The sequence below is a fragment of the Halococcus thailandensis JCM 13552 genome (genome assembly GCF_000336715.1).
Lineage (GTDB): Archaea > Halobacteriota > Halobacteria > Halobacteriales > Halococcaceae > Halococcus > Halococcus thailandensis.
This window is the reverse complement of record NZ_AOMF01000159.1, coordinates 57,672-100,871: the sequence shown is the minus strand read 5'-3', so window position 1 is coordinate 100,871 and position 43,200 is coordinate 57,672. Positions and strand designations below refer to the sequence as shown.

Sequence of the window (43,200 nt, the reverse complement as noted above, 5' to 3'; positions counted from 1 at the left end):
TCAACCGATCAACCAAAACAACCATGAGCTGTGACCTCACAGTCGAGGCTACCAGAGGCAAAGTCTAGAGGACTTTGCGACGCGACCAAGTATTTGCCGGCTGTCGTGTCATTGTATGCAATGCGGAAGGCGATTCTCGTCGGACTGTTCGCGGCGGCGCTCGTCCTCGCCGGCTGCAACGGGTTCGCGCTGGGTGGCGACGAAACCCCGGCCCGGACGGTGACACCTGCGGCCGTCCCGACCGACGAGCCGACGCCGACGGCCGTGTCGCGGCTCGCACCGGGACTCACAGGGCAAGGTGTGACCGACGCGTTCGCGCTCGGTGAAGCCCACGCGTCCGTTCTCGACGACACCTCCTACTCCCTGCACGAGGAGTTCGCCGTCGAATATGCGAACGGCACCGCCTACAATCGGGGTTCGACCGACGCCCGACTCGCGGCCAACGACAGTCGGTACTACGTCCGGCAGAATGCCTCCGGATTGCTCTTCGGTGGTGGCGCGTTCACCAGGAAAATCTGGTCGAACGGCGAGCGCGTCCTCGTGGCCGACACGACGAACAACAATACATCGTATGACTCCCCATCGAGCGTCGAGGGCGAACCGGTACGACCTCGGGAGGCACTTTCCCTCGATCCGACGAAACGCCAGCAGCTGTACGCCTATCTCGGCTCGGTCGAGACTCGCGTGACCGGGACCGAGACGCGAAACGGAACGACGCTCCACCGCGTCGAGTCGACGACCGTGACGAATCCGGCCGCCTTCGAGATCCAGTGGATGAATCCACGGGACCTCTCGCTCGTCGCGTTCGTCGATTCGCGCGGGCTCGTCCACGAATACCGACTAAACTATACGGCGTCACTCGACGGCACTCCCGTCGACGTTCGCCGGCACGTGCGCTACACGAACCTCGGAAACACCACCGTCGAGCGCCCCTCCTGGTACGATGCGGCCATCGCAAACGTTTCGACCCCTACGACGACTGCTGGCTGAGTTTTTACTCGACTCGCAGACGCTCGCCGTCGGCGGTTTCGAGAAAGATCTTGCCGGGGTTCAGCGTGTCCTTCGGATCGAGCGCCCGCTTGATCGCGCGCATCGTCTCGACGCTGCCCTCACCGTGTTCGGCGACCATGTACTCGCGTTTGCCCCGGCCGACGCCGTGCTCGCCGGTCGCAGTACCACCGAGTTCGATGGTCCGCTGGACGACGGCGTCGGAGATCTCGCGACCGGCTGCGAGTTCGTCCTCGTCGTTCGGATCGACCAGCACGTTGTAGTGGACGTTGCCGTCGCCGGCGTGGCCGAACGTCGTCACGTCGAGTCCGTGCTCGTCGCCGCGCGCCTTCGCATACCGGACGATCTCGGGGAAGTGGCTGATCGGCACGGTGATGTCACCGGGTTTGGCCGGGCGGCGCGGTGGATCGTAGGCGATCATGGCGTTCGCGAGGTTCCGTCTGGCGTCCCACAGCTCGTCCATCTCGTCGCCAGCGGCCATCTCGAAGCGGTCGGCATCGTAATTTTCGAAGATCTCGCGGCAGGCTTCGATCTCGGCCTCGACGTGATGGTTCGCGTGAAATTCGAGGAAGACGGTCGGAACGTTCGGCAGGTCGGTTCCGGAGTAGGCGTTGGCGATCTTCGTGCTCAGCGGGTCGATGAGTTCGATGGTGGCCACGTCGACGCCAGCCTGCATCGTCGCGGCGATCGCCGCGGCGGCCGCATCGAGATCGTCGAACGTCGCCCGCCCGCCGCGGATCTGTTTCGGTCGGCGGGCGAGTTCGAAGGTCACGCGCGTGACGACCGCGAGCGTCCCTTCACTGCCGACGAGGAGATCGGTCAGGTTGTAGCCACTCGACGTCTTGACCGCCCGGCTCCCGGTCTCGATCACCGTGCCGTCGGCCAGGACGGCTTCGAGACCGAGCACCCAGTCACTCACTTCGCCGTATCTGACTGTCTTCGCACCGCTGGCGTCGTTCGCGACCATCCCGCCCACGGTCGAGATGTCGCCCGACTGTGGCAGCGGGGGCAAGAACAGTTCCTCGTCGGCGACCGCGTCGTTCACCGCCGACCCGAGCACGCCGGGTTCGACGTCGATCTGGAAGTCCGCCGGCCGGACGTCGAGTACTCGATCCATCCGCGTGCAGTCCATGCTGATACCCTCAAAGGCCGGCAGTGCGTTCCCCTCCAGCCCCGTGCCCGCCGCGTACGGCGTCACCGGCACCTCGCGCTCGTTGGCCGCGGCGAGCACCGCGCTCACCTCTTCGGTGGATTCGGGCCAACAGACCGCATCGGGTCGCACGCGCTCGTCGTCCGGCGTTCCCCAGTCGCCCGCGTGGCCGTCGCGGTCGTCGTCGCCGAACGACACCTGCTCGCCGGCGAGATGGTCGGTGAGAAACGAACAGTCGTACGCCATGTGTTGGGTTCACGGGTGTCAGGCATAAAACTCCGTTCCGAGCGGACAGGTGTCGTCGGTCCCGACGATGGACTGGTTCGCACAACGACTTTTTACCCGTTCCGGCTCTGTTCGCGGCATGGCCAGCCTGCTCGGCGACTACGACCGCTCGCGGATCCCGGTCTGGCTCATGGCGGTCGTCTTCTCGCTCGCCCTCTCGTTCGTCGTCTGGCGGTATATCGGGACGTTCGTTCTCGGACTGTTCGTCTACTACATCACGCGCCCGATCCACCGCCGGCTCGGCGATCACGTGCCGACGTCGACCCTCGCGGCAGCGGTCTCGTTGACGACGGTCGCGCTGCCGGTGATCGTACTCATCGGCTACACACTCTACGTCGGGACGTTCCAGCTCGCTGATATCGCCGAGAGTGCGAACCTCCAGCCCGTGCTCGACGCGCTCGAACCGTACGTCGAGAACGCTGGCGTCGGCACCGAGCCACAGGCCGTCATCAGCTCGGCGATCGAGAGCCCCCAACAGTTCCTGAGCGGCGGCGTGATCGACGCGATCACCGAGGCCGCGACGCCGCTGTTCGCGTATCTCGGCGCGTTCGGCAACGCGCTCATCCACCTGTTCGTCGTGCTCGCGCTCGCGTTCTACCTCCTGCGCGACGACCACAAGCTGGCGGCGTGGTTTCGCACTCAGCTCGCCGGCGAGGGGACGCCCGTCTACGCCTACCTCGACGCGGTCGACCGCAACCTCAAGACCATCTACTTCGGCAACATCCTGAACGCCTTCTCGACGGCGATCCTCGCGGCGATATCCTACAACCTGCTCAACGCCGTCAGCCCGGCCGGCGTCGCCGTGCCCTCGCCCACGTTGCTGGGACTACTCACCGGCGTCGGCAGCCTCGTGCCGGTCATCGGCATGAAGATCGTCTACGTCCCGGTCGCGCTGTTGCTCGGCATCGAGGCCGTTCTCGTCAGCCCCGCGCTGCTCTGGTTCCCGCTCGTCTTCGCGGCCGTCTCGCTGGTCATCGTCGATACGATCCCCGACCTCGTGCTCCGACCCTACGTCTCCGGCCGGGATCTCCATACCGGCTCGGTGATGATCGCCTACATCATCGGCCCACTCCTCTTCGGCTGGTACGGGCTTTTCCTCGGGCCGCTCTTGCTCGTGCTGTTCGTCCATTTTGCCCGCATCCTCCTACCGGAGCTCGTCCGTGGCGAACCGCTCACCGCGCGGGCGACGGCGGGCAACCCGCTCCACCCCTCCAACGAACTCTCCGTCCCTGAACCGGAACCGGTCGATCCGGCGGACGAGTCGAACGCCGAGACCGATGGCGCAGGGCCTGTCGACGAGGGGTCGTCACGATCGCCCGACGACGGGACCGAGCATAGCGAATAAACCACGCCCGGATGGTTTATCCGGGTAGACCCCTAACCATCGGTGATGAAGGCCGTAGAAATCACCGAATTCGGCGACAGCGACGTCATCGAAACGACCGAGCGCGACAGACCGGAGCCCGACGACGGCGAGGTGCGCGTCGCCGTCGAGGCGGCGGGGATCAACTTCGCGGACATCATGCAGCGCCGCGGTCACTACGTCGGCGGGCCGGAGCCGCCCTACGTGCCGGGCATGGAAGCTGCTGGCACCATCGATGCGGTCGGCGACGGCGTCGATCGCGAGGTCGGCGAGCGCGTGGTCGCGATGACCGACGCGGGCTACGCCGAGTACACCACCGCCGACGCCGCCGGACTGTTCGACATCCCGGAGTCGATGAGCTTTCCCGAAGCGGCGGGCTTTCCCGTCCAGTTCCTGACCGCCCACAACACGCTGTTCGAGTGGGGTGGGCTGGAAGCAGACGAGCGCGTATTGGTCCACGCGGCCGCTGGCGGCGTCGGCACCGCCGCGACACAGCTCGCGAGCGAGGCCGGTGCGGAGGTCTTCGGCACCGCGAGCACACGGGACAAACTCGATCTCGCCGAGCGCCTCGGGCTCGATCACCCGATCAACTACACCGAGACCGATTTCGCCGAGGCGGTGAACGACGCCACCGACGGCGAGGGCGTCGATCTCGTTCTCGACGGGATCGGCGGCGACACCACGACCGAGAGCCTCGACTGTCTCACCCACTTCGGTCGGATGGTGTCGTATGGTGCGGCGAGCGGCGAGCCCGGCTATCCCGACACGAGCACGCTGCTGTTCAACAACTACACCATCCACGGCTACCATCTCGGCCAATCGATGCAGCGCGCGCCCGAGCGCGTTCTCGATGCCGTTCCGCATCTGACCGAACTGCTCACGAGCGGCGAACTCGAAGTGATCGTCGGCGAGACGTTCCCGCTGGCCGAGGCCGCCGATGCTCACGAGTATATCGAGAACCGCGAATCGAGCGGGAAGGTCGTTCTCGAACCCTAATCGACCGGCAGCACGCTCGTGTCGATACCGTCACGCCGCCCGTCGAGAACTGAAAACCGCTCGTCGCGTCGGTGTTCGAGCCAGTAGAGCAGTCGTTCGGCCCACACGAGTTTCCGTTTCTTCATCGGGGCCACCGATCCGTCGTCGAAATTCCAACCGACGAACTCCAGACTACTCGCCCCACAGTGATCGGCCAGAAAGGCCGCACGATCCCCGTCGGTAAATCCACCGAAATTCACCACCGGGCCGGCGGGCGCGGCTTGGGTCGTGGCGAGCACGTGCTCGGCGTCGAGGGTCGGCACGATCTCCTCGACCAGCGGACCGTTGTCGCCGTGGGCGTGGACCGCGACCGGTGTCCCCGCTGCCGTGAGCGCTCGCACCGTTTCCGGATTCTTGTCGAGATCGGTGATCATGCAGTCGACGGCGATACCGCCCTCCTGGAGACGATCGACGGCGGTCGAGGCGGCGAACACGCTGTCGTCCGTCGTGTTCACTCCATCGAGATCGGTTTCGAGCGACGGGCCGGCCCCGGCGATCACGACCGTCTCGCCCGTCACGTCGAGTCGATCGAGGGCGAACGGGCCGACGAGATCGGCGAGGCGGTCCCGGACGTGTTCGTCGCTCGCGCGGTCGAAGCCGAAATCGGCGAGAATCGCCTCGTAGACCGGTTCCCACGTGGCGAAGTTCATCGCAGCGCGGCTCTGTCGCCGAGCGCGTCGCCGATGCGGGCCGCATCGCGGGTTTCGGAGACGTCGTGAGTGCGGATCACGTCCGCGCCGCGTTCGACGGCCAGCGCCGTCGCGGCGAGGCTCGCTGGCAGTCGGTCGTCCGTCTCGCGATCGACGATCTCGCCGAGGAAGTTCTTCCGGTTGATCGAGACCAGCATCGGGCGGTCGATGGCACCGAACTCCGCGAGTCGGCGGAACGTCTCGCGGTCGTCGGCGAGGGTCTTGTCCTCGCTCCAGCCGCCGAACGCGGGGTCGATGATCGTCTTGTCGGTGAGCCCCTCGGCGAGCGCGTCGTAGATCTCGTCGACGTCCGCGAGTGCGCCCGGTCGTTCGAGGTCCGGCGGACTCGCCATCTTCACCACGGCCGCATCGCGCGCCTCGCAGACGCGGGGCAGTTCGGGATCGGCGAAGCCACAGACGTCGTTCACCATGTCGAAATTCGCGTCGAGCGCCGCCGCGGCGACCTCGTGGTATCTGGTCTCGATCGAGAACACCGCCTCCCCCGTGACGCGATCGATCGTCTCGATCGCCGTGTCGAGTCGCTCGCGCTCCTCGGCGGCCGAGAGCACCTCGAAGCGCTTGTTGGCCGATTCGAGCCCCACGTCGACGATCTCCGCGCCCTCGTCGATGAGTTCGTCGACGTAGATGGCGGCGTCGGCGGGGTCGGCGAACACGCTCGGCTCGTAGGGCGACTGGTCGCTGACATTGAGCACACCCATGATCCGCGCTGGGTGTCCGTCGCCGATCGGAAGACCGGCGGCCTCGACGGTCTGCATAGCGAAACTTCTATCTCATAATACAAAGCCGGCCCGGTCCACTCGTGAATCATGTAGTGTTCTGAATACCCTATGAAAAACTATTCAATAACCGATCACAATCTATGCTTCTGATGCATACGTCCTATCACTTAATAAGATGGAGAGGAACAAATAGACAAGTATGGCAGGAAGCGATGTGAGTCAATATATCGATCGATCAAAGCGTCTTCTAGAATCTTCCGAGATGAACGAGAAGAATGTTGAATTCAAAATCATACAGCCTCTGATTGAAATTTTGGGATGGGATTTGTACATGGATGTAGAGTCTGAATATACTGTACAAGTTGGAAGCAAACGATATCGGGTAGACTATGCACTCTCTGTTGGCGAAGCACCGGATATTTTTGTAGAGGCCAAAAGCAGCAGCAGTAATCTGAACGGGGAATATCAGGATCAGCTTACGAGCTATATGCACCAAACGGGAACAGACTGGGGACTGCTAACTAATGGAAATAGATTTCAGATTTTAAAACTCAATGTCGAGTCTAAACTAGCAGACAACAGCGTTTTAGCGGAATTTTTTATAGGTGATATAGAACAAGAGCATCTGTCTTTAGCTAACTCCAGCGATTGACTGAGTGGCGGTAGCGAACCGTTCTTGGAGGATCGGGCGCTCCTGATGGATTTTCTGTGCGTCGGCAGCCATTCGGTCTAACAGCGGCGGGGNCATCTGTCTTTAGCTAACTCCAGCGATTGACTGAGTGGCGGTAGCGAACCGTTCTTGGAGGATCGGGCGCTCCTGATGGATTTTCTGTGCGTCGGCAGCCATTCGGTCTAACAGCGGCGGTGGCGAGTAACCGAGGTAGTCGCTGAGTCGCTTGAGGATCCGCTGGGCGTGCGACCGGAAGGTCGCCGCCCAGCGTTCCGGTGGGAACACCGCCTCATCGTCCGCGTGCTCGATCACCAGTTCCAGCAACTCACGGCTCACCAACAGCGTCAGCACCGCCGCATACAGCAGAATCTCCACTACTGCAGGGTTGCTCGTGTCGAATTCGTCGAGATCGTACAGCGTCTTCAGCTCGCGAAACAACAACTCTACCGCCCACCTGCAGCGGTACATCGTCGCTATATCTGCCGGCAGGAACCACTTTCTCGGGAGATTCGTGATGTAGAAGTGGTAGTCGTCGGCGTCCTCGTTACGGACGCCGACGACGCGGAATCGCTTCGTATCCCATGATCGCGTGCCCGCGTACAACCCGCGTCTGAATTCCACCTCAACCTCGACGTCGACGTGTTTGCGGTGGAGATCCTCTGCAATCTCGAAAACCTGCTCTCCTTCCAGCGGAATGGCGCGTCCGCGCCATTCGCGCAGTTCTTCGACGATCTCTGGCTTGGTATTGCGCTTGAGACGGCTCACGAAGTAGCCGCCGTTCTCGTCGATCAGCGCGAAGCGGCGGAACTTGAAATACGCTAAATCGAGGAGTAGCAACCGCCCTTTCAGCCACGATCCCGTCTTGAACTCGGTGCTGTCGTGGGGACGTTCGCCGGTGATGGAGAGCTTCTCGATGGTTCGATCGGTGACGTTGTGGAGCAGGTGGAGCTTCGCTCCAGCCTGCTCCTCGCGTCGTCCCTGATACTGCTCTTTCAGGAACCGATGTAACCGCAGAACAGTTGCATCGGCGATCATCACGTCTCTGAATTGGTCGAACTCGTCACTAACGGTGTGCGGGACAGCGACCTCGTCGAGCGCGAACTCGACGAGGTCGCGGAGATATGCAGCGAACAGCGGCGTCAGCCGCTGGTAGAAACCGCCGGGTGAGAGCGTCTTGTCGGCAGTAGCGTTGTAGGCACGACGGAACGCGGCAAGTGTTCGGCTTTCGCCTGCGGCGAAGCCGAACACAAGCGCCCAGACCATTGCTGGAACCTGGAATTTGCCGTCGCGTTCGACCACGCCGACTGCCTCGGCGTGGTCTTCGAGAGCCGTCGATGGAAAGAGCGTAGTGAGCCGGCGTTCAATTCGNTCGTCGCTCACACCGAACTCCTCCTCATTCCTTTCAGGAACCGACTTCGCTTCCAGCCGCAGTCATGCGATTCCGCTCTTAGCTAAAGACGAATGAGAACAAGAGTGGAATACTATGGAAGTACTCTCAAAAGAGATGATCCAATCCGGAGAATCATATCGCCTTGCAGAAGAACTGGGTACAAAGAAAAAAGCTCTACAAGAAATTGAAGAGAACAAAGAAGAAATATCATTAGATATCTCCGAAATTCTAGCAGAATGGTCTGACGACACACTTTTTAACGAATTTGAGAAAGAATCTGCCCTCTTTATAGAGAATATGCTACAGAGACTCCGAAACGAACCATCCGATGCTGAAATGCCAAGTTCTATCAATGATATTTTGGAGATTCTAGGTCCAAAGCTCCCTGGGCGGACTGACGAAGTGCGAAGCAAACGAGCGGAAATCATTCTCTCTGCGTTTGATTTCCTTCGTCAAAATGAGACAGCGAACAGAAATGAAATCGGACAGATCCTCTTAGAAAGGTACCCAAATGTGCTTTCGGGGGAAACATCCGAATTCGAGCGTCATTGGGTGAATTATATTCGCGATTCGTTAGCAGACCTCCCTCGAATTGAGCAGCCAGCAAGAGGTGCAGCCCAACTATGGCGGTACATTCCCTCCGATTTGGCAGAGAAACTACGTATAGACGATGTTAATGAGTGGATATTGGATTTGGACGATGTTCCTGCTGGAAGTAAAAAATCGATCGAGCATCAACAAGCGATGATCCAGAAGTCATATAATTACATACGAGACGTTGGAAAGGCCGATAAGGACGATATCAAAGCAGCCCTCCCTGATTATACTGCTCACTACCAGCGGTTCAATGGATTCTGGAGCTATTGCTTGAGAGAAGCACTCGCCGAAGCAGACGATATTGAATCTCCAGTATCAGGTCATCAGTATTGGTACTATATCGGCGGTGATGATGGGGAATTAGAAGATGAATTAAACATTGAGATTGATGACTGGGTATTGAATGAGGATATACCTGGTGAACAGCACACGAAAAAGCAACGGCAATCGTTACTGCAGTTTGCGTATAATTATGTCAAAGCATCTGGCGAAGCAAGGAAGATGGATGTTGAGCAGCATTTCAAGAGTACCATACCAGAACAAACTGGAAAGTACAATACCTTTGATGGCCTATGGTCATATCTACTGAAGGATGGTATAAGCAATGCACCTAGTATTACGGTACACAAGTCTGGTAAGTCCGGGCCTGCAACCTACAAATACGTAGGAAAATAGATTTCGGTAACGATATAGTCAGCAGCTATATTTACTGGACATCCTCAAAACACGCGCGACTTTTAGGCGCAACCGTCGTAGCCGGGGTATGGGAAAGGTCAATATCGCGCTGCGCGGCTGGCGATTCGACGAGGCCGCGGTGTTCACCGACGACGGCGATATCAAACCGATCGACGAGATGGAACCGACGACCAGGGAACGGATCGTCAGGCTCCGCCAGCTCATCGACTCGCCGTGTCACGCCTGCTGGCTCGTCCACGGCGACAGCGAGCTCGACGCCTGCAACGACGCGGCCGCCGTCTACGGCGAACCCCTGAGCGAGGTCATCCTCTGCGAGGAGCACGAACCCGACTTCCTCTACTGGTTTCGCGAGCAGGGCGGGGCCGACTACCGCGGCGAGCCGGAGCTCCAGGACGCCTTCCACGAGTGGTTCGCCGACGGCGGGCGCGCACCCGACGACTACGAGCCAGTCGAGCACGTCGACACCGATCCGACGGCAGTCCCGTCGGTGTCGGGAACCGGGTCGGCGGCCGATGCCGAACAGGAGGCCCAGAGCGTGGACCTCGACAGCCTCGACCTCTGATGGGGGTCGCCGTCGCCGTCGTCGATGCCGAGACGCCGGGCAACGTCGGGACGATCGCGCGGGCGATGAAGAACTTCGGGTTCAGTAGTTTGCAACTCGTCGACCCACCCGATCTCGATCCCGACGGCGAGGCCTACGGTTTCGCCGGCCACGCCCGCGAGGACGTCCTGCCGAACCACGACGTGCTCACGTTCGACGAGCTGGTCTCGGAGTTCTACACGGTGGGATTCACCGCCATGACCGGCCGTGACGAGGGGCGACACGTCCGCTATCCGTTCAAGACGCCCGCCGAACTCGTCGAGCATCTCGCCGACGTCGAGAGCGACGTCGCGCTCGTCTTCGGGCGCGAGGGCACGGGACTCTCGAACGAGGAGTTCGCCCGCATCGACGAGGTCTGTTCGATCCCGGCCAGCCCCGACTACCCGGTGCTGAACCTCGGCCAGGCGGCCACGGTCGCGCTCTACGAACTGCGGGAGCTCACGCTCGACGAGATGCACCATCCCGACCGCCACGATCGGGCCGACGAGCGCGCGCTCGAAGGGCTGTACGAGCAGTTCCAGTCGTTTCTGGCTGCCATCGAGCGTCCGGCGGAGAAACGCGCGAAGACCGAGCGCATGCTTCGGCGCGTGCTCGGGCGTGCCCACCCGACGGGGCGTGAGGTCACGACGCTGCGCGGACTGTTCCGTCGAGCGGAGATGCAGATCGATCGTGCGCGGGACAAGGAATCGGACCGAGACTGATTACAGATCCGGCGTCGCTTGCGGTTCGGTCTCCTCATCGTTGACGATCAGCGTGCTTTCGACGAGGTTACCGTGTGCGCGCCGGAACCGCTCCGAGAGCGCCTGATGGGAGATATCGAGCTCGTCGGCGAGATCGGCGACCGAGAGATCGCGCGGCACCTCGTAGTAGCCGTGCTCGAACGCCGCGTTGAGCGCCTCGGCCTGCTCCTCAGTGAGGCCGAATCGGGCATGGCGTTCGTTTTCCATCGCGTAGATGGCGTCGACGTCGATGTCAATGTCGTGTTCCCGACAGAAGTCGTACGTTCGCGACAGCGAGTCGCGGTCGGGAAAGAGCAATCTGAGCTGCCAGCGACCTCGCTCGCTTTCGGCGTTCAGCACGGTCGCCTGCTCTTCGAGAAGCGCGTGGACGACGAACTGGACGCGAGCGACCCACTCCATCCGGTAGAGCCACTCGCCGTCGAGATCGGAGAGTCGCTCGACGTTGTCGACGCTCGCATCCGCCGCGAAGGCGTCTTCGAGCGCCTCACGGTCGGGCGCGCTCGCCCAAACGAACGGCATGACACGGTCGGCGTCGTGAGCGACGACCCGCTCAACGTCGAAGGTCGCCTCGGGTACTCGTTCGATGGTCTCGCCGAGCGCGAACGTCTCGGCAGCGACCGATAGCTCGCCGATGGTGCTCATTTACCCATTAATGAGCTACGCGTCCGAATAACTATTTCCCTCGCGCGACACCGCGAGTGCGAGCGTCGAACCCGTTCTGTTGAAGTGTCCGAAGCCAGTATACGGGGTAATGAGTGAGGATTTCTACTCGGTGCTCGGCGTCTCGCGCGACGCCGGCGAGGACGAAATCAAACAGGCCTATCGCAAGAAGGCCGCCGAGTACCACCCCGACGTCTCCGACGATCCGAACGCCGACGAGAAGTTCAAACAGGCGAAGAAGGCAAAGGAGGTGCTCACCGACGACCAGAAACGCCAGGCCTACGACCAGATGGGTCACGAACGCTTCGAGCAGGCCGAAAAACGCGGCGGGTTCGACGGCGGCGGTGCGGGACGGGGCGGCGGCATGGGCGGCATGGGCGGTGCCGGCGGCGACCCGTTCGGCGGGATGGGTGGCGGCGGCATGGGCGGTGGCGGTCTCGGCGACATCTTCGAGCAGTTCTTCAATGGCGGTGGCGGTCGTGGCGGCGGTGGTCAGAGCGGCCCACGACAGGGCTCCGATCTCCGAACCGACCTCACGATCGAACTGGAGGAGGCCGCCGCGGGCGCGGAAAAACAGTTCACCATCACCCGGCCCGAGACCTGCCCGGACTGCGAGGGATCGGGCCATCCCGAAAGCGCCGATGCCGAGACCTGCCCGCAGTGTGACGGCCGCGGCCAGACGACCCAGGTCCAGCAGACCTCGCTCGGTCGGGTCCAGCAGACCCAGACCTGCCGGCGCTGTGGTGGCGACGGCACGCTCTACTCCGAGGACTGCTCGACCTGTGGCGGCGACGGCCAGGTCCGCAACGAGGCCAGTCTCTCGGTCGAGGTTCCCCCCGGAATCCGCGACGGTCAGACCCTCCGGATGGAACGCGAAGGCGCACCCGGCGAGAACGGTGGTCCCAATGGCGATCTCCTCATCGAGATCAGCGTGCGCAAACACCCCGAGTTCGATCGCGAGGGCGACGACCTCGCCCACCGCGCGGCCATCTCCTTCCCGCAGGCGACCTTCGGCGCAACGATCGAAGTACCCACCCTCGACGGCACCGTCGAGATGGACGTCCCCGCGGGCACCCAGAGCGGCGAGACCTTCCGCCTCGAAGGCAAGGGCATGCCCCGCCTGCGCCGCCGCGGCACCGGCGATCTCTTCGTCCGCACGCAGGTCGTCACCCCGGAGGAGCTGAACGAAGACCAGCGCGACGCGCTCGAAGCGTTCGCCGAAGCCGGCGGCGAGGAGATCGAGGTCGAGGAAGGGTTCTTCGAGAAGCTCAAACACTCACTCTGACCCACTTTTTTGCTCCTCGGGTGCGCTCGCCTACGGCTCGCGCACCACTCGTCGCAAAAACCTGGACTAAAAAGAACCGCTCACTCGGCCTTCGGCCTCGTTCGCGGCGAACCGCGCTCGCTACGCTCGCGCGGATACAAACCGCCTCCGCTACTGCACAGCACCGCCGAAGCCCTCGGCGCGCGCTCACTTCGTTCGCTACTCACTCGCTTCGCTCGTTCGCGCGCCTCGCCCTTCATCCACCAGGACCGCACCGCAACCGCGGCCGCGCGGCCGGCAGGCGCACGGCGAGCCACCGAGTATAACCGTCGGCGAGCGCTGATGTCGACATGGCAGAGACAGAATCCGCTGTCGAGACGTTTCTGGACCGTGCGGATGCGGTCTTCGAGGATTACGAGAACGGCTACGTGGACCCTGATGCAGCGCTGTCGACGCTCGAATCGCACGTCGACACGCTGCGCGAGGATCTCGAATCGTAGCGAAAACCTGCACAGTTATCGCATCTCGGGCCGCGAGTAGTGATATGACCGACTTCTCGGACCGGGTCGAATCGGTCGCCATCAGTGGCATCCGCGAAGTGTTCGAGGCGGCTGGCGGCGACGCCATCAACCTCGGCCTCGGACAGCCCGACTTCCCGACGCCCGACCACGCACGGCAGGCCGCCGTCGACGCCATCGAGAGCGGCGCGGCCGACGGCTACACCTCGAACGCCGGCATTCCCGACCTCCGCGCGGCCGTGAGCGACAAACACGCTCGGGACAACGATCTCGACGTCGATCCGGACGAGGTGATCGCCACCGCCGGCGGCAGCGAGGCGCTCCACCTCGCGATGGAGGCCCACGTGAGTTCGGGCGAGGAGGTGATCGTTCCCGATCCCGGCTTCGTCTCCTACGCCGCACTCACTCACCTCGCGGGCGGCGAACCCGTCCCGATCGAACTCCGTGACGACCTCACGATGAGCCCTGCGGCGGTCGAGGAGGCGATCACCGACGACACCGCCGCGTTCGTCGTCAACAGCCCCGCCAATCCCACCGGGGCCGTCCAGAGCGAGGAGGACATGCGCGAGTTCGCCCGGATCGCCGACGAACACGACGTGCTCTGCATCTCGGACGAGGTCTACGAGCACATCGTCTTCGAGGGCGAACACCACAGCCCCATGAAATTTGCCGAGACGGACAACGTCGTCGTGGTGAACGCCTGCTCGAAGACCTACTCGATGACCGGCTGGCGGCTCGGCTGGGTCGCGGCGAGCGAGCGCCGCACCGACCGCATGCTCCGCGTCCACCAGTACGTCCAGGCCTGCGCGAGCGCGCCCGCCCAGTACGCCGCCGCGGCCGCCCTTTCGGGCCCACAGGATCCCGTCCACGAGATGGTCGATGCCTTCGAGCAGCGTCGCGACGTCCTGCTCGACGGACTCAACGACGCGGGTCTCGACACGCCCACACCCGAGGGCGCGTTCTACGCGATGCCCGACGCACCCGAGGGCTGGGTCGACGAATGTCTCGATCGCGGCGTGGTCGTCGTCCCTGGCGAAGCCTTCGGCGACGGCGGCGAGGGCTACGCCCGTATCTCCTACGCGACGGGCATCGAGGAGCTCAAAGACGCCATCGAAATCATGAACGACGCCGCGAGCGCGGTCCGATAATAGAAACCATATAGAATCAACGACATAAACTTTCTATCATTTCACTCTGTTCTATCCAGATGATGTGTTTTGGGCATTTTCCTTCGCTGCCTCAATTTGTTTTTCAACTTTACGTGCAAGAGCCGGCGATCGCTTGACCTCATGCTCTACATCTACAACTTGTTTGATGAATGGAAGCCGCGGTGAGAAATCCGGAACCCTAGGTCCGGACATGAGTATTGGGTTATCCCTATCTATTTCTGGAATTCCGTTTTCGTGCCGTTCAAATTGTGCAAAATCCGCACTTATCGATTCAGACAGTCGGTCCTGAAGTGATTGCATTTCGTCTTCCGAATCATTCTGGCCATAGAAAATGTGTCTATCGGCATTGATTAGCTGTGTTCCGTTGAGATCATTCACAATTTGTGGTGAATCGACTTGGACTAGTTGAGAGTCCTCGTCATCGTGCTCTATACGATAACAGGCCGGATCATATAAGTGTAGCAATAGATCAGCGGACAATGGCAAGAACACCTGTAGTCCGCGATTTTGAATACCAAGCAAAAATTTCTCTTGTTCGGATTTGAACCGACGATTGTCCAGATAGACGGGATGATCAGAGAATACAAATTCGGAGTCGGTTTGATTCTCAATGAGCGAGATTCCCATGTCAAAAAGTATGTTCGGTCCAGCTAATGCATGAAGCATACTGCTAGAATGCAGCCAATTGTGGTGCTTGAACTCCATGTTGATTTCACCGTTTTCAACGGCTTCCAGAGCTGAAACATCTAATTCACCAGCTTCGACACCGGTTCGAGTTACTTCTTTGAATATCCAGTCTTTGATCTGCTCTCCTTCGGATCTTGTAGATTTGGTCCGAGCGGCTTGGAATCGTACGAAAATGCAAAGATGATACAAATCATCCCGAGTTAGATTGTCTACGGATCGATCTGTTCGAAGTGTTTGTAGGAGCGTTGCGTGCCGTCCCTCCAATCCACTTAGTGCGCGTTCGTGCTCACCATCCTTATCGTAAAAGTAGTCCTCTGAACATAGATTAGAGATATTTGTCGGTGGGAACTCACTTTGTCGGTCTAAGTTGTATGTGGAAACCCGATCATTGTTGGCCCAACCACGCATATAGAACTGAGGAACAAAATGCTGGTTTTTGTATTCTGGCATAGATAATGATAGCAAGTTAGAGTATATAAGATTTACAGCCATCTTGCCCATGTCGTATTTGTTGATACCGCCGATGCTCCGACAGACGGGTGTCTTTATCGTGATATGTTGTGGTCGATACTGAATACTATATCATAATATATTACTCGAGTTCGTGTTAATGTCTGTGTAATGGTTCGTCGAACAGACCGACCGAGAGGTGCTTTGTGTAATCGAGACCATCCACAGCGGAATCGTCGAGATCGAGTCCGCCCTATGGCCGGTGGTTGTCGATGAACGTCGCCGACAGGCTGCTCAACGCCGAGCGCGAACACAGCACCTTCGTCTACGTCATCGCCGCCATCGCCGCGCTGAACGGGCTGCTGTTCGGCTTCGATATCGGCGTCATCTCCGGCGCACTGCTCTATATCGATCAGACGTTCACGCTGTCACCGTTTCTGGAGGGAGTCGTCACCAGCAGCGTGCTCGTGGGAGCGATGATCGGCGCGGCAACCGGCGGAAAGCTGGCCGATCGGTTCGGCCGTCGTCGGCTGACGCTCGCGGGTGCGGCCGTCTTCTTCGTCGGCTCGTTCGGGATGGCGCTGTCGCCGACGATCGAGTGGCTCGTCTTCTGGCGGGTCGTCGAGGGTACCGCCGTCGGCGTCGCGTCGATCGTCGGCCCGCTGTTGATCTCGGAGACCGCACCCTCCGACATCCGCGGCGCGCTCGGCTTCCTCCAGCAGCTGATGATCACGATCGGCATCCTGCTGGCGTACGTCGTCAACTACGCCTTCGCCCCCGAGTTCCTCGGCATCACCGGCTGGCGCTGGATGCTCTGGTTCGGCGCGGTCCCCGCCACGGTGCTGGCGATCGGAACCTACTTCCTGCCCGAGAGCCCGCGCTGGCTCATCGAGCACGACCGGATCGAGGAGGCGAAAAGTGTGCTCTCGCGCATCCGCGATACGGACGACATCGACGACGAGATCGAGAACGTCCGCGAGGTCAGCGAGATCGAGGAGAAGGGTGGCCTCTCGGATCTGCTCGAACCGTGGGTTCGCCCGGCGCTCGTCATCGGCGTCGGTCTCGCGATCATCCAGCAGGTCAGCGGCATCAACACCGTCATCTACTACGCACCGACGATCCTCAACAACATCGGGTTCAACGATATCGCCTCGATCGTCGGGACGGTCGGCGTCGGCGTCGTCAACGTCCTGCTGACGGTCGTCGCCATCCTCCTGGTCGATCGCGTCGGTCGGCGGCCGCTGTTGCTCGTCGGCACCGCCGGGATGACCGTGATGCTCGGGATCTTGGGTCTCGGCTTCGTCCTCCCGGGGCTGTCGGGCGTCGTCGGCTACGTGACGCTCGCGAGCATGATCGGCTACGTCGCCTTCTACGCGATCAGTCTCGGCCCGGTGTTCTGGCTGCTCATCTCGGAGATCTACCCGCTTCGCATCCGTGGGACCGCCGAGGGCGTCGCCAGCGTGTTCAACTGGGGCGCGAACTTCCTCGTTGCGCTGACCTTCCTCCCGCTGATCGACCGGCTCGGCGAGGGACTCTCGTTCTGGCTGCTCGGCGGGTTCTGCCTCATCGCGTTCGTATTCATCTACGCGCGCGTCCCCGAGACGATGGGGCGCTCGCTCGAAGAGATCGAGGCCGACCTCCGCGAGAGCGCCATCGTCGGCTCCGATAGCGAGGAACGGCCGGATTCCGTGACGAACGACTGACGATTCCTGCGATCGTAGCCGTTTCTCTCCCGCTCATTTCTTCTCCCTTCGTCAGAGAAGAGCCACCAACATCGCCCGATGTGACGGATCGACGACTGCCCATACAACTATGTAACTGACAGTTCTACTGTGGGCATGGCTATTGCGCGCCACGGCGACGGGATCGGTGGCGAGTTCGCCGCGCTCGCCTCGCAGGTCCATCCGGTGTTCATGTTGCCACCGCTCGCCGCGTCCTGGTTCGGCGCGGTGCTCGCGCCGTCGCTCCTGCCGCAGATGGCGTTCGTCCACATGCTGGCGATGTTCTTCGCAGTCTACACCGCTCACGTCAAGGACGGCTACGTCGATTTCTACCTCCGTAGCGAGGACGACGATCACCCGCTGACGATGGCTGGCTGTCGCCTCGGGCTCGCGCTCTCGACGACGGGCTTTGCGCTCTGTACCGGCTGGCTCTGGCTCGCGGTCGGGACGGGTGCGGCGATCGTGACCCTGCCGACGTGGTTCATCGCCTACCTGCACGCACCCCAGCTCGATACCAGCCCGATCGGCGCGACGCTCGGCTACCCGCTCGGCATCGCACTCGCGATCGTCGGCGGCTACTACGTCCAGACAACGATGATTTCGGCCCCGCTGCTCGCCTTTGCGGCGGTCTTCCTCGTGCTCCTCTCGGGGATCAAGGTCATCGACGACGCGAAGGACTACGACTACGACCGTTCGATCAGCAAGCGCACCGTCGCGGTGGTGCTCGGTCGCGAGCGCGCCCGCCGGAGCGCCCACGCCCTCATCGCGCTCGCGCTCGTTGGCGTGCTCGCCGGCGCGATTCTCGGGCTGTTCCCGCCGAGCACCGCCCTCGCCGCCATCGCCTTCGCCGTCGTCGCGCTCGCTACCCGCCGGTTCGAACCGCAGCGCGCGACCGAACTACTCATGCGCGGCTCGTACCTGTTTCTGGCGCTGCTCTTTCTCGCCGTGCTCGTCCGTCCGCTGTCGTGAGTCGGTCGCCGGCATCGTCTCTCATCCGTGGGGATTGCGCCCGCTGAGAAACAGTCGATTCGGCTGTAGCTCCTCGATAAAACCGCGAAACTCCATCAGTTGGCGGTGCTCACGATCTTCACCACGTCCCCCTCCGAGAGTTCGTGGTCGTCGCCGATCCGCCGATCCGAGCGCGCGTCGACGGCGTGGAGATAGCCGTCGCCGATGTCCGAGTGGACGGCGTAGGCCAGATCGAGCGGCGTCGAGCCGCTCGGCAACAGGAACGCGTCCGGTAGGACGTTGCCCTGGCCGTCGGTCCACTTCGTCTCGTTCTGGACGGGATACACAGTAATATTGTCGAGCAGGTCGTAGACGGCCGTATCGAGCGCGCGCTGGACGCCGGTGCCGCCGTGGGTCGCCATGAGGTCGCGCAACTCGTCGAGCTGCGTGCGCTGGGCGTCCGTGAGGTCGCCGGCGACCGAGAAGTCGGCGTCGCCGGGATCGTAGTCGATGGCCCCACCCTCGACGCCACGGCGGAGCGCGAGTTCACCCTCGGCGCTCGCCGGGATCGTCTCGGCGAGTTCTTGAAGCTGTTCGATATTGCCTTCGGGTGCGATATCGGCCTTGTTCGCCACGACGACGAGCGGTTTCGTGCGCGCGCGGATGTCGCGAGCCAGTTCGCGCCGGTGGTCGTCGGTCCACTCGCGCGGATCGGCCGGATAGTCGAGTTCGCGCAGCGTCGCGGCGATCGCCGCCTCGCTCGCGCCGACGCCGGTGAGCATCTCCGCGAGCGATTCGTCGATGTCGAATCCGGGGGATCGGGACTGGCGCTCGACGGATTCCCAGTTGCGCGCGATGATGCCCGCGAGCCAGCGCTCGATCTCCTCGGTGACGAAGTCGACGTCCTCGGCGGGATCGTGGGCACCGATCTCGACGGGTTCGCCCTCGGCGTTCGTCCCGCCGGAAGAATCGACGACGTTGAGGATGACGTCGGCGCTCGTGAGTTCGTCGAGGAACTGGTTGCCCAGGCCTCGTCCTTCGTGTGCGCCCGGCACCAGCCCGGCGACGTCGAGCAGTTCGATCGGGACGTAGCGGGTGCCGTCGTGGCAGTGTTCGTCACCACAGCGCTCGTCGCGCGCGAGACAGGGACAGTCGGTGCGGACGTGCGAGACCCCGCGATTCGGGTCGATCGTCGTGAACGGGTAGCCCGCGACGTCGACGTCGGCCATCGTCGCCGCGGCGAAAAACGTCGACTTGCCGGCGTTTGGCTTGCCGGCAAGCGCGAGCGAGAGCATGACTCGATTACTCGGCCGATGTGAAACTGCCTTTCGATTCGTCGAGTTCCGCCGGTTCGTCGGTCGATTCCGCCCGTTCGTCGTCCGACTCGTCACTTTCGTCGCCGTCGGCCGGAGCGGGGGCAGCGAGGTCGTCGCGCCCCTGAACGATGGTCATCTCGCCGCGGGTGCGCATCGCCCCCTCGACGACCGCTCCCTCGTGGATGCGGAGCTGCTCGCAGGCGATATCTCCGCGGACGTGGGCTCCCGCAGCGATCTCGACCGATCCGCCGCGGGTCGTCACGTCGCCGTGCACGGTCGTCCCCCGCTCGACGGTGATCGACTCGCGTGCACGGAGGCTGCCGAACAGTTCGCTGTCCTCGCCGACGGTGATCGATTCGGCGCGGAGGTTGCCGTGGAGCCGGCAGTCGTCGCCGACACGGGCGGGCGTCGAGACGCGCCAGGCGTCGTCGCCGACGGTGGCGTTCTTCGGAACCACGACCGGCTGTTCGTCGTGACCCTCGAACACCTCCGAGAGCACGTCGTCGGCCATCTCCTCCTCGCCGAGTCTGAGGAGATGGGTGAGATAGGTGAACAGGAAGACGAGCGTCGGCACCGGGTTGCGGATGACGATCCAGCCGTTGGCGTCGAACCCCTCCGAAATTTCGACGTCGTCGCCGATGTCGAGATCGCCGGCGACGACGAGCTGGCCGTCGATCTCGACGCGCTCGCCGATGTAGGCGTTCTCGCCGACGAGGACGTTGCCCGAGACCGCACACCACATGTCGAGCCGGCAGTCCGAGCTAGCCTCGATGTCGCCCTCGAAGGTGACCTGCTCGCCGGCGACGACGTTCCGGCCGCGCACGCCCAACGAGACCGTGCTCTGGGTGCCGACGATCACGTCGACGTCGGTCACGATGGCGTGTTCTTCGACCGTCGTCCCGTCTGGCACGACGAGTTCGGAAAGCGGGTCCGAGCGAAACGACACACCGTCGATCCGGGGGCATCGCTAATAAATCCCGCCTCCCGCCGCGAACGCGAGCGGCTTTTATCCGTGACGGATCTAATCGCGGTATGACTGCACTATCCTTCGACGAGCAGGGCGTCGACGTCGTCTACGAGGGCACGGAGTTCCGCCTCGAACGCGCGCTCGTCGAGGAAGCCACCGGCAAGACCTATCCCGACGTCACCGACCACGAAGTGCTGAAGATCGTCGCCCCGGACCCCAATCTCTCGGGCGAACCGAAACGCATCGGCGACATCACCGCCTGAGCAGGGTTTAAGTCCCCGCGCGAACAGACTTGACCATGAGCGCGCTCTCGAAATACGACCATCCGGCGTGGCTGACGATCGCGAGCACGGTCGTCGGCTACGGCGTGATCCTGATCGCGATGACCGTCGTCCTCTTTCTGGTTCCGTACCTGCTTTTCACGCTGCTCTAATCGCACTGTCGGACGGAACTAATCGGAAGTTCACGAGGCGCAAACGTCGCCCGCTGCGGTGGAGTTCCACGATCCGCCCTCACGTACTGCCGACCGACAGTATCACATCCCCATATCGCCGGCCGACTCGGGCACGGGAAGGTCGTGTGGCGACGTCCCCAACAGCTCGGCGGCGTGGTCGAGCGCCATGTCGAAGCCGTAGTACCGTTCGAGTTCGTCGCCGTCGGCCGTCGGTCGTACCTTGAGCATCGCGTAGCCCTCCCGATTCTGTGCGATGGCCGCCGTTTGCCCCTCGGACTCGAAGGCGAGCACGCGCTCGGTGTCGGTCTCGGTGTAGCGGGCAGTGACGTCGTTCGCCGCGGCGGTCTCGTCGGTCATCGATCCGCATTGTGTGGGCCGCCGCAAAAACGCGCCGGGTCGTGTGTCGCGTTTGCACGCCGAGCGAGCCATTCGACGCGCCGTTGTCGTGCGGATCGACACGTCCTCATCCAAAAGACCTATAATTGACTGACCGTTCAGTTATAGTATGGGCAGTTCCGATTCCGGGGCGGCAATGGCCGACGGCAGCACGCTGTCGGACGGCGGTTCCGGGGAGGACAGAAACATGCGTCGCTACCTGTGGGGCGGCATCATCGCCGCGCTCATCTCGTGGCTGATCGTGCCGGTCGTCGGCCTCGTGGCCGTCTACTGTGGCTGGGTCGTCTACCAGCACAAGGATCGCCTCCAGGGCGGTCTGATCGCCGGCGTCGGTGGCGTCGGCGTCCTCACGTGGGTCATCTACCTGCTGACGATGTAACGACGAGCGAGTAGCACCGATCGGAAACCATCGGTTTCCGAACCGCACGTCACCCGCAGTTCGTTCCGACGACAGAACCATTATGAACGCCAGTGCCGTCGGTGTCGATGATGTGCGCAAGCCGGAGTGAGAGCAGTGGCTGAAGCGGAGTCGGCGACCGAACGTCCGGTGGAATCGACGGATACCGAACCGGACGAGGGGCGCGTGACGTTCACGCTCGCGGGCGTCCGTGAGGGGTTCATTACCGGCTTTCCGGTCGCGGTCGGCGTCGCGGGCTACGGCGTCGTCTTCGGCGTCATCGCCGATCAGGCGGGGTTGAGCGTCGCCGAGGCAGCGCTGATGAGCGCGACCGTACTCGCGGGGGCCGCACAGCTGATCGGGGTCGAACTCTGGGCCGACTCGGTACCGATGGCGACCGTCGTCGCCACCGTCGGCATCGTCAATCTCCGCTATCTCCTGATGGGCGCGGCGCTGCGCCCCTGGTTTCGCCAGCTCTCGCCGCGGGCGGCGTATGGGAGTATCTTCTTCACCGCCGACGAGAACTGGGCGCTCACCATCGGCAAGCTCCGCTCTGGAAGCAAGCGCGGCGCGTTCCTGCTCGGCAGCGGCCTCGTGCTCTGGCTGCTGTGGATCGTCGCGACCGTCCTCGGCGTGACCGCCGGCGACTTCCTGGCCACGCCCGAGCAGTATGGACTGGATTACGTTCTCACCGCCCTGTTCCTCACACTTGCGGTCGGGCTCTGGGAGGGCCGCGAGTCGATCCGACCGTGGCTCGCGGCCGCGGGCGTCGCGCTCGTCGCGAACGCCCTCCTCCCCGGCGAGTGGTACGTCATCGTCGGTGCGCTCGCGGGCGCGGTCGTCAGAATGGTGAGCCATGAGTAACGCGCTGGCGCTCGATCCCACGGTCGTCGCCCTCATCGTCGGCATGGCGGCCGTCACCTACGCCACGAAGGCCGGCGGGCTCTGGCTGATCGGCCGTATCGACCTCTCGGAGCGCGCCGAGGCCGGTCTGGACGTGCTGCCGGGCGCAGTCGTCGTCGCGTTCGTCGCACCCGCGCTCGCCGACGGTGGCGTTCCCGAGTGGGTCGCCGCTGGCGCGACCGTCGCCGTCGCCCACAAAACGGGCAGTCTATTGCTGTCGCTCGGCGTCGGCGTCGGCACCGTACTGGCTGCTAGAAGCGTCGTCTGAGTCGTGTGGCTCAGTCGAGCAGGTTGTCGGCGATCGTGTTGCGCAGGATCTCGCTCGTCCCCTCGTAGATCTCGTTGAGCTTCGCGTCCCGGTAGAATCGCTCGGCGGGGAAGTCCTTCGTGTAGCCGTAGCCACCGTGGATCTGGATGCCCTCGTTGGCCACCTTTCGGCTGATCTCGCTGGCGTACAGCTTCGCCTGTGCGGACTCCTTCCGGAACTCCTCGCCGCGGATCTTCAGGTCCGCCGCGCGATGCATCAGCATGCGGGCGGCCTGGAGCTTGGTGTCCATGTCGGCGAGTTTGTGCTGGATCGTCTGAAACTCGCTGATCGGCTGCTCGAACTGCTCGCGGTCCTGGGCGTACGCCAGCGCCTCGTCGAGTGCGGCCTGTGCGATGCCGACACCGCGGGCGGCGATGGTGATCCGCCCGCCGTTGAGCGTCTTGAGCGCGTGGACGAACCCGCGTCCCTCCTCGCCGAGGCGTCGCTCCTCGGGAATGCGCATATCCGAAAAGCGCAGTTCCGCCGTGGGACAGCCCTTGTCGCCGAGTTTCTCCTCGGTGCCCTCAACGTGGAACCCATCGTCCTCGTCGGGCCGGACGATGAACGAGGAGATCCCCTTGTTGCCGGCGTCGGGATCGGTCTTCGCGAACAGGGTGATCGTGTCGGCGACCGAGCCGTTGGAGATCCAGAGCTTCCCGCCGTCGACGACGTACTCGTTGCCGTCCTTCTCGGCCGTCGTCTCCATCGCCGGCACGTCGCTGCCCGCACCGGCCTCCGAGAGCGCGAACGCGCCGATATCGTCGCCCTCGGCGAGCGGGGTCAGATACTCCTCTTTCTGTGCTTCGGTCCCGAACTCGGCGAGCATGTTGCCCGCGAGGCTGATGTGAGCGGCGACGACGGTGCCGAGCCCGCCCGATCCCCGCGAGATCTCCGAGAGGCCGATGGCGTAGGAGTGGTAGTCGAGCCCCGCACCGCCGTACTCCTCGGCGAACGGCATGCCCATCAGTCCGAGCTCGCCCATCTCGCTCACGAGATCGTGGGGGAACTCGTCCGTCTCGTCGATCTCGGCGGCACGGGGTTCGATCTCCTCGTCGACGAACTCGGAGACCATCTCCTCGATCTGGCGCTGCTCGGCCGAGAGACTGAAGTCCATAATCGTTCATCCAGCCCGCGTCGCTTTACTGTTCCGCCCAGCGATCGACCCCAGTCGCGCCGCTTATGCACATCCGACCCCGAGTGTGAGTATCTATGCCATCGATCATCGAGCGGGTTCGCGAGGACGTCGAGACGGCGCTGGTGAAGGACCCGGCGGCCAAGAGCGCGCTCGAAGTCGTGCTCGCCTATCCGGGCATGCACGCCCTCTGGGCGCACCGATTCACGCACGCCTGCTGGGAGCGCGGATTCGGACTGATCGCCAGGCTGCTCTCGCATCTCACCCGACTACTCACCGGCGTCGAGATCCATCCGGGAGCCGAGATCGGTCGACGATGTTTCATCGATCACGGGGCGGGCGTCGTCGTCGGCGAGACGACCGACATCGGTGACGACGTGATGCTCTACCAGGGCGTGACGCTCGGCGGCGACACGCTCGACGACGAGAAGCGCCACCCGACACTCGAGGACGGGTCGACGATCGGGGCGAACGCCACCCTGCTCGGCCCGATCACCGTCGGCGAGGGTGCGAGCGTCGGTGCTGGCTCCGTCGTGCTCGAATCGGTGCCGCCCAACTGCACCGTCGTCGGCAACCCCGCGAAGCTCGTCGGGGACTGCCTCGACGACGAGGGCATCGAACTCGGCGGCGAGTTCGCGGAGTAGCTACCCGATCACTCGACACGTTTCGATCCCGCTCCTCTCCCACTCGTCGCACCACCGGCGACGTAGCCCTCGATGGCGAACAGACAGGCGAACACTGCGAGCAGCGGCCAGAACAGCGTGGTGCCGGTGTAGAGCCAGGGCGCACGCTCGATACCGATCGGATTGGCCGCGACGAGCGCGTTCAGCAGCCAGAACGGACTGTACTCCGCCCGCGGAAGCACGTTGCTCATGCTCGCCCAGAGAGCGATCGCCAGCATCGTGCCGCCGAGAAATCCCGCCAGCGCACCCGTGCACGCCCGTGATCGCCACCGACCCGTCGATCGACGGCCGGCGACGAAACCACAGCCGAGACCGACGGCGAGAACGAGACCGATCGCGAGCGGCCACAGGAGTTCCGGAACGGGCACCGTGGCCCCCACGACGGCCGCCGCCAGGGCGACCCCGCTCCCGGCGACGACGGCTCGCGGGTCGATCATCCGTCGGGTCGGTTCATCCGTGAGTCATCGAGTCGGTCGTGACGGAACGATGGTCGCCTCAGTCTTCGAGCGCGTCGGCGATGCGTTCGAGTGTTCGGCGGATGTCGTGGACCTCGTCGCGGAGCTGGCGGACCTCGCGGACCATCTCCTCGTTGCTGCCCTCTTCGGCCGGACCGCCGGGGCCCGCACCCGGACCGCCACCCATGCCGCCCGGGCCGCCCATACCGCCGCCGGGGCCGCCACCCATCATGCCGCCCATCATCTGAGCGAACGGGTTGCCGCCACCGCCACCCATGCCGCCGGGACCGCCACCGCCGCCCATCATCTCCTCCATGCGCTCCTCGCGGCTCATCTCGTCGCTCTCTCCCTCCTCGTCGCGCTGCTCGCGGATCTCCTCGACGCGCTCGCGGAAGGACTGTTCCTCGTCCTCGCCCGACTGCTCGGTCGCCTCGTCGTCGGTGTGTTCGGGTTCGTCGTCTGCCATGCGCCCCGGTTCGCCGGCCCGCCGGAAAAGCGTTCGGTACCGGTTTCAGGCGAACCCGTCGAGACTTGCCTGCAGCTCTCGGTCGGTCGCTCCCTCGCTGAGTTCATAGCCAACGAGATCGCGCAGATCGACCGCATAGGTCGTGTCCCGGTGATCGAGCACCAGCACTCGTCCCTTACTCCCCCGGACGACGCCGCTCAGCATCGTCTCGGCGAGCGGTCGTCCATCCAGACCGAGTTCATAGTCGAAAGCAAACGTTTCGCGAACGTCGAACTCCGTGAGTAGATCGTTCCAGGAGCTTTCGTCGACGCTTTCACCGAATCCCCGGAGCTTCGTCGCCACGCGCACGCGCTCGGTGATGTCGTGTTCGAGCCCGATCGCCGTCTCGCGCTCGCGGGCGATCCGGCCGTTCGGCACAGTCGAGATGTGGGCGGCGCGGTCGGCACCCTGCTCGCGCAGGCGGGTTTCGAGGCGTTCCAACCGGGTGACGCCTACTTTGAAAACGGCGGGCGCAAAGGCGGCGAGGTAGATCGCGTGTTCGGCCTCGGAATCGCGGTTGTTCGCCACCGCCCAGGGCGTGGTGTGGAGTTCGCAGTATGGCGCGCGTTCGCGCTCGCAGGCGACGTGGCACTCGCCGTCGATCGTCCCGGCACAGTGGCGCTCGGCGAGTGTGTAGGCGAGTTCGGTTCCCGGTGCGAGCGACTGCCGGCGCACGGCTCCCGCCTCGCTGATCAGGAGAGCGGGCGCGTCGCTGCGATACCCCACGATCTGCACACCGATCGTCGGCAGGCACGGGACAAAACCCCACCGCCCTCGGCCCGCACGCTTTTTTCCGTCGCTGCTCGATGTTCGGTATGGCACTCACCGGCACTCTCGACGCGACCGTCGAATCCGATCGCGTCTCGTTCACCTTCACCGTCGCGAACGACGGCGACGATCCCGTGACTCTCTCCTTTCGGGACTCGTGTAGCGCCGATTTCGCCGTTCTCGACGGCGACGAGGAGCGCTGGCGCTGGTCGCACGGTCGGATGTTCACCCAGGCGCTCCAGTCCGAATCGATCGACCCCGGCGAATCGGTGAGCTACGAGGGCGAGTGGCAGCAGCCGGAGGGAGGCACTCATACCGCAGTGGCGACGCTCGAAGCCGACAACCAGGACTGTGAGGCGGAAACCGAGATTGCGGTGTAACTCAGGTCAGTTCCGTGATGAGTTCGCGCGTCGCACGACGGACCGCGGCGTCGCTCGACAGTTCGGGCGACCAGCCGAGCGCCGAGAGCTTCTCGATCGAGAGGCGCATCCGTGGCACGTCGCCGGTCCAGCCGCGATCGCCGCCCGTGTAGCTGTATTCCGGATCGAGCCCCATCTCGTCGGCGACGATGTCCGCGATGCGCGTGACGGAGGTCGTCGTTCGCGTCCCGAGATTGTAGGTGTTCATCGACTGGTCCCCGTGTTCGACGACGTGGGTGATCGCTTCGATACAGTCGTCGACGTGGAGATAGGACTTCTCCTGGCGACCGTCACCGAGGATTTCGAGCTCTTCGGGATCGTCGGCGAGCTTCTCGATGAAGTCAGGGACGACGTTGCCACGCTGATGCGGGCCGACGATGTTCGCGAAGCGGAAGAGCCAGACGGTGAACTCGTGGGAGTGGGCGTACGTCGAGAGGATCCCCTCGTCGGCGAGCTTGCTCGCGCCGTAGATGGAGATGGGTTCGAGCGGCGCGTAGTCCTCGGGCGTCGGCATCGGGGCCTCGCCATAGACGGTCGACGAGGAGGTGAACGCCACGTTCGTGACACCGACCTCGTGGGCGCGTTCGAGCACGTTGTAGGTCATCGCGCCGTTCTCCTCGAACAGTTTTCGTGGGTTCGCGTAGTTGGTGTCGGTGTAGGCCGCGAAGTGGAACACGCAGTCGAGATCCTCGGTGAGAACCGACGCAACGTCGTCGGGATCCGTCATATCGGCTTCGACGAACGTTACGCCGTCGGGGACGCGCTCGCGCGACCCTTTCGAGAGATCGTCGGCGACCACGACGTCGTTGTCGGCACGGAGCCGCGCGGCGAGATGCGAGCCGACGAGTCCCGCCCCGCCAGTAACGAGCACGCGCTTGCCGGAGAGTTGCATGTCTCGGATGCCGAGGCTCGAACTATGTGTCTTCCGATCGTTGCCGACTCCGGCGCCGGCGATCATCGGTCGCGGGGTTTATGCCCGCTCCGCAGCGAATACGGCCAATGAACGAGAAGCGAGAGCCGACGGAATCGTCGGGTTCGCCACGCCTGAACCGTCGGCGAGCACTGCTCGGCATCGGTGGGCTGACCGCGAGCACGCTGGCCGGCTGTCTCGGCGGGGCGTCGAGCGGTTCCAACGGCTCCGGCAGCGATGGCGACACGCTGCCGACGCCGGTGCAGGGCGATCCCGAAGCGAGCACGACCGTGACCGTCTTCGAGGACTTCGCCTGTCCGCACTGTCAGACATACGTCCTCGACGTGTTGCCGACGATCGCCTCGCAATACATCGAGCCGGGGAAGATCCGGTACGAACACTACGACTTCCCGGTCGTCGACGATAGCTCCTGGCGCGCGGCGAGCGCCGCCCGCGCGGTGCAGAAACGCACCGGTGCGAAGCAGTTCTTCAAATACGCGACGGCGCTCTACGAGAACCAGTCGTCGCTCGGACCGGAGACCTACGCCTCGCTGGCCGAGGAGATGGATCTCGACGGGAGCGCCATCCGGAAGGCCGCCGAGAACCAGACCCACGAATCGACCGTCTCGGCGAACAAGCAGACCGGGAAGGATTGCGGCGTCCAGGGCACACCGACGGTGTTCGTCGGCGAGGAAACCGTGGATCCGACGGTCGAGGCGATCAGCTCGGCCATCGAGTCGGCCTGATGCGGGGTGATCCCGAACTCACCGTTCTCAGGCTCGGCCACCGACCCGGCCGCGACGAGCGCATGAGCACGCACGTGGGCCTGACCGCCCGTGCGCTCGGTGCCGACCGGGTGGTGTTCGCAGGGAAAGCCGAGGGACCGAAGGAGACCGTCACCGACATCACCGACCGCTTCGGCGGTCCGTTCGAGGTCGAGGTGAGCGAGTCCTACCGCCCCCTCATGGAGGAGTTCGACGGGCGGGTCGTCCACCTCACGATGTACGGACTCCCGGTCCAGGAGGTCGAAGCGGAGATCCGCAGCGCGCACCAGAATGGGCCGCTGCTGGTCGTCGTCGGTGCCGAGAAGGTGCCCTTCGACGTCTACGAGGCGGCCGATCACAACGTCGCCGTCACCAACCAGCCCCACTCGGAGGTCGCCTCGCTCGCGGTCTTTCTGGATCGGCTCTACGAGGGCCGCGAGCTCGATCGCGAGTGGGTCGATGCCGACCGGCACGTGGTTCCCAAGGAGCGTGGCAAGCGCGTCGAGGGGACCGACGAGCGGTGAACGATGGGTTTACGGCGCTGGCGAACCCCCATACGGTAAATGGCGTTTGAGGAGCTTCTCGAAGACCCCGTCGTCCAAACCTATCTCCACGAGCTCGTCGGCCCGCGTGGGATGCCCGTCGCCGCAGCGCCGCCCGATGGCGAAGTGACGGACGAAGAGCTCGCCGAGGAGCTCGATCTCGAACTCAACGACGTCCGGCGGGCGCTGTTCATCCTCTACGAGAACGATCTGGCCGACTACCGCCGGCTGCGCGACGAGGACTCGGGCTGGCTCACCTATCTCTGGACGCTCGAATACGGCTCGATCCCCGAGAACCTCCGCGACGAGATGCACCGACTGCTCGACGCGCTCGAAGAGCGCCGCGAGTACGAGCGCAACCACGAGTTCTTCCTCTGTGAGGTCGATTCCATCCGCTTCGAGTTCGAGGAGGCGATGGAGTTCGGCTTCGAGTGTCCCCAGTGCGGCTCCGAGCTCGACGCGCTCGACAACGACCACCTCGTCACGGCGATGGACGACCGGATCGACGAACTCCGTGCCGAACTCAACGTGGCCTGATGGTCGTTCTCGCAACCAAATGTTACGTCGAGGGTGACGCCCGCGAGCGCGCGCTCGACGGACTCCGATCGCTGGTCGACAACGCCATCGGCGAGCTCGCCGTCGAGTACGACGTCGGCGTCCGTCACGACGACTTCCCGAGCGTCACCGTCGAGGGCGAGGACGAGACCGTCGCCAGAAACGTCCTCGACGAGCGATGGGGAACGATCACGCCGGATTTCGAGAGCGGTGACACCTACACCGGAACGCTCGAATCGTGGGACGAATCCGGATTCGTCCTCGACGCCGGCGAAGACATCCGCGTTCCGAGCGCCGAACTCGGCCTCGGGCCGGGCACACCCGAACAGATCCGTACGCGGTTCGGGCTCGTCCAGCACGTTCCCATGCAGTTCGTCTACGGCGAGCCACATCGACTGGCCGACGCCGAGCGCGACCGGCTCTACGAGTGGTCACGCGGTGCGGGGCGAGTGAACGCCAACAGCGCGACGCGCGGGGAGGTCCGGGCGACCGTCAACCGTGCGGGCCACGCGAGCGACATCGTCACCGTCGAGCGCCTCGGCCTGCTGGAACAGAGCATCGTCTGCGGCGAGGGTACCGACCCGCCCGGCCTGCTGTCGAGCATCGGTGGCTATCTGCCGGCCGAACTGCTCTGTGTCGTGCCATGAACCGCAAGCGAGCGCTCGCCGGCGTTCTGCTGGTCGCCTTTCTCGTCCTTGCAGGCTGTTCGTCGGTGCTCGGTCCGGATTCCGTCGACGAGCAGGCGCTCGCGGAAAACGAAAGCTACGACTGGAGCAGTAACGCGAACGCCTCGATCAACGTCACCGGCGGCGAGTACGAGGCCGTCTACAAGATCGACAACCGCACGCAGTTCCCCGTCCACAGTCGCGACGGACTCGGCCGCGAGGGGCCGCTCGCGATCTCGGCGCTCAGGTTCCAGTATCCGAACGGCACAGTCGTCGGTCCGTCGTCGCCGGCGCTGAACGCGACCAATCAGGAGAAACGGACGGTGATCTCGCTGCCCGCGCGCAACGGCAAGCTCGCATTCACCGCATCGGCACAGGGTAAGCGGGTCTCGACGCAGACGTTCGTCTCGGGCACCTACGAGGTGACGATCCCCCAGGGGATGCGCGTCACCTACGAACCGCTCGCGCGCGTCTCGCCCGGTGATTACCGGACGACGCGTACCGACACCGGGCGGGTGCAGATCAGCTGGCCGGACGTCCAGAGCAACGCGGTTATCGTCCGCTACTATCTCGCGCGCGATCTCTACATCTTCGCCGCGGGGGCGGCCGTGCTCGTCGTGGTCGCGCTCGCCGGCGCGCTCTACTACCTCCGCCAGATCCGCGATCTGGAGCGCCGGCGCGAGCAGGCCGGCCCGGACGTCGATACCGGCGAGAACGACGGTCCCGATCTCTGAGGGTATCGATTGCCCGATTCGCGACGTTGACTGGTCGCGGGCGAGTGCCAGAACGACTAATTGACGCCCGCGCGTAGCCGCCCCATGAGCGACAACGCAGCCGCCGGGACCGTCGAGGCACAGGGACCCGTCGAGATCGACGACGAACTCGCCCGCCATCTCGAGAACAAGCGCGAGGAGCTACTGGAGAAGTTCGGCATCCACGACGAGTTCCCCGACGCGGTGCTCGACGAAGCCGCCGAGCGCACCGACGACATCGCCGGGGATATCGAGACCGAACTCGACGTGCGCGAGGACCTCCGGGAGCTGACGACGTGGACGACCGACCCGGTCGACGCGCGCGATTTCGACGACGCGCTGAGCATCGAGCAACGCGACGACGAGTACGTGCTCTGGGTGCACATCGCCGACGTCACGCATTACGTCGATCCCGACAGCGAGATGTGGGCCGAAGCGGTCCGGCGCGCGAACACAGTGTATCTGCCCGACTACACCATCCACATGCTGCCTGCGGAGTTGGCGGAGACGGTCTGCTCGCTCGTGCCCGACGAGGATCGACTCGCCCACACCGTCGAGATGCATCTCGACCGCGAGACGCTCTCCTACGAGACGATCGACATCTACAAATCGGTGATCCGCAGCGACGAACGGCTGACCTACACGCAGGCCGAAGAACGCCTCGACGATCCCGACAGCGATCTCCACGAGGAGAACAGTCTGGTGTTCGAACTCGCCGATCGCATGCACGAACAGCGCAAGGCCGACGGATCCCTGGTGTTGAACCCGCGGCGCGACCGCGCGCACACGATCATCGAGGAGTGCATGCTGAAGGCGAACAAAGCCGTCACGCACGAGCTGATGTGGAACAGAGGCGTGGAGGCGATGTATCGAGTTCATCCCCAGCCCTCGCCCGAACAGTGGGACGAGGCGCTTCAGGAGATCCAGGAGCTCGACGGGGTGTCGATCCCCGGTGAGGCGTGGGGCGACGACCCTCGAATCGCGGTCAACGCCACCCTGGAGGACGCGCCCGAGCGCCAGCTCGGCAAGATCCAGTTCGCCGTGATGAAGGTGATGCCCCGTGCGCGCTACATGAACGACCCGTTCGGGGGCCATCACGCGCTCAACTTCGATATCTACGGCCACTTCACGAGTCCGATCCGCCGGCTCTCCGATCTGGTGAACCACTGGATCGTCCACGAGAACGACGTGCCCGAGGACCTGCTGGCGCTCTGCGATCACGCCTCCGACCAGCAGCAGGCTGCCGAGAAATGCGAACGCGAGTACAAGCAGTTCCTGGAGGAAGTCGGCCTGGATGCAGACGCGGTGAACAATCGGGGTATCGAGGTCGTCGACGACGAATAGCGATTCAGTTGTACAGCAAGAATGTCTACCACGGCGGCCGGTCGCCGTGGACAACCGTCATCAGAGGCTGTACTGTTCCCTCACAAATTCCCCCATACCGCGCTCGTCGAGGCGGTCCATCGGCGCGAGCATCGTGAGCTGGACGACGCCAGGCAGGCGACCGATCTCGACGCCGCCGGTGAAGGTGCATCGACCGCGGACCTCGCCCTCGGACATGTCGAGCAGGTCGCCCGCGCGGTCGAAGGCGTTCTCGGTCGCGGCGTTGATCGTCTCGCCGCTGCCGATGACCTGGATCGGACCCATTGCCTCGGTCATCTCGACGTCGTGCTCGTCGGCGAGCGCGCGCCCGGTCTCGCGCTCGATCTCGGTGTAGGGCGCTGCGATATATGGGAGATCCTCCTCGTTCGGAAGCAAGAGCGGGCCGTCGATGTCGAGCCCTTTGATGACCTCGACGCCGAGTTCGGTGCGCCCGCTCACGTCGGTGGTATGTAGCGACAGCTCGCCGTCACCCTGATTGGCGTGGAGGTCGCCGACGTAGATCCCGCCGCCGTCGACCTTGACAGGACAAATGAGCACTGCGCCCTCGCGGACGGCGTTGACGTCCATGTGGCCGTCAGTGCGCTCCGCGAGCGCTTCCTCGTCCGGGAGCCCCCAGTCGTGGTCGGCCCCGAGGAGGAACTGTCCGAAGTCGCCGGCGTTGTGCGAGTCCGGCAGTTCGACCGGCGGTGTGGTGCCGACGTTGCCGATGAAGGGTCGAAGATGACCGAGTGTGCCCGCCATTCCGGAGGGCTTGTAGAGAAGGATGGGATGCTGGCGAGAGTTGTCCGGGAGGGCCATCGCCTCGCGGGCGTTCTCGGCGAGCTCCTCGGCCGCCGCGTCGTCCATCGTCAGTCCCACAGATCTGTCCTCGTCGAAGGCCACGGTGTAGCCGAACTCGAAGCCAAAGGACGAGGCGTTCGCACCGCACTCGGCGCACTTGATGGCCTCCTCACCCGTGCCCTCGACGATACTGTCTGGCCACTCGGTGCCGCATTCGGGACAGCGGTGGTCGACGAACGGATCGTCGCCGAAGGCCTCGTCGCGCTCTCGCATGCTACCGGTGCTCGTCGCGACGCTCGTCACTTCGACGTCCTCGATCGTGAGCGCGATCGCGTCGCCCACCTCGGCGTTTTCGACGGCGATCGGCCGCGTCACCTCGTGGCCGCCTCGGAAATCGGGTGTGATCATCGGTCCCCAGCACGCTGGCGGCGTGTGAGTGCGAACGGTGCCGCCGTCGGCGACGGTGCCAGCCCACTCCTGATCGGGCCCGACCAACCCGAGCGTGTACTGATCGACGGTGAGTTGTTCCTGAATTTCGCGTTGTGCCATGGCCAATGTTACTATGACACACAACAATATAAGCAGCCTTGTCGGATCAGTATCAGGAATTCACGATAGTGGATCGCGCCGGACGCACCCGACTGCTTACTCGGCGATCGCCTGCGCGGCGAGCGCGATGATGATAACTGGAATGCCGATACCCGACGCGATGAGCACCACGAGGATCAGGAGCTTGCCGACGGTGCTCGCGTCACCCCAGATCGAACGCCGTGCGTCGTTGATGCTCTCCGCGAGGTCGGTGATTGCGCCCATACCTGTTCCATTGAGGCGACGTCCCCTCACCGTTTGGCCGTCCTATGCAAGTCACGTTTCGCTACGGATTCAATTCATCCACGGATTCCAAGGAATACAGAAAGAAGGGTCCAACAGGAAGTGATCATCACCGCGAGCGAACATGGTGAGCGAGCGGGCGCGAGGACGACCGAAGGGAGTCCGACGCGCTTTTTGGTCCAGATTTTTGCCTGAGTGAAGCGCGCCGCTGGCGCGCGAGCGAAGTGCAAAAAGGTGGGATGGACTCGTCGGGATTTGAACCCGAGGCCTTCCCCGTGCCAGGGGGATGATCTACCACTGATCTACGAGCCCGCACCCACTCGTATCGCCGTCGATCCCATAAACCCATCGTCATCGAGTCGAAACGGTTTACTGCGGTGCGGGAAGTGTTGGGAGTGGGAACAGCACGGCCGCAAATCCGACTCGTCCACGTGGACTCAGGGATTGCGGTAGTGTCCGTAGCGTTTCGTGCGACTCCTATCCTCAACAATGGCACGAATGCATACACGACGCCGCGGCTCGTCCGATTCGGACAAGCCCGTGGCGGACGATCCACCGGAGTGGAGCGATGTCGACGCCGACGCGGTCGAGAACCGCGTCGTCGAGCTGGCCGAACAGGGCCACAGCCCGAGCGAGATCGGTCTCAAGCTCCGCGACGAGGGCGTTCAGGGCACGCCGGTGCCGAACGTCCAGCTGGCGACCGACAAGAAGGTCACCGAGATCCTCGCCGAGCACGACGCGGCGTCGGGGCTGCCCGAGGACTTCCGGAACCTGCTCGAACGGGCCGTCAGACTGCGCGAGCACATGGCCGCGAACCCCAACGACGCCCAGAACAAGCGCGCGCTCCAGAACACGGAGGCGAAGGTCCGCCGGCTCGCCGACTACTACCGCGGCGACGAGCTCGACGCGGACTTCGAGTACACCTACCAGAACGCACGGGAACTCCTGTAGATGGCGATCGCCGGTCGCCCCGAGGAATCGCCCGCGGCCGACAGCGCCGCCGACGCGCTTCGCGAGGCCGCGTTCGTCCGACTGCTCGCGAGCGACGATGCCGACTCGCTCGCGGCGGCCGGACTGCTCGGTCGCGCGCTCGCCGAACGGGACGTCCCGTTCCAAGCGCGCGTCACCGGGCGAGCCACGGCGGCGACCGACGACGCGACGACCGTCCACATCGGCGTCGAAGGTGGCGACCTCACCCTCTCCGGGAAACCGTCGGCCAGCGAGACGGCCGTCGGGATCGCCCGCGATCTCGGAGACGATCCCGACCCGCTTCTCGCGCTCGCCGGTGCCTTTCCGACCGGGTTCGATGAGAACACTGCCCTCGCGGACGCCCGCGAAGGCGATCTCGTCGAGCAGCGGCCAGGCGTCGCGATGCCGGTCGACGACCTCACCGACGGGTTGGCGCACACGACGCTCGTCCGTGCCCCCTTCTCGGGGGACGAGGAGGCGGCCGCAGCGGCGCTCGACGGACGGGACGACCCCCGAGAGGTCGCCTCGCTGCTCGCGCTCTCGGTGGCATCGATGGACGACGCGATGTCGCGAGCCGCCGAGTCGGTGGCGCGTGCGCTCAGGCCGTACACCATCACCGAAGACGGCGACCGCGCCGTCAGTGGACGCCCGGCGACCGTCGGCGGCTACGCCGACGTGCTCCGTGCGTGCGCCCGCGAGCGACCCGGCGTCGGCCTCGCGCTGGCGCTCGGTCACGACGTGTGGGACGCCGCGCTCGCGGCCTGGCGCACACACGGAAAGCGAGCGCACGCGGCGCTCGACGGGATGACGACCGAACGCCATCGGGGCCTGTTCGTCGCCCGCATCGACGACGCGCCGCTCGCAACGGTCGCCCGCCTTCTGTGTGATTTCCGCTCGCCGGAACCGGTGGCGCTCGCCGTTTCGGAGACGCGCGCGGCGGCTGCAGCGAGCGACGACGTGAACGTCGGCGACCGGATGCACGAGGCGGCAGCGACCGTGGACGGTGACGGCGGCGGGAGCGCCCGGCGCGGTCGCGCACGCTTCGAGGACGCCGACGCGTTCGTCACGGCGTTCCGGGAGGCGTCGGCGTGAAGCGCGCACGACTGCGGACGGATTCCGCAGCTGCGGGGATCGTCGCAGCGGCGCTCGAACCGGACAACACGGCGGAGATGGAGACCACGGTCGCGGGTGACACCATCGAGACGGCGCTCGAACGCGAGCGGGTCGGTGGGTTGCGCTCGACGGTCGACGACTACGTCGTCAATCTCACGGTGGCCGAACGAATCGTACGGATCGCGAACGAACACGACGAAGCGGACGACGACAGAACGGACAACGACACAGCATGAGCGAACGTTCAGTATCACGACAGCAGCAGACCAAGCGGTGGTACACCGTCTTCGCGCCCGAATCTTTCGACCGGGCCGAACTCGGTGAGACCCCCGCCGACGAACCGAACGCGGTGCTCGATCGCACCATCGAAACAACTCTCGGCGAGCTGACCGACGACGCCGGTGCGAACAACGTCAAACTCACCTTCCGCATCACCGACGTCGGCAGCGACGCCGCCTACACCGAGTTCGAGAAACACGAACTCACGCGCGACTACCTCGGCAGTCTGGTGCGCCGCGGTGCTTCGAAGGTCGAGGCCTACCTCACGGTGCGCACGAGCGACGACTATCGCGTGCGCATTCAGCCGGTGGCCTTCACCACGAAAAAGGCCGACGACAGCCAGGAGAAGGCGATCCGCAAGGAGATGACCGAGCTCGTCGAGGAGGCCGCGAGCGAGCGCACCTTCGAGGAGCTCACCGACAGCGTCACGCAGGGGCGGCTGTCGAGCGCCATCTACGGCGAGGCACGGACGATCTACCCGCTGCGCCGCGTCGAGATCGGCAAGCTCGCGCTCGATGCCCATCCCGACGAGGTCGCCGAAGAGGAAGCGACCGCCGTCGACGTCGACGAGAGCGACGTCGAGGTCTGAACTACTCGACGACGGTAAATTTTCCGACCATTCCAGTCGGCTCGTGTGGAATGCAGAAGTAGTTGTACGTCCCGGCCACCTCGAAGGTGTGTTTGTACGTTTCACCGCTCGCGATACCGCCGCCACCGTTCGCGTTCCACGCCTCGCGGGCGGCCCCCTCGCCGTCGAACCCGCCGGAGGCGAAGAACGTCGCCGCGTCGGGGATGCGTGACTGGTAGGCAGTCACGGTGTGAGTCCGCGAACCCGTGTTGTGCCAGACGACCGGCTCGCCGACGCGTGGCTCGAAGTCGTCTTCGGGGAGGAAGTCGCTCGAACTCATCCCGATGTCGTAGTCGGGCTGCTCGCGCGAGGAGCCGATACAGCCAGTGAGACCGACGGCAACGCCCACGGTCGCGGTGAGAAACGCGCGGCGGTTCATGGGTTCGACTTCGAGCGCCGGGGGTATAGGCTCCGCGATACCGGCCCACCCGAAGCCCGAGCAGAAACGCCTAAACCGCCCGTCGGCGATGGCGCTGACATGGCTACTCGGCCGCGGTTCGTCGCCGCCCTCAGCCTCGCCGACGGCGTCACGGCGACGAACGCCGCTCTCGGCTTTCTCGCGGCCGCACTCGCACCGTTCTCGCCCCCATTGGCCGCTCGATTCGTCCTCCTGGCGGCGGTCGCCGACGGGCTCGACGGCGTGCTCGCGACCCACGTCGGCAGCACGCCCGTCGGCGAGTTCCTGGATTCGCTGGCCGACGTGGCCTCCTTCTGTGTCGCACCCGCACTGCTGGTCGTCTCGACGGTGCGCCTCGAACGGGGAACGATGCTGCCGGAGGAGGCAGGATGGCTGGCACTCGCCATCGCGGCGCTGTTCGTCGTCAGCGGTGTCGTCAGACTCGGGCTCTACACCGCCTACGACGTCGAGCGTGGGTGGACCGAGGGCGTCCAGACGACGCTCGCGGCGACGGTGCTGGCGGCGGGCTTGCTCGCCGGGATCGCGACGCCGGTGGTCCTCGTCGGCGCGACCGCGGTCTTCGCCGGGCTGATGGTCGCACCGATCGGCTATCCCGACCTCCGCGTACGTGATGCGCTCGTCATGGGCATCGTGCAGGCGGGGGCGATCGTTGCGCCGAGCGTTCTCTTCCGGGTCTTTCCGCGCGTCCTCCTCGCCTGCGCGCTCGCGTATCTCGTGCTCGGGCCGCGATTCTACCCGACGGGCGGCGAAGGGAAACGCACTTAGGCGATTCGGGCGAACGCCGCAGCATGAGCGACGGGGACGAGCCTGCGGACGACGGCGAGCAGCCGGCCGGCGAAGAAGGCGAACTCGAGGCGCGGACGCCCGAGGCACTCGACGAACGTCTCGACGAGATCGAAACCGAACTCGACGAGGCCGAGACCGAAGCCGACCTCGATAGCGTCGAAACCGATCTCGACGACGTCGAAGCAGAGATCGAAGCGGCGGATCTCCCCGAACCCGACGAGGACGAGGAGGACGCCGACGACCCACGCGAGGAGCTCGAATCCCGCGTGACTGAGCTACGCGACGCGCTCGAAGAGCAGCGCGGCCCGTACGCCGAGGACGCGATCGAGGAGATCGAGGGCGCGAAATCGACGCTCACCGAGACGCGCTGGACCGAACAGGGCGCAGAGGAGATCGCCGACACGGTACACTCCTTCCTCGATGCCGCCGGCGAGACGCTCGGCGAGGAGTTCACGGCAGCGAACGACGAGCCGGACGGGCTCGCGGCGGCGCTCGACGACGTGATCGAGACGATCGAGAGTCGGGAGCTCGACCCCGACGACGATGCCGAAACCGTCGCCGAGCTGATCGAGGCGGCCGACGAGCTCACGACGGGGCTCGACGACGCCGAGGAGTGGGACGACCTCTCGGTACGGGAGAAACTCACCGTCGAGGGGTTCTACGACGTGCTCACGCCCGAGACACGGAAGGACTTCCCGCCGGAGTGGAACGCGATCAAGATCTACGAGGCACAGGGCGAGCCCGAGCCCATCCTGCGCGGACTCGATATGTTCGGCTCGGAGTTCATGGAAGAGCACTGCATCGAGTCGCTGAAACGCATGGGCGCGCCCGAAGCCTACGACGTGATGGAAGAGCGCGCGCAGAAGCGCAACAAACCGCCGATCGAGGTGCTCGGGAAGATCGGCGACGATCGCGCGCTCGACACCCTCCACGAGTACATCGAGGGCGAGAGCGACCCGGCGCTCCAGAAGGTCACGATCAAGGCCATCGGCGAGATCGGCTCGACGGAGTCGACACAGGCGGTCGCCGACCGTCTCGTGGCCGACAACGAGACCGTCCGTTCGAACGCGGCACGCGCGCTCGGCCTCATCGGCGACACGCGCGCGATCGCCCCGCTCGCCGACGTGCTCTCCGACGACGACTCGAACGCCGTGCGCGCGAGCGCGGCGTGGGCACTCAACCAGATCGGCACCGAGAACGCGCTCGACGCCGCCCGCGAACACGCCGACGACCGCTCGTTCCTCGTCCAGAGCGAGGCCGAGAAGGCCGACCACGCGCTGGCCGACGGGAACGGCGACGCCGCCGAAACGACCGCCTGAGATGGGTTCCACCGAGACGAACCTTTATATACCCGAACGCGGCCATCGCGGCGTGTGTCCGCTCGTGCCGTCGTGCTCACACTGGTTCTCGTCGCCTCGCTGAGTGGGGCGGTGCTGGCGGCCGACAACGAATCCGTCGACGAGCCCGACGGTCCACATATCGAGACGGTCTATCCGAACCCGCTCGCCGACGGCGATGCGGGCGAGTACGTCGTCGTTGACGTTCCCGACCGATCGAACCTCTCGGGCTGGACGATCGACGACGGCGAGGGGGCGATCACACTACCGAACGAGACCGTCGAGGGACGCGTTGCGGTGACGAACGACCCGAACGCGACGAACGTCTCGGCGTCGACGGTGATCTCGAACGACTCGTTGAGTCTCGCCAACGGCGGCGAGGAACTCGTCCTCGCCGACGGCGGAAGCATCGTCGACGAAACGGCCTACGAGGACGCACCCGACGCCGAGGTATGGAACCGGACCGCCGATGGCTGGACGTGGGAGCATCGCGGCGCGACTGATTTCCAGGCGGTGCGATCCGAGGCTGCGACGGCACGGGCATTCGTCCTGCCCGACGCGCCCGAAGTTCCGATCGACGTTCTCGATTCGGCAGACGAGCGTATCCTGCTCGCTGGCTACTCGTTTTCCTCCGAGCGCGCCGCGCGTGCGCTCGAACGGGCTGCCGAGCGCGGCGTCGAGATACGGATGGTGGTCGACGACGCACCGGTCGGCGGCATCAGCGAGCGACAGGCCGAATTGCTCGACGAGCTCACGCGGGCGGGCATTCCGGTCGACGTCATCGGCGGCGACTGGGCACGGTACGACTTCCACCACCCCAAATACGCCGTCGTCGACGATCGTGCGCTCGTCATGACCGAAAACTGGAAACCGTCTGGGATCGGCGGGAAGTCGAGTCGTGGCTGGGGTGCGGTCGTCGAGGGTGACGTCGCCGACCGACTCGCCGCGGTGTTCCGCGCGGACGCGGACTGGCGCGACACAGCCTCGTGGAGCACGTTCCGTGCGAATCGTACGTTCGAGGACGACGAGGTAGCCAACGAGAGCTATCCGACGACCTTCGAACCAGCGAACGTGAGCATCGAGAGCGCCCAGTTGCTCGCCGCGCCCGACAACGCCGAACGCGCGCTCGTCGAGCGGCTCGACGACGCCGACGAGTCGATCGACGTCGTCCAAGCCTCGATCGGCAGTCGACAACAGCCGTTCCTCCGGGCGGCGATCCGCGCGGCCGAACGCGGCGTCAGGGTGCGAATCCTACTCGGCGGCGCGTGGTACTCCGAGGAGGACAACAGCGCCCTGGCCGAGTGGCTGAACGGGAGAGCCGCCACTCGAAATCTCTCGCTCGAAGCGAAGGTCGCCGAATCGGGATCGCGCTTCGAGAAGATCCACGCCAAGGGCGTGATCGTCGACGGCGAGGAGGTCGTGGTCGGCAGCATGAACTGGAACAACAACTCTGCCCGCGAGAATCGCGAGATCGCCCTCGTGCTCGATGGCGAGGCAGCCGGTGATTACTACCGAAAAGTGTTCGAGGCCGACTGGAGCGGTGGCGAGGAACGCAGCCTCGATACCGGGACCGAGACGCCGCTTCCCGTAGGTGTGATCGCGGCGGTGGTCGGCGTCGCGATGCTCGCTGTCGTCGTCGCTCGCCGCATCGAGTTCGAGTAGACCAGTACTTCGTCAGGTCGGCCTGTCGTTCAGTCCAGCTCCGCTATCGCGTCGTCGATATCGAACGCCTCGGTGTGTTCGGAGCCTTCCTCGCCCCGATCGACCCCCTCTTGGTCTTCGTCGATCTCGACTTCCGGGCCTTCTTCCTCGGTGAACTCAGTGTGAACGCCCCAGGGCATCAGGACCACCCGTCCCGCTGTTCGATCGCCGCCCGATTCGTCTCGATGACGGGTCGTTCGCTACTCATGGTAGAATGCAAGATAGGCGTCACACGTGTTTAGGTCCGTCGGCCGGTGGATCGGTTCGGGTTTCGCCGCGTTTTTTAGTCCTCGAAGCCGGCGACAGAGGCGCTGCCGAGTTCCTCGTCGATCTCCGCCGCACCCATCTTCGTTTCGAGCGCGTCGAGGACCGCCTCACGCATCCCCTTGACGAACTTGATCGAGCCGACGACGAGGTGGCCGCCGCCGCTGACGCCGCCGTCGGTCTCGGCTTCGAGCTCCTCGACCATCTGCGGGATATCGAGGCGCACGCCGTCGCTCCGGAGCACGGCGAAGTCGGGGCCGTAGCCGACCGTGACGACGGGCCCGTCGCTGTCGGCCACTTTGCGGTCGTGGATCGCGCCCGTGGTCTTGCCGGGGGCCGGATACGTGAACCGGTGGGCGTGGCGTTCGACGTCGATCCGGTAGAGATCCGCACCGTTGTCGAGGGTCGCGCTCTCGACGTGTGGCATAGCGGCGTCGAGCTGTTCGTCGGTGTCGCGTGCGGCCCGTTCGGCGAAGAACTCGACGAGGTCGTCGTGTCGGGAGTCGTCGGCGGCATCGACGCCGAGCACGTCGGTGAGGAGTGATTCGCCGGCGCTGTAGCGCAGCCAGTGAGCCGCGTAATCGAGCGCGTCGCCGATCGCTTGGAGGTCGTCCTCGTCGTAGCCCGCCTCGCGTGCGAGGGCGAGGTAGTCGGTCATCGCGTCGGCCTCCGAGCGGTCGGTGAGACCGGCGACCGCCGGCACGTGTGTGAGTTCGTCAGTGATCTCGGGGTGGATCATGCGCGCGAGTTCGACACAGAGCATCCCGGTCGTCACTCGATAGTCCTCGCCGTGGAGATAGGGGTTGACGTGTTCGGCGAGCAACCCATCGACTGCGTCGGGGTCGGGGTGATGGTGGTCGACGGCGACGATGGGGATGTCGTACTGGGCGAGCGCCTCGTAAGCCGGGACGTCCTCCTCGGTCGATCCGTTGTCGAGCATCACGAGCAGCGGGAGCTGCTGGCCGTGGCGCTCGCGATCGCCGAGCGCGAAGTTCAGGTCGCGGGTGACGTCCTCCATCTCGTAGTAGGGAGCCTTGCTCGGCAGCCGTTTGAGCAGATGGCGCGCCGCCGAGGGATCGCCATGGACCTCCTCGATGAACCGTTCGAGCGCGAGCGTCACGGGGATCGAGGCACACATCCCGTCGCCGTCGGCGTGATGGCGGATGCGGATCGGCCGATTTTCCAGCACGGCACGGCGCAGGCGGGTCGCCACGGCTTCGAGATCGTCCTGCATCGTTTCGAGCGCCGACCAGTCGACGAGCGGCTGCACGTCGTGGGGCGTCGCCTGCTCTTCGAGCGCGCTGTCGAGACGCTCGCGGATCTCGTCGCTCTCGTCGACGGCGTCGAGCGATTCGACCTCCAGCTGGAGTGCGCCCTCGCGGCGCTCGACCCGACCGGTGACTCTGACGATATCGCCGAGTTCGAATCCGGGATAGGCAC

51 protein-coding genes and 1 tRNA gene (1 of these 52 cut by a window edge) are annotated in these 43,200 nt (G+C 64.5%); 32 read left to right on the top strand and 20 right to left on the bottom strand.

Going from position 1 to position 43,200, the window contains the following annotated elements; translation table 11 throughout:
- Positions 1 to 120 precede the first annotated feature (120 nt).
- Positions 121 to 990 carry a DUF7537 family lipoprotein gene (locus C451_RS12415; protein ID WP_007741051.1) on the top strand — a complete coding sequence of 290 codons (870 nt, stop codon included), beginning with the start codon at positions 121 to 123 and terminating at the stop codon, positions 988 to 990.
- Between the two features lie 4 nt (positions 991 to 994).
- On the opposite strand, the gene C451_RS12410 is transcribed toward C451_RS12415, so the two are convergent.
- Positions 995 to 2,404 carry an FAD-binding oxidoreductase gene (locus C451_RS12410; protein ID WP_007741050.1) on the bottom strand — a complete coding sequence of 470 codons (1,410 nt, stop codon included), beginning with the start codon at positions 2,402 to 2,404 and terminating at the stop codon, positions 995 to 997.
- A gap of 118 nt (positions 2,405 to 2,522) precedes the next feature.
- On the opposite strand from C451_RS12410, the gene C451_RS12405 reads away from it, so the two are divergent.
- Positions 2,523 to 3,788: an AI-2E family transporter gene (locus C451_RS12405; protein ID WP_007741049.1), complete on the top strand. Its 1,266-nt coding sequence runs from the start codon at positions 2,523 to 2,525 to the stop codon at positions 3,786 to 3,788.
- Between the two features lie 45 nt (positions 3,789 to 3,833).
- On the top strand, positions 3,834 to 4,802 hold the full coding sequence (locus tag C451_RS12400; RefSeq protein ID WP_007741048.1) for a quinone oxidoreductase family protein: 969 nt from the start codon (positions 3,834 to 3,836) through the stop codon (positions 4,800 to 4,802).
- Here C451_RS12400 and C451_RS12395 read toward each other — a convergent pair.
- Entirely contained in the window at positions 4,799 to 5,491 is a 693-nt protein-coding gene (locus tag C451_RS12395; RefSeq protein WP_007741047.1) for a 6-hydroxymethylpterin diphosphokinase MptE-like protein, read from the bottom strand. The genes C451_RS12400 and C451_RS12395 overlap by 4 nt on opposite strands.
- Positions 5,488 to 6,306: a dihydropteroate synthase gene (gene folP / locus C451_RS12390; protein ID WP_007741043.1), complete on the bottom strand. Its 819-nt coding sequence runs from the start codon at positions 6,304 to 6,306 to the stop codon at positions 5,488 to 5,490. Before folP ends, C451_RS12395 begins: the two co-directional genes overlap by 4 nt.
- A 163-nt stretch (positions 6,307 to 6,469) precedes the next feature.
- Between folP and C451_RS12385 the strand changes: the two genes are divergently transcribed.
- Entirely contained in the window at positions 6,470 to 6,922 is a 453-nt protein-coding gene (locus C451_RS12385; RefSeq protein WP_080503540.1) for a type I restriction enzyme HsdR N-terminal domain-containing protein, read from the top strand.
- 102 nt (positions 6,923 to 7,024) lie between these two features.
- Here C451_RS12385 and C451_RS12380 read toward each other — a convergent pair whose 3' ends face one another.
- Positions 7,025 to 8,305 (bottom strand): IS4 family transposase, encoded by a 1,281-nt coding sequence (locus C451_RS12380; RefSeq protein WP_049913102.1) that lies wholly within the window; start codon positions 8,303 to 8,305, stop codon positions 7,025 to 7,027.
- Positions 8,306 to 8,423: 118 nt separating this feature from the next.
- Between C451_RS12380 and C451_RS12375 the strand changes: the two genes are divergently transcribed.
- The 3 genes from C451_RS12375 (at position 8,424) to C451_RS12365 (ending at position 10,925) form a co-directional block, all read left to right on the top strand.
- Positions 8,424 to 9,602, top strand: a complete 1,179-nt coding sequence (locus C451_RS12375; protein ID WP_007741037.1) for a hypothetical protein — start codon at positions 8,424 to 8,426, stop codon at positions 9,600 to 9,602.
- An 88-nt stretch (positions 9,603 to 9,690) separates the two neighbouring features.
- On the top strand, positions 9,691 to 10,185 hold the full coding sequence (locus tag C451_RS12370) for a hypothetical protein (RefSeq protein ID WP_007741035.1): 495 nt from the start codon (positions 9,691 to 9,693) through the stop codon (positions 10,183 to 10,185).
- The gene (locus tag C451_RS12365) at positions 10,185 to 10,925 is read left to right on the top strand and encodes an RNA methyltransferase (protein WP_007741033.1); all 741 of its coding nucleotides are present in this window, start codon (positions 10,185 to 10,187) and stop codon (positions 10,923 to 10,925) included. The genes C451_RS12370 and C451_RS12365 overlap by 1 nt, the downstream gene beginning before the upstream one ends.
- Here the strand turns inward: C451_RS12365 and C451_RS12360 are convergent, their stop codons facing one another.
- Positions 10,926 to 11,606 (bottom strand): helix-turn-helix domain-containing protein, encoded by a 681-nt coding sequence (locus C451_RS12360; RefSeq protein WP_007741031.1) that lies wholly within the window; start codon positions 11,604 to 11,606, stop codon positions 10,926 to 10,928.
- 109 nt (positions 11,607 to 11,715) lie between these two features.
- Here C451_RS12360 and dnaJ point away from each other — a divergent pair, with 109 nt between their 5' ends.
- The 3 genes from dnaJ (at position 11,716) to C451_RS12350 (ending at position 14,554) form a co-directional block, all read left to right on the top strand.
- Entirely contained in the window at positions 11,716 to 12,909 is a 1,194-nt protein-coding gene (dnaJ, locus tag C451_RS12355) for a molecular chaperone DnaJ (RefSeq protein ID WP_007741029.1), read from the top strand.
- Positions 12,910 to 13,238: 329 nt separating this feature from the next.
- Positions 13,239 to 13,388, top strand: coding sequence for a hypothetical protein (locus C451_RS22935; protein ID WP_007741028.1), 150 nt, complete (start codon positions 13,239 to 13,241; stop codon positions 13,386 to 13,388).
- Between the two features lie 44 nt (positions 13,389 to 13,432).
- Positions 13,433 to 14,554, top strand: a complete 1,122-nt coding sequence (locus tag C451_RS12350; RefSeq protein ID WP_007741027.1) for a pyridoxal phosphate-dependent aminotransferase — start codon at positions 13,433 to 13,435, stop codon at positions 14,552 to 14,554.
- 51 nt (positions 14,555 to 14,605) lie between these two features.
- On the opposite strand, the gene C451_RS21125 is transcribed toward C451_RS12350, so the two are convergent.
- Positions 14,606 to 15,712 (bottom strand): DUF4238 domain-containing protein, encoded by a 1,107-nt coding sequence (locus C451_RS21125; RefSeq protein WP_161605863.1) that lies wholly within the window; start codon positions 15,710 to 15,712, stop codon positions 14,606 to 14,608.
- Positions 15,713 to 15,984: 272 nt separating this feature from the next.
- Between C451_RS21125 and C451_RS12345 the strand changes: the two genes are divergently transcribed.
- Together C451_RS12345 and C451_RS12340 are read left to right on the top strand one after the other, a co-directional pair.
- Positions 15,985 to 17,415, top strand: a complete 1,431-nt coding sequence (locus tag C451_RS12345; RefSeq protein ID WP_007741012.1) for a sugar porter family MFS transporter — start codon at positions 15,985 to 15,987, stop codon at positions 17,413 to 17,415.
- A gap of 135 nt (positions 17,416 to 17,550) precedes the next feature.
- Positions 17,551 to 18,402: a UbiA family prenyltransferase gene (locus C451_RS12340; protein ID WP_007741011.1), complete on the top strand. Its 852-nt coding sequence runs from the start codon at positions 17,551 to 17,553 to the stop codon at positions 18,400 to 18,402.
- 95 nt (positions 18,403 to 18,497) lie between these two features.
- On the opposite strand, the gene C451_RS12335 is transcribed toward C451_RS12340, so the two are convergent.
- Both C451_RS12335 and C451_RS12330 read right to left on the bottom strand, forming a co-directional pair.
- A complete protein-coding gene (locus tag C451_RS12335; protein WP_007741010.1) occupies positions 18,498 to 19,676 on the bottom strand; it encodes a redox-regulated ATPase YchF in 1,179 nt (392 codons plus the stop codon).
- A 7-nt stretch (positions 19,677 to 19,683) separates the two neighbouring features.
- Entirely contained in the window at positions 19,684 to 20,643 is a 960-nt protein-coding gene (locus C451_RS12330) for a polymer-forming cytoskeletal protein (RefSeq protein WP_007741009.1), read from the bottom strand.
- An 86-nt stretch (positions 20,644 to 20,729) separates the two neighbouring features.
- Here C451_RS12330 and C451_RS12325 point away from each other — a divergent pair, with 86 nt between their 5' ends.
- Together C451_RS12325 and C451_RS24090 are read left to right on the top strand one after the other, a co-directional pair.
- Complete coding sequence (locus C451_RS12325; RefSeq protein WP_004052126.1) at positions 20,730 to 20,927, top strand: DUF5800 family protein; 198 nt, start codon at positions 20,730 to 20,732, stop codon at positions 20,925 to 20,927.
- Positions 20,928 to 20,962: 35 nt separating this feature from the next.
- On the top strand, positions 20,963 to 21,097 hold the full coding sequence (locus C451_RS24090) for a hypothetical protein (RefSeq protein ID WP_004052127.1): 135 nt from the start codon (positions 20,963 to 20,965) through the stop codon (positions 21,095 to 21,097).
- A 102-nt stretch (positions 21,098 to 21,199) separates the two neighbouring features.
- On the opposite strand, the gene C451_RS12320 is transcribed toward C451_RS24090, so the two are convergent.
- A complete protein-coding gene (locus C451_RS12320; protein WP_007741006.1) occupies positions 21,200 to 21,475 on the bottom strand; it encodes a DUF7111 family protein in 276 nt (91 codons plus the stop codon).
- A gap of 148 nt (positions 21,476 to 21,623) precedes the next feature.
- Between C451_RS12320 and C451_RS12315 the strand changes: the two genes are divergently transcribed.
- From C451_RS12315 to C451_RS12305, 3 genes are all read left to right on the top strand, one after another.
- Positions 21,624 to 21,893, top strand: coding sequence for a hypothetical protein (locus C451_RS12315; RefSeq protein WP_241431234.1), 270 nt, complete (start codon positions 21,624 to 21,626; stop codon positions 21,891 to 21,893).
- A 135-nt stretch (positions 21,894 to 22,028) separates the two neighbouring features.
- Positions 22,029 to 22,775 carry an AzlC family ABC transporter permease gene (locus C451_RS12310; RefSeq protein WP_049913099.1) on the top strand — a complete coding sequence of 249 codons (747 nt, stop codon included), beginning with the start codon at positions 22,029 to 22,031 and terminating at the stop codon, positions 22,773 to 22,775.
- Positions 22,768 to 23,082 carry an AzlD family protein gene (locus C451_RS12305; protein ID WP_007740997.1) on the top strand — a complete coding sequence of 105 codons (315 nt, stop codon included), beginning with the start codon at positions 22,768 to 22,770 and terminating at the stop codon, positions 23,080 to 23,082. The genes C451_RS12310 and C451_RS12305 overlap by 8 nt, the downstream gene beginning before the upstream one ends.
- 10 nt (positions 23,083 to 23,092) lie before the next feature.
- On the opposite strand, the gene C451_RS12300 is transcribed toward C451_RS12305, so the two are convergent.
- Positions 23,093 to 24,235, bottom strand: coding sequence for an acyl-CoA dehydrogenase (locus C451_RS12300; RefSeq protein WP_007740996.1), 1,143 nt, complete (start codon positions 24,233 to 24,235; stop codon positions 23,093 to 23,095).
- A gap of 95 nt (positions 24,236 to 24,330) precedes the next feature.
- On the opposite strand from C451_RS12300, the gene cysE reads away from it, so the two are divergent.
- Positions 24,331 to 24,897: a serine O-acetyltransferase gene (gene cysE, locus C451_RS12295; protein ID WP_007740995.1), complete on the top strand. Its 567-nt coding sequence runs from the start codon at positions 24,331 to 24,333 to the stop codon at positions 24,895 to 24,897.
- Between the two features lie 8 nt (positions 24,898 to 24,905).
- On the opposite strand, the gene C451_RS12290 is transcribed toward cysE, so the two are convergent.
- From C451_RS12290 to C451_RS12280, 3 genes are read right to left on the bottom strand one after another with little or no spacing between them, the layout of a single operon-like run.
- Positions 24,906 to 25,373 carry a hypothetical protein gene (locus C451_RS12290; RefSeq protein ID WP_007740994.1) on the bottom strand — a complete coding sequence of 156 codons (468 nt, stop codon included), beginning with the start codon at positions 25,371 to 25,373 and terminating at the stop codon, positions 24,906 to 24,908.
- A 58-nt stretch (positions 25,374 to 25,431) separates the two neighbouring features.
- The gene (locus C451_RS12285; protein WP_007740990.1) at positions 25,432 to 25,857 is read right to left on the bottom strand and encodes a hypothetical protein; all 426 of its coding nucleotides are present in this window, start codon (positions 25,855 to 25,857) and stop codon (positions 25,432 to 25,434) included.
- Between the two features lie 45 nt (positions 25,858 to 25,902).
- Complete coding sequence (locus tag C451_RS12280; protein ID WP_007740988.1) at positions 25,903 to 26,631, bottom strand: DUF2797 domain-containing protein; 729 nt, start codon at positions 26,629 to 26,631, stop codon at positions 25,903 to 25,905.
- A gap of 80 nt (positions 26,632 to 26,711) precedes the next feature.
- Here C451_RS12280 and C451_RS12275 point away from each other — a divergent pair, with 80 nt between their 5' ends.
- A complete protein-coding gene (locus C451_RS12275; protein ID WP_007740986.1) occupies positions 26,712 to 27,044 on the top strand; it encodes a BsuPI-related putative proteinase inhibitor in 333 nt (110 codons plus the stop codon).
- Between the two features lies 1 nt (position 27,045).
- Here C451_RS12275 and C451_RS12270 read toward each other — a convergent pair whose 3' ends face one another.
- Positions 27,046 to 27,975 carry an NAD-dependent epimerase/dehydratase family protein gene (locus tag C451_RS12270; RefSeq protein ID WP_007740983.1) on the bottom strand — a complete coding sequence of 310 codons (930 nt, stop codon included), beginning with the start codon at positions 27,973 to 27,975 and terminating at the stop codon, positions 27,046 to 27,048.
- Between the two features lie 107 nt (positions 27,976 to 28,082).
- Here C451_RS12270 and C451_RS12265 point away from each other — a divergent pair, with 107 nt between their 5' ends.
- The 6 genes from C451_RS12265 to C451_RS12240 all read left to right on the top strand — a co-directional run bounded on the left by C451_RS12265 (position 28,083) and on the right by C451_RS12240 (position 32,615).
- The gene (locus C451_RS12265; protein WP_007740982.1) at positions 28,083 to 28,739 is read left to right on the top strand and encodes a DsbA family protein; all 657 of its coding nucleotides are present in this window, start codon (positions 28,083 to 28,085) and stop codon (positions 28,737 to 28,739) included.
- Positions 28,739 to 29,281 (top strand): tRNA (cytidine(56)-2'-O)-methyltransferase, encoded by a 543-nt coding sequence (locus C451_RS12260; RefSeq protein WP_007740979.1) that lies wholly within the window; start codon positions 28,739 to 28,741, stop codon positions 29,279 to 29,281. Before C451_RS12265 ends, C451_RS12260 begins: the two co-directional genes overlap by 1 nt.
- Before the next feature lie 39 nt (positions 29,282 to 29,320).
- The gene (locus C451_RS12255; protein ID WP_007740978.1) at positions 29,321 to 29,836 is read left to right on the top strand and encodes a transcription factor TFIIE subunit alpha; all 516 of its coding nucleotides are present in this window, start codon (positions 29,321 to 29,323) and stop codon (positions 29,834 to 29,836) included.
- Positions 29,836 to 30,501 carry a DUF2110 family protein gene (locus tag C451_RS12250; protein WP_007740974.1) on the top strand — a complete coding sequence of 222 codons (666 nt, stop codon included), beginning with the start codon at positions 29,836 to 29,838 and terminating at the stop codon, positions 30,499 to 30,501. Before C451_RS12255 ends, C451_RS12250 begins: the two co-directional genes overlap by 1 nt.
- A complete protein-coding gene (locus C451_RS12245) occupies positions 30,498 to 31,253 on the top strand; it encodes a DUF5803 family protein (RefSeq protein WP_007740972.1) in 756 nt (251 codons plus the stop codon). The genes C451_RS12250 and C451_RS12245 overlap by 4 nt, the downstream gene beginning before the upstream one ends.
- An 84-nt stretch (positions 31,254 to 31,337) precedes the next feature.
- Positions 31,338 to 32,615, top strand: a complete 1,278-nt coding sequence (locus C451_RS12240; RefSeq protein WP_007740971.1) for an RNB domain-containing ribonuclease — start codon at positions 31,338 to 31,340, stop codon at positions 32,613 to 32,615.
- A 60-nt stretch (positions 32,616 to 32,675) separates the two neighbouring features.
- Here C451_RS12240 and C451_RS12235 read toward each other — a convergent pair whose 3' ends face one another.
- The 3 genes from C451_RS12235 to C451_RS12230 form a co-directional block, all read right to left on the bottom strand.
- Entirely contained in the window at positions 32,676 to 33,983 is a 1,308-nt protein-coding gene (locus tag C451_RS12235) for an acetamidase/formamidase family protein (protein ID WP_007740970.1), read from the bottom strand.
- 96 nt (positions 33,984 to 34,079) lie between these two features.
- On the bottom strand, positions 34,080 to 34,247 hold the full coding sequence (locus C451_RS22930) for a hypothetical protein (RefSeq protein WP_007740969.1): 168 nt from the start codon (positions 34,245 to 34,247) through the stop codon (positions 34,080 to 34,082).
- A 258-nt stretch (positions 34,248 to 34,505) separates the two neighbouring features.
- Positions 34,506 to 34,577, bottom strand: a tRNA-Ala gene (locus C451_RS12230).
- Positions 34,578 to 34,754: 177 nt separating this feature from the next.
- On the opposite strand from C451_RS12230, the gene C451_RS12225 reads away from it, so the two are divergent.
- From C451_RS12225 to C451_RS12210, 4 genes are read left to right on the top strand one after another with little or no spacing between them, the layout of a single operon-like run.
- Positions 34,755 to 35,216 (top strand): 30S ribosomal protein S15, encoded by a 462-nt coding sequence (locus tag C451_RS12225; RefSeq protein WP_007740968.1) that lies wholly within the window; start codon positions 34,755 to 34,757, stop codon positions 35,214 to 35,216.
- Positions 35,217 to 36,326, top strand: a complete 1,110-nt coding sequence (locus C451_RS12220) for a hypothetical protein (RefSeq protein WP_007740967.1) — start codon at positions 35,217 to 35,219, stop codon at positions 36,324 to 36,326. It begins immediately after the preceding gene.
- Positions 36,323 to 36,583: a KEOPS complex subunit Pcc1 gene (locus C451_RS12215; protein WP_007740966.1), complete on the top strand. Its 261-nt coding sequence runs from the start codon at positions 36,323 to 36,325 to the stop codon at positions 36,581 to 36,583. The genes C451_RS12220 and C451_RS12215 overlap by 4 nt, the downstream gene beginning before the upstream one ends.
- Positions 36,580 to 37,215, top strand: a complete 636-nt coding sequence (locus C451_RS12210) for a 30S ribosomal protein S3ae (protein ID WP_007740965.1) — start codon at positions 36,580 to 36,582, stop codon at positions 37,213 to 37,215. The genes C451_RS12215 and C451_RS12210 overlap by 4 nt, the downstream gene beginning before the upstream one ends.
- A 1-nt stretch (position 37,216) precedes the next feature.
- Here C451_RS12210 and C451_RS12205 read toward each other — a convergent pair whose 3' ends face one another.
- Positions 37,217 to 37,633: a cupredoxin domain-containing protein gene (locus tag C451_RS12205; RefSeq protein ID WP_007740964.1), complete on the bottom strand. Its 417-nt coding sequence runs from the start codon at positions 37,631 to 37,633 to the stop codon at positions 37,217 to 37,219.
- A gap of 99 nt (positions 37,634 to 37,732) precedes the next feature.
- Here C451_RS12205 and C451_RS12200 point away from each other — a divergent pair, with 99 nt between their 5' ends.
- The 3 genes from C451_RS12200 to C451_RS12190 are packed head-to-tail and all read left to right on the top strand — an operon-like array spanning position 37,733 to position 41,457.
- Entirely contained in the window at positions 37,733 to 38,437 is a 705-nt protein-coding gene (locus C451_RS12200) for a protein sorting system archaetidylserine synthase (RefSeq protein WP_007740958.1), read from the top strand.
- Positions 38,438 to 38,460: 23 nt separating this feature from the next.
- A complete protein-coding gene (locus C451_RS12195; RefSeq protein WP_007740957.1) occupies positions 38,461 to 39,777 on the top strand; it encodes a HEAT repeat domain-containing protein in 1,317 nt (438 codons plus the stop codon).
- A gap of 54 nt (positions 39,778 to 39,831) precedes the next feature.
- Complete coding sequence (locus C451_RS12190) at positions 39,832 to 41,457, top strand: phospholipase D-like domain-containing protein (RefSeq protein ID WP_007740956.1); 1,626 nt, start codon at positions 39,832 to 39,834, stop codon at positions 41,455 to 41,457.
- A 29-nt stretch (positions 41,458 to 41,486) separates the two neighbouring features.
- Here C451_RS12190 and C451_RS22640 read toward each other — a convergent pair whose 3' ends face one another.
- Together C451_RS22640 and C451_RS12185 are read right to left on the bottom strand one after the other, a co-directional pair.
- On the bottom strand, positions 41,487 to 41,636 hold the full coding sequence (locus C451_RS22640) for a hypothetical protein (protein ID WP_161605862.1): 150 nt from the start codon (positions 41,634 to 41,636) through the stop codon (positions 41,487 to 41,489).
- A gap of 143 nt (positions 41,637 to 41,779) precedes the next feature.
- On the bottom strand, positions 41,780 to 43,200 hold the 3' portion of the coding sequence (locus C451_RS12185) for a DHH family phosphoesterase (protein WP_007740955.1). It continues 472 nt past the right edge of the window; the window shows 1,421 of its 1,893 coding nt (coding positions 473-1,893); its start codon lies beyond the right edge, outside the window — the gene reads right to left on this strand; it ends in the stop codon at positions 41,780 to 41,782.

Bases quoted from the DNA above. Each gene is read 5' to 3' on its own strand.
- C451_RS12415 (WP_007741051.1), top strand. From the start codon at position 121: ATGCGGAAGGCGATTCTCGTCGGACTGTTCGCGGCGGCGCTCGTCCTC.
- C451_RS12410 (WP_007741050.1), bottom strand. From the start codon at position 2,404: ATGGCGTACGACTGTTCGTTTCTCACCGACCATCTCGCCGGCGAGCAG.
- C451_RS12405 (WP_007741049.1), top strand. From the start codon at position 2,523: ATGGCCAGCCTGCTCGGCGACTACGACCGCTCGCGGATCCCGGTCTGG.
- C451_RS12400 (WP_007741048.1), top strand. From the start codon at position 3,834: ATGAAGGCCGTAGAAATCACCGAATTCGGCGACAGCGACGTCATCGAA.
- C451_RS12395 (WP_007741047.1), bottom strand. From the start codon at position 5,491: ATGAACTTCGCCACGTGGGAACCGGTCTACGAGGCGATTCTCGCCGAT.
- folP (WP_007741043.1), bottom strand. From the start codon at position 6,306: ATGCAGACCGTCGAGGCCGCCGGTCTTCCGATCGGCGACGGACACCCA.
- C451_RS12385 (WP_080503540.1), top strand. From the start codon at position 6,470: ATGGCAGGAAGCGATGTGAGTCAATATATCGATCGATCAAAGCGTCTT.
- C451_RS12375 (WP_007741037.1), top strand. From the start codon at position 8,424: ATGGAAGTACTCTCAAAAGAGATGATCCAATCCGGAGAATCATATCGC.
- C451_RS12370 (WP_007741035.1), top strand. From the start codon at position 9,691: ATGGGAAAGGTCAATATCGCGCTGCGCGGCTGGCGATTCGACGAGGCC.
- C451_RS12365 (WP_007741033.1), top strand. From the start codon at position 10,185: ATGGGGGTCGCCGTCGCCGTCGTCGATGCCGAGACGCCGGGCAACGTC.
- C451_RS12360 (WP_007741031.1), bottom strand. From the start codon at position 11,606: ATGAGCACCATCGGCGAGCTATCGGTCGCTGCCGAGACGTTCGCGCTC.
- dnaJ (WP_007741029.1), top strand. From the start codon at position 11,716: ATGAGTGAGGATTTCTACTCGGTGCTCGGCGTCTCGCGCGACGCCGGC.
- C451_RS22935 (WP_007741028.1), top strand. From the start codon at position 13,239: ATGGCAGAGACAGAATCCGCTGTCGAGACGTTTCTGGACCGTGCGGAT.
- C451_RS12350 (WP_007741027.1), top strand. From the start codon at position 13,433: ATGACCGACTTCTCGGACCGGGTCGAATCGGTCGCCATCAGTGGCATC.
- C451_RS21125 (WP_161605863.1), bottom strand. From the start codon at position 15,712: ATGCCAGAATACAAAAACCAGCATTTTGTTCCTCAGTTCTATATGCGT.
- C451_RS12345 (WP_007741012.1), top strand. From the start codon at position 15,985: ATGAACGTCGCCGACAGGCTGCTCAACGCCGAGCGCGAACACAGCACC.
- C451_RS12340 (WP_007741011.1), top strand. From the start codon at position 17,551: ATGGCTATTGCGCGCCACGGCGACGGGATCGGTGGCGAGTTCGCCGCG.
- C451_RS12335 (WP_007741010.1), bottom strand. From the start codon at position 19,676: ATGCTCTCGCTCGCGCTTGCCGGCAAGCCAAACGCCGGCAAGTCGACG.
- C451_RS12325 (WP_004052126.1), top strand. From the start codon at position 20,730: ATGACTGCACTATCCTTCGACGAGCAGGGCGTCGACGTCGTCTACGAG.
- C451_RS24090 (WP_004052127.1), top strand. From the start codon at position 20,963: ATGAGCGCGCTCTCGAAATACGACCATCCGGCGTGGCTGACGATCGCG.
- C451_RS12320 (WP_007741006.1), bottom strand. From the start codon at position 21,475: ATGACCGACGAGACCGCCGCGGCGAACGACGTCACTGCCCGCTACACC.
- C451_RS12315 (WP_241431234.1), top strand. From the start codon at position 21,624: ATGGGCAGTTCCGATTCCGGGGCGGCAATGGCCGACGGCAGCACGCTG.
- C451_RS12305 (WP_007740997.1), top strand. From the start codon at position 22,768: ATGAGTAACGCGCTGGCGCTCGATCCCACGGTCGTCGCCCTCATCGTC.
- C451_RS12300 (WP_007740996.1), bottom strand. From the start codon at position 24,235: ATGGACTTCAGTCTCTCGGCCGAGCAGCGCCAGATCGAGGAGATGGTC.
- cysE (WP_007740995.1), top strand. From the start codon at position 24,331: ATGCCATCGATCATCGAGCGGGTTCGCGAGGACGTCGAGACGGCGCTG.
- C451_RS12290 (WP_007740994.1), bottom strand. From the start codon at position 25,373: ATGATCGACCCGCGAGCCGTCGTCGCCGGGAGCGGGGTCGCCCTGGCG.
- C451_RS12285 (WP_007740990.1), bottom strand. From the start codon at position 25,857: ATGGCAGACGACGAACCCGAACACACCGACGACGAGGCGACCGAGCAG.
- C451_RS12275 (WP_007740986.1), top strand. From the start codon at position 26,712: ATGGCACTCACCGGCACTCTCGACGCGACCGTCGAATCCGATCGCGTC.
- C451_RS12270 (WP_007740983.1), bottom strand. From the start codon at position 27,975: ATGCAACTCTCCGGCAAGCGCGTGCTCGTTACTGGCGGGGCGGGACTC.
- C451_RS12265 (WP_007740982.1), top strand. From the start codon at position 28,083: ATGAACGAGAAGCGAGAGCCGACGGAATCGTCGGGTTCGCCACGCCTG.
- C451_RS12260 (WP_007740979.1), top strand. From the start codon at position 28,739: ATGCGGGGTGATCCCGAACTCACCGTTCTCAGGCTCGGCCACCGACCC.
- C451_RS12255 (WP_007740978.1), top strand. From the start codon at position 29,321: ATGGCGTTTGAGGAGCTTCTCGAAGACCCCGTCGTCCAAACCTATCTC.
- C451_RS12250 (WP_007740974.1), top strand. From the start codon at position 29,836: ATGGTCGTTCTCGCAACCAAATGTTACGTCGAGGGTGACGCCCGCGAG.
- C451_RS12245 (WP_007740972.1), top strand. From the start codon at position 30,498: ATGAACCGCAAGCGAGCGCTCGCCGGCGTTCTGCTGGTCGCCTTTCTC.
- C451_RS12240 (WP_007740971.1), top strand. From the start codon at position 31,338: ATGAGCGACAACGCAGCCGCCGGGACCGTCGAGGCACAGGGACCCGTC.
- C451_RS12235 (WP_007740970.1), bottom strand. From the start codon at position 33,983: ATGGCACAACGCGAAATTCAGGAACAACTCACCGTCGATCAGTACACG.
- C451_RS22930 (WP_007740969.1), bottom strand. From the start codon at position 34,247: ATGGGCGCAATCACCGACCTCGCGGAGAGCATCAACGACGCACGGCGT.
- C451_RS12225 (WP_007740968.1), top strand. From the start codon at position 34,755: ATGGCACGAATGCATACACGACGCCGCGGCTCGTCCGATTCGGACAAG.
- C451_RS12220 (WP_007740967.1), top strand. From the start codon at position 35,217: ATGGCGATCGCCGGTCGCCCCGAGGAATCGCCCGCGGCCGACAGCGCC.
- C451_RS12210 (WP_007740965.1), top strand. From the start codon at position 36,580: ATGAGCGAACGTTCAGTATCACGACAGCAGCAGACCAAGCGGTGGTAC.
- C451_RS12205 (WP_007740964.1), bottom strand. From the start codon at position 37,633: ATGAACCGCCGCGCGTTTCTCACCGCGACCGTGGGCGTTGCCGTCGGT.
- C451_RS12200 (WP_007740958.1), top strand. From the start codon at position 37,733: ATGGCTACTCGGCCGCGGTTCGTCGCCGCCCTCAGCCTCGCCGACGGC.
- C451_RS12195 (WP_007740957.1), top strand. From the start codon at position 38,461: ATGAGCGACGGGGACGAGCCTGCGGACGACGGCGAGCAGCCGGCCGGC.
- C451_RS22640 (WP_161605862.1), bottom strand. From the start codon at position 41,636: ATGCCCTGGGGCGTTCACACTGAGTTCACCGAGGAAGAAGGCCCGGAA.